The sequence below is a fragment of the Flavobacterium sp. KACC 22758 genome (assembly GCF_028736135.1).
Classification (GTDB): Bacteria; Bacteroidota; Bacteroidia; order Flavobacteriales; family Flavobacteriaceae; genus Flavobacterium; species Flavobacterium johnsoniae.
Map to the genome: position 1 here is coordinate 3,862,780 of NZ_CP117878.1, position 57,671 is coordinate 3,920,450.

General features: G+C 34.2%; 45 protein-coding genes and 1 other RNA gene (2 of these 46 only partly in view). 24 read left to right on the forward strand and 22 right to left on the reverse strand.

What is annotated here, in order from left to right:
* From PQ462_RS16090 to PQ462_RS16100, 3 genes are all read right to left on the reverse strand, one after another.
* Positions 1 to 1,473, reverse strand: the start of a protein-coding gene (locus PQ462_RS16090; protein WP_274250761.1) for a SusC/RagA family TonB-linked outer membrane protein. The gene continues 1,704 nt to the left of window position 1, outside the view; 1,473 of the gene's 3,177 nt are visible here — the first part of the coding sequence; it begins with the start codon at positions 1,471 to 1,473; its stop codon lies off the left edge, out of view.
* Between the two features lie 711 nt (positions 1,474 to 2,184).
* Positions 2,185 to 2,874: an SIMPL domain-containing protein gene (locus PQ462_RS16095; protein WP_274250762.1), complete on the reverse strand. Its 690-nt coding sequence runs from the start codon at positions 2,872 to 2,874 to the stop codon at positions 2,185 to 2,187.
* A 54-nt stretch (positions 2,875 to 2,928) separates the two neighbouring features.
* Positions 2,929 to 3,567: a rhomboid family intramembrane serine protease gene (locus PQ462_RS16100; protein WP_012026467.1), complete on the reverse strand. Its 639-nt coding sequence runs from the start codon at positions 3,565 to 3,567 to the stop codon at positions 2,929 to 2,931.
* Positions 3,568 to 3,679: 112 nt separating this feature from the next.
* Here PQ462_RS16100 and PQ462_RS16105 point away from each other — a divergent pair, with 112 nt between their 5' ends.
* Entirely contained in the window at positions 3,680 to 4,555 is an 876-nt protein-coding gene (locus PQ462_RS16105; protein ID WP_274250763.1) for a lysophospholipid acyltransferase family protein, read from the forward strand.
* Between the two features lie 62 nt (positions 4,556 to 4,617).
* Here the strand turns inward: PQ462_RS16105 and glmM are convergent, their stop codons facing one another.
* Positions 4,618 to 6,006 carry a phosphoglucosamine mutase gene (glmM, locus tag PQ462_RS16110; RefSeq protein ID WP_274250764.1) on the reverse strand — a complete coding sequence of 463 codons (1,389 nt, stop codon included), beginning with the start codon at positions 6,004 to 6,006 and terminating at the stop codon, positions 4,618 to 4,620.
* A 253-nt stretch (positions 6,007 to 6,259) separates the two neighbouring features.
* Here glmM and PQ462_RS16115 point away from each other — a divergent pair, with 253 nt between their 5' ends.
* The 10 genes from PQ462_RS16115 (at position 6,260) to PQ462_RS16160 (ending at position 21,515) form a co-directional block, all read left to right on the forward strand.
* Positions 6,260 to 6,844: an acyl carrier protein phosphodiesterase gene (locus tag PQ462_RS16115; RefSeq protein WP_073410965.1), complete on the forward strand. Its 585-nt coding sequence runs from the start codon at positions 6,260 to 6,262 to the stop codon at positions 6,842 to 6,844.
* Between the two features lie 12 nt (positions 6,845 to 6,856).
* Complete coding sequence (gene ggt, locus PQ462_RS16120) at positions 6,857 to 8,539, forward strand: gamma-glutamyltransferase (protein ID WP_274250765.1); 1,683 nt, start codon at positions 6,857 to 6,859, stop codon at positions 8,537 to 8,539.
* 84 nt (positions 8,540 to 8,623) lie between these two features.
* Positions 8,624 to 10,408, forward strand: coding sequence for a chloride channel protein (locus tag PQ462_RS16125; protein ID WP_012026472.1), 1,785 nt, complete (start codon positions 8,624 to 8,626; stop codon positions 10,406 to 10,408).
* A 63-nt stretch (positions 10,409 to 10,471) separates the two neighbouring features.
* Complete coding sequence (locus tag PQ462_RS16130) at positions 10,472 to 11,425, forward strand: Fic family protein (protein WP_274250766.1); 954 nt, start codon at positions 10,472 to 10,474, stop codon at positions 11,423 to 11,425.
* A 102-nt stretch (positions 11,426 to 11,527) separates the two neighbouring features.
* Complete coding sequence (gene uvrA / locus PQ462_RS16135; RefSeq protein WP_274250767.1) at positions 11,528 to 14,359, forward strand: excinuclease ABC subunit UvrA; 2,832 nt, start codon at positions 11,528 to 11,530, stop codon at positions 14,357 to 14,359.
* Positions 14,360 to 14,407: 48 nt separating this feature from the next.
* The gene (locus PQ462_RS16140) at positions 14,408 to 14,635 is read left to right on the forward strand and encodes an addiction module protein (protein ID WP_274250768.1); all 228 of its coding nucleotides are present in this window, start codon (positions 14,408 to 14,410) and stop codon (positions 14,633 to 14,635) included.
* A 9-nt stretch (positions 14,636 to 14,644) separates the two neighbouring features.
* On the forward strand, positions 14,645 to 14,866 hold the full coding sequence (locus PQ462_RS16145) for a hypothetical protein (protein ID WP_274250769.1): 222 nt from the start codon (positions 14,645 to 14,647) through the stop codon (positions 14,864 to 14,866).
* Positions 14,867 to 15,225: 359 nt separating this feature from the next.
* Positions 15,226 to 15,954, forward strand: a complete 729-nt coding sequence (locus PQ462_RS16150) for a TIGR00730 family Rossman fold protein (protein ID WP_274250770.1) — start codon at positions 15,226 to 15,228, stop codon at positions 15,952 to 15,954.
* A 209-nt stretch (positions 15,955 to 16,163) separates the two neighbouring features.
* On the forward strand, positions 16,164 to 18,911 hold the full coding sequence (locus PQ462_RS16155; RefSeq protein WP_274250771.1) for an aminopeptidase: 2,748 nt from the start codon (positions 16,164 to 16,166) through the stop codon (positions 18,909 to 18,911).
* A 189-nt stretch (positions 18,912 to 19,100) separates the two neighbouring features.
* Entirely contained in the window at positions 19,101 to 21,515 is a 2,415-nt protein-coding gene (locus tag PQ462_RS16160) for an alpha-ketoacid dehydrogenase subunit alpha/beta (protein ID WP_274250772.1), read from the forward strand.
* Positions 21,516 to 21,661: 146 nt separating this feature from the next.
* Here the strand turns inward: PQ462_RS16160 and kdsB are convergent, their stop codons facing one another.
* Positions 21,662 to 22,396 (reverse strand): 3-deoxy-manno-octulosonate cytidylyltransferase, encoded by a 735-nt coding sequence (gene kdsB / locus PQ462_RS16165; RefSeq protein WP_274250773.1) that lies wholly within the window; start codon positions 22,394 to 22,396, stop codon positions 21,662 to 21,664.
* Positions 22,397 to 22,526: 130 nt separating this feature from the next.
* Here kdsB and PQ462_RS16170 point away from each other — a divergent pair, with 130 nt between their 5' ends.
* Positions 22,527 to 23,864 carry a PQQ-binding-like beta-propeller repeat protein gene (locus PQ462_RS16170; RefSeq protein ID WP_274250774.1) on the forward strand — a complete coding sequence of 446 codons (1,338 nt, stop codon included), beginning with the start codon at positions 22,527 to 22,529 and terminating at the stop codon, positions 23,862 to 23,864.
* Positions 23,865 to 23,960: 96 nt separating this feature from the next.
* On the opposite strand, the gene PQ462_RS16175 is transcribed toward PQ462_RS16170, so the two are convergent.
* Positions 23,961 to 25,370 (reverse strand): ATP-dependent DNA helicase, encoded by a 1,410-nt coding sequence (locus PQ462_RS16175; RefSeq protein ID WP_073410953.1) that lies wholly within the window; start codon positions 25,368 to 25,370, stop codon positions 23,961 to 23,963.
* 329 nt (positions 25,371 to 25,699) lie between these two features.
* Here PQ462_RS16175 and PQ462_RS16180 point away from each other — a divergent pair, with 329 nt between their 5' ends.
* Together PQ462_RS16180 and PQ462_RS16185 are read left to right on the forward strand one after the other, a co-directional pair.
* The gene (locus PQ462_RS16180; protein ID WP_274250775.1) at positions 25,700 to 26,518 is read left to right on the forward strand and encodes a DUF3822 family protein; all 819 of its coding nucleotides are present in this window, start codon (positions 25,700 to 25,702) and stop codon (positions 26,516 to 26,518) included.
* Positions 26,515 to 27,123 (forward strand): RsmD family RNA methyltransferase, encoded by a 609-nt coding sequence (locus PQ462_RS16185; RefSeq protein WP_012026482.1) that lies wholly within the window; start codon positions 26,515 to 26,517, stop codon positions 27,121 to 27,123. Before PQ462_RS16180 ends, PQ462_RS16185 begins: the two co-directional genes overlap by 4 nt.
* A 44-nt stretch (positions 27,124 to 27,167) precedes the next feature.
* On the opposite strand, the gene PQ462_RS16190 is transcribed toward PQ462_RS16185, so the two are convergent.
* Positions 27,168 to 29,204 (reverse strand): outer membrane beta-barrel family protein, encoded by a 2,037-nt coding sequence (locus PQ462_RS16190; protein ID WP_274250776.1) that lies wholly within the window; start codon positions 29,202 to 29,204, stop codon positions 27,168 to 27,170.
* 319 nt (positions 29,205 to 29,523) lie between these two features.
* On the opposite strand from PQ462_RS16190, the gene PQ462_RS16195 reads away from it, so the two are divergent.
* The 3 genes from PQ462_RS16195 to PQ462_RS16205 all read left to right on the forward strand — a co-directional run bounded on the left by PQ462_RS16195 (position 29,524) and on the right by PQ462_RS16205 (position 31,873).
* The gene (locus PQ462_RS16195) at positions 29,524 to 30,882 is read left to right on the forward strand and encodes a sensor histidine kinase (RefSeq protein WP_274250777.1); all 1,359 of its coding nucleotides are present in this window, start codon (positions 29,524 to 29,526) and stop codon (positions 30,880 to 30,882) included.
* Positions 30,883 to 30,892: 10 nt separating this feature from the next.
* Positions 30,893 to 31,585, forward strand: a complete 693-nt coding sequence (locus PQ462_RS16200; protein WP_274250778.1) for a response regulator transcription factor — start codon at positions 30,893 to 30,895, stop codon at positions 31,583 to 31,585.
* A 93-nt stretch (positions 31,586 to 31,678) separates the two neighbouring features.
* Entirely contained in the window at positions 31,679 to 31,873 is a 195-nt protein-coding gene (locus PQ462_RS16205) for a hypothetical protein (protein ID WP_274250779.1), read from the forward strand.
* A gap of 98 nt (positions 31,874 to 31,971) precedes the next feature.
* Here the strand turns inward: PQ462_RS16205 and PQ462_RS16210 are convergent, their stop codons facing one another.
* Together PQ462_RS16210 and rnpB are read right to left on the reverse strand one after the other, a co-directional pair.
* Positions 31,972 to 33,219: a cation:dicarboxylate symporter family transporter gene (locus PQ462_RS16210; RefSeq protein ID WP_274250780.1), complete on the reverse strand. Its 1,248-nt coding sequence runs from the start codon at positions 33,217 to 33,219 to the stop codon at positions 31,972 to 31,974.
* A 32-nt stretch (positions 33,220 to 33,251) separates the two neighbouring features.
* An RNA gene (rnpB, locus tag PQ462_RS16215) (RNase P RNA component class A) lies at positions 33,252 to 33,573 on the reverse strand.
* 124 nt (positions 33,574 to 33,697) lie between these two features.
* Between rnpB and PQ462_RS16220 the strand changes: the two genes are divergently transcribed.
* A complete protein-coding gene (locus PQ462_RS16220; RefSeq protein WP_012026489.1) occupies positions 33,698 to 33,991 on the forward strand; it encodes a hypothetical protein in 294 nt (97 codons plus the stop codon).
* A 68-nt stretch (positions 33,992 to 34,059) separates the two neighbouring features.
* Here PQ462_RS16220 and PQ462_RS16225 read toward each other — a convergent pair whose 3' ends face one another.
* The 5 genes from PQ462_RS16225 to PQ462_RS16245 form a co-directional block, all read right to left on the reverse strand.
* A complete protein-coding gene (locus PQ462_RS16225) occupies positions 34,060 to 34,353 on the reverse strand; it encodes a type II toxin-antitoxin system RelE/ParE family toxin (RefSeq protein WP_274250781.1) in 294 nt (97 codons plus the stop codon).
* On the reverse strand, positions 34,346 to 34,594 hold the full coding sequence (locus PQ462_RS16230; protein WP_012026491.1) for a type II toxin-antitoxin system ParD family antitoxin: 249 nt from the start codon (positions 34,592 to 34,594) through the stop codon (positions 34,346 to 34,348). The genes PQ462_RS16225 and PQ462_RS16230 overlap by 8 nt, the downstream gene beginning before the upstream one ends.
* 118 nt (positions 34,595 to 34,712) lie before the next feature.
* Positions 34,713 to 35,084, reverse strand: a complete 372-nt coding sequence (locus tag PQ462_RS16235; protein WP_274250782.1) for a LysM peptidoglycan-binding domain-containing protein — start codon at positions 35,082 to 35,084, stop codon at positions 34,713 to 34,715.
* 7 nt (positions 35,085 to 35,091) lie between these two features.
* Positions 35,092 to 35,571, reverse strand: coding sequence for a BON domain-containing protein (locus tag PQ462_RS16240; protein WP_274250783.1), 480 nt, complete (start codon positions 35,569 to 35,571; stop codon positions 35,092 to 35,094).
* Positions 35,572 to 35,727: 156 nt separating this feature from the next.
* On the reverse strand, positions 35,728 to 36,147 hold the full coding sequence (locus PQ462_RS16245) for a hypothetical protein (RefSeq protein ID WP_274250784.1): 420 nt from the start codon (positions 36,145 to 36,147) through the stop codon (positions 35,728 to 35,730).
* Between the two features lie 392 nt (positions 36,148 to 36,539).
* Here PQ462_RS16245 and dnaX point away from each other — a divergent pair, with 392 nt between their 5' ends.
* Together dnaX and PQ462_RS16255 are read left to right on the forward strand one after the other, a co-directional pair.
* On the forward strand, positions 36,540 to 37,625 hold the full coding sequence (gene dnaX / locus PQ462_RS16250; RefSeq protein WP_073410935.1) for a DNA polymerase III subunit gamma/tau: 1,086 nt from the start codon (positions 36,540 to 36,542) through the stop codon (positions 37,623 to 37,625).
* A gap of 260 nt (positions 37,626 to 37,885) precedes the next feature.
* Positions 37,886 to 38,302, forward strand: coding sequence for a hypothetical protein (locus tag PQ462_RS16255; protein ID WP_012026496.1), 417 nt, complete (start codon positions 37,886 to 37,888; stop codon positions 38,300 to 38,302).
* 15 nt (positions 38,303 to 38,317) lie between these two features.
* On the opposite strand, the gene PQ462_RS16260 is transcribed toward PQ462_RS16255, so the two are convergent.
* The 5 genes from PQ462_RS16260 to PQ462_RS16280 all read right to left on the reverse strand — a co-directional run bounded on the left by PQ462_RS16260 (position 38,318) and on the right by PQ462_RS16280 (position 43,228).
* Entirely contained in the window at positions 38,318 to 38,896 is a 579-nt protein-coding gene (locus PQ462_RS16260) for an NAD(P)H-dependent oxidoreductase (RefSeq protein WP_274250789.1), read from the reverse strand.
* 164 nt (positions 38,897 to 39,060) lie between these two features.
* Entirely contained in the window at positions 39,061 to 39,621 is a 561-nt protein-coding gene (locus tag PQ462_RS16265; RefSeq protein ID WP_274250791.1) for a Crp/Fnr family transcriptional regulator, read from the reverse strand.
* A gap of 113 nt (positions 39,622 to 39,734) precedes the next feature.
* The gene (locus tag PQ462_RS16270; protein ID WP_012026499.1) at positions 39,735 to 40,625 is read right to left on the reverse strand and encodes a Ppx/GppA phosphatase family protein; all 891 of its coding nucleotides are present in this window, start codon (positions 40,623 to 40,625) and stop codon (positions 39,735 to 39,737) included.
* A gap of 33 nt (positions 40,626 to 40,658) precedes the next feature.
* Positions 40,659 to 42,737, reverse strand: a complete 2,079-nt coding sequence (gene ppk1, locus PQ462_RS16275; protein WP_274250792.1) for a polyphosphate kinase 1 — start codon at positions 42,735 to 42,737, stop codon at positions 40,659 to 40,661.
* Between the two features lie 5 nt (positions 42,738 to 42,742).
* On the reverse strand, positions 42,743 to 43,228 hold the full coding sequence (locus PQ462_RS16280) for a SixA phosphatase family protein (protein ID WP_012026501.1): 486 nt from the start codon (positions 43,226 to 43,228) through the stop codon (positions 42,743 to 42,745).
* 497 nt (positions 43,229 to 43,725) lie between these two features.
* Between PQ462_RS16280 and PQ462_RS16285 the strand changes: the two genes are divergently transcribed.
* The 4 genes from PQ462_RS16285 to PQ462_RS16300 all read left to right on the forward strand — a co-directional run bounded on the left by PQ462_RS16285 (position 43,726) and on the right by PQ462_RS16300 (position 55,279).
* Positions 43,726 to 44,274 (forward strand): hypothetical protein, encoded by a 549-nt coding sequence (locus PQ462_RS16285; protein WP_274250793.1) that lies wholly within the window; start codon positions 43,726 to 43,728, stop codon positions 44,272 to 44,274.
* A gap of 37 nt (positions 44,275 to 44,311) precedes the next feature.
* The gene (locus PQ462_RS16290) at positions 44,312 to 52,342 is read left to right on the forward strand and encodes an HYR-like domain-containing protein (RefSeq protein ID WP_274250794.1); all 8,031 of its coding nucleotides are present in this window, start codon (positions 44,312 to 44,314) and stop codon (positions 52,340 to 52,342) included.
* A 75-nt stretch (positions 52,343 to 52,417) separates the two neighbouring features.
* The gene (locus tag PQ462_RS16295) at positions 52,418 to 53,335 is read left to right on the forward strand and encodes a PorP/SprF family type IX secretion system membrane protein (protein WP_073408350.1); all 918 of its coding nucleotides are present in this window, start codon (positions 52,418 to 52,420) and stop codon (positions 53,333 to 53,335) included.
* Between the two features lie 12 nt (positions 53,336 to 53,347).
* Positions 53,348 to 55,279, forward strand: coding sequence for an OmpA family protein (locus tag PQ462_RS16300; RefSeq protein WP_274250795.1), 1,932 nt, complete (start codon positions 53,348 to 53,350; stop codon positions 55,277 to 55,279).
* 122 nt (positions 55,280 to 55,401) lie between these two features.
* Here PQ462_RS16300 and PQ462_RS16305 read toward each other — a convergent pair whose 3' ends face one another.
* The 3 genes from PQ462_RS16305 to PQ462_RS16315 form a co-directional block, all read right to left on the reverse strand.
* Positions 55,402 to 55,902, reverse strand: a complete 501-nt coding sequence (locus tag PQ462_RS16305; RefSeq protein ID WP_274250797.1) for a CAP domain-containing protein — start codon at positions 55,900 to 55,902, stop codon at positions 55,402 to 55,404.
* 171 nt (positions 55,903 to 56,073) lie between these two features.
* On the reverse strand, positions 56,074 to 56,718 hold the full coding sequence (gene pdxH, locus PQ462_RS16310; RefSeq protein ID WP_274250798.1) for a pyridoxamine 5'-phosphate oxidase: 645 nt from the start codon (positions 56,716 to 56,718) through the stop codon (positions 56,074 to 56,076).
* A 126-nt stretch (positions 56,719 to 56,844) separates the two neighbouring features.
* Positions 56,845 to 57,671 carry the 3' portion of a ribonuclease Z gene (locus tag PQ462_RS16315; protein WP_274250799.1) on the reverse strand. It continues 79 nt past the right edge of the window, so the window shows 827 of its 906 coding nt (coding positions 80–906); the start codon falls outside the window, past its right edge — the gene reads right to left on this strand; it ends in the stop codon at positions 56,845 to 56,847.

A 57,671-nucleotide genomic window follows, 5' to 3' on the forward strand; every position in this document is an offset into this window, starting at 1 on the left:
ACGGAATTTAAAGTTAAGCCCCTCAGCCAATTTTGCATCCAAATGCACATCACCAATAATACGGTTACGCTGCTGGCTTGTAGTATTATAATAAGCATTCCAGTAAGGGTTGCTGTAGTAACTGTTGTTCCAGTTAACATCTCTGTTATTTCTAAGCTGATTGATATCAACCTGACGTCCGAACCAAAGGAACTGAAGCATTACACCAGCAGCACGGTTTCCAGATGGACCACCTGGTAAAGCCGGAGCATTAGTTGTAATATAATTAGCTGTAGCACCAACTCTAATACCTTTTGAAATTTGGTAATTAGTATTAATAGTAAAGTTTGTTTTGTTTACTTCACTATTTGGCACTGTTCCTAATTGTTTTTGATTGTTTACTCCTAAACGGAAATCTGATTTTTCATCTGATCTCGCTACAGAAATACTATTGTCATACGTAACACCAGTATTAAAGAAGTCTTTCACATTATTTGGATGAGCCACAAAAGGTACAGCTTCACCATTTGAGTAGAATTGAGGAATCAAACGTCCATCCAACCTTGGTCCCCAGCTTTCGTCAACTCCATCATTTACGCCACCTCCTTTTCCGTCAACAAAACTAAATCTTCCGTTAGAACCTTGTCCGTATGAATTTTGAAAACTTGGTAAAGTAGCTACCTGAGAGATTGTAATACCAGAACTAAAGGTAATTCCAAGTCCCTTTTGGCTTTTTCCAGATTTTGTAGTAATAAGCACAACACCATGCGCCGCACGCGATCCGTAAAGTGCCGCCGCGTTAGGACCTTTCAATACAGTTAACGTTTCAATATCATTCGGATTTAAATCGGCAATTGCATTTTTAAAATCACGAGTTGCTCCTCCAACACTTCCTAACTGTGAGTTGTCTACCGGAACTCCGTCAACAACAAATAAAGGCTGGTTGTTTCCTGCAATAGAAGTTTCTCCACGAATAATAATACGTGAAGAACCCATATCTCCCTGAGAGTTCGTAATACGCACCCCGGCTAATTTACCGCTAAGACTGTTTAAAAAGTTAGTTTCTTTTGTATCAGCAATATCTTTGTTTTTAAGTGCCTGAGTAGTGTATCCTAAAGATTTCTTTTCTTTTGAAATACCAAGCGCAGTAACCACAACTTCTGATAATTGATTTTGTTCTTCAGTAAGTTCAATAACAACAGGATTATCATTAACTACAACTTCTGCTTTTTTATAACCTAGATAGCTTACTATTACAGTATAAGGAAATTTTTGTCCTGTTTGAAAGAAAAATTTACCGTCAAAATCTGTTTGAACACCATGTGTCGTGCCTTTAATAACAACAGAAGCACCAATAACAGGGTCTTTTGTAACAGCATCAACCACCGTTCCTACGAGTTTTGACTGGATCAACGGCTTGGTCTCCTGAGCGTTAATCCCTATGGAAATCAACAAAATACATAACCATGTATATCTATTTAATATTTTTTTCATTACTTTGTTTTAGTTTAATAAATCAAGGCAAGCAAACGGATATACTCCATTCCCGCTTTCCTTCTAAGAGATGTACAATTTCTTTAAGCTTCGCCATTTCTGCTGCAACAGAAATGGTTTTTTATTTATCTGCAACACATTCGTTTTTTCATTTTTCTTTTTATTTTGATTACTATTTATTTTGAATTGGCTTTTATACAATTTCAGCCCTAAAATGTAAGGCAGTGTTTTTACTAAAAATTGGTATGAATTTGTGATTGAAGAATTATTGACAGTGAAAATTCTTAACAGAAATTGCAAATGATCACTCGCCTGCCCAAAATTGAAATCTCTTTGAAGGCCTTTAATCTTTAACTATTTTTTAAACTCTACTAATTTGATAGAACAAAGATATATTTAAAAACAGTAATCAAAAAGTTTTAAGAGAACTTTTTGCAAAAAAAATGTTAACGAAATTGTTATAGTAATTATAAATACCTAAAAATAAGACGATTAAAAAATAAGTGTTTTTTACACATCGTGTAAGATTTTTTTTAACTCAATGCCGAAAAATCAAAAATATGAAGTGTTTTTAAAAAAATAACGCCTGAATTCCAGACAGAAATTAGGCGTTATTTAAGAGTAAATCTTAAAAAAAATGAAGACAAAAAAATCCAAATTCCTTAAAAATTGGAATTTGGATTTTAAAATATTTAGATATTTATAATAGACTTAGTCTAAAACAAAACTCACGCTTACATTAGCTGTAATTTCGATTTCTCCAATTGCAAGAGTTTGATTTGAAGCTCCAGAAGCATCCATCATTTCTGTTTTCATTGCAGCATACATTGGTCTTGGGTGGTAAACCTGAGAGTTATCAGAAATTGTAAATGCTTTACCTACTTTTTGACCTAAAACAGACACGTATTCTTCTGCTTTTACTTTAGCATCTTTCATCGCAATTTTTCTTGCCTCAGATTGGTATTGTGCTAATTTAGAAGATTCAAAAGAAACATTATCAATACGGTTAATTCCTTGTTGTACCAAACCTTCCATCAACTCATCATATTTGTTTAAATCTTTTAATACGATTTCAACTGTTTGAGCAGCATTGTAGCTTGTTTTCTTTTTCTCGTAATCGTACTGCGGATTAAGAGCAACTTGTTTTGTTTTAAAATCTGCTGTTGGAACATTCATTTTTTTAATGAATTTTAAAACCGCATCCATTTTTTCGTCATTTTGTTTTTTGACGTCTTTAGCATTATTCCCTTTAGTTTCAACCGTAGCTGAAATACAAACCTGATCAGGGGCTACTTTTACTTTTCCTTCTCCATTAACGTTAATTAGAGGTATTTGTTTAATTTCCTGGCCGTAAGACATAGTCATAAACATGATTGTTAAAAATAATACTAATTTTTTCATTTTTTGTGATATTTTAAGTTATTTGATAAAGGCATTTCAAAAGTTATGCCAGCATTATATTTTTCCTGATTTTGCCAATACAAAAAGTACAATAATTGGAATTGCCAGTAAAATGGTCATCAAACTATGATCTACAATTAATGAAGGTACTTTTATCAAAGTAATTAAGTATCCGCCAACTGCGCCTCCAAAATGCGCCGTATGACCAATATTGTCATTTTTGGCTTTCATTCCATAAATTGAATACAATAAATATAAAATTCCAAAAAGATAGGCTGGTATTGGAATAACAAAAAATATTCCCAGCATCATATCCGGATGCAGTAATATAGCCGAATACAAAACTCCGGTAACCGCTCCAGAAGCTCCAACTGCACGATAACTGTAATCGTTTTTATGAAACAGCATAGTAAGAAGGCTTCCAAAAATCAGACTTCCGAAATAAACCAAAACAAAAGAAAAATTTCCGAGCGAATCAATGACAACTGGCGCAAAAAACCAAAGTGTAAGCATATTAAAAAATAAATGCATCATATCTGCATGCAAAAATCCAGATGTGAGCATTCTAATTTGTTCGCCGGCGCGAATACTTCCTACGTGAAATTCAAATTTTCTAAAAAAAGCATAATCATTAAAACCTTTATAGCTTATAAGTACATTGGCTACTATAATTCCAATTAAAATGGTATTCATAAATAATATTTAATGTGAAATGTAAATATAGTCAATATCGAACATATCTTGATGAGAATACAAAATATCGATCATTTCTCATTTTTGCTTTATATTTGTAAAAAAAATATACATGCAATTTCTCGTTTATATATTAGCCTACCCATTATTATGGCTGATCTCTATACTTCCATTCCGCTTATTTTATTTATTCTCTGACTTTGTTTGCTTTTTAGTTTACAGAGTAATTGGGTATCGCAAAAAAGTAGTACGCGAAAATCTGGCTCTTACTTTACCGCATTTAAGTGATGCTGAAAGAAAAAAAATCGAAAAGAAATTTTACCACCACATGTGCGATATGTTTTTGGAAATGGTAAAAACGATGAGTATTTCGCCGGAAGAAATGGAAAAAAGATTCCATGTAACGAATATCGAATTGGTACAGGATTATTATAAAAAAGGCAAAAGCGTTATTCTTGTCGCCTCCCACTATGCAAGTTATGAGTGGCTTTTAACCATAAATCCAAAATTAGGTTTTCAGGGCGTTGCGGTTTATAAAAGACTAGCCAATCGTTATTTTGATAAGCTGATTAGAAAAATACGATCAAAATACAATACAGAAATGATCGAAACCAGACAAGCAATTCCCACAATGGCACAAAACCAGCGCAAAGGATTTGTAAGCATGTACGGTTTAGCAAGCGATCAATCGCCAAAACTGGACCGAATTTTTCATTCGATGAAATTTATGGGTATTGAAGTTCCTGTACATACAGGCGCCGAAATGCTGGCCAAAAAATACGATCTAAGCGTAATTATGGTAAAAGTTAAAAAAGTAGCCAGAGGTTATTATGAAGCAACTTTTCTAACCATTGCAGATGATCCTAAAGAATATGAAAATTTCGACATCACTGAAAAGTATTTAAAAGAAGTTGAAAAGCAAATTTATGAAGCGCCAGAATATTATCTGTGGACTCATAAAAGATGGAAACATCGAGTTGAATCATAAAAAAAACAGCTCTTTCAAGAAATATGAAAGAGCTGTTTTTTTTATGTATTGCAATCTTAAAATTAAATCCCTGCAATAACTTTTATTTCATCAATAATTCGAAGAGCCAGTTTATCTGCTGCATCTTGCGAAGGTGCTTCAGTATAAATACGAATAATTGGTTCTGTATTTGATTTTCTTAAATGAACCCATTCTGCAGCAAAATCAATTTTTACACCATCAATTGTCGAAATATCTTCGTTTTTATATTTTTCAGTCATGGCTGTTAAAATCGCATCAACATCAATCTGCGGTGTTAATTCGATTTTGTTTTTGCTCATATAATACTCCGGATAAGAAGCTCTCAAAGCAGAAACAGATATTTTTTTATTTGCTAAATGAGTTAAAAATAAAGCTACTCCTACCAGACTGTCACGTCCGTAATGCAATTCAGGATAAATAATTCCACCGTTACCTTCACCGCCTATAACTGCATTATTCTTCTTCATTAATTCTACAACATTCACTTCTCCTACTGCACTTGCCTCGTAGTTTCCGTTATGTGCATTTGTCACATCACGCAATGCACGCGAAGACGACATATTTGAAACGGTATTTCCCGGAGTTTTACTCAAAACATAATCAGCGCAGGCTACCAAAGTATATTCTTCACCAAACATTTCTCCATCGTCGCTGATAAAAGCCAAACGGTCAACATCCGGATCAACAACAACTCCTAAATGTGCTTTTTCTTTTACAACTAACTCAGAAATATCCGTTAAATGCTCTTTTAAAGGTTCCGGGTTGTGCGGGAAATGTCCGTTTGGTTCACAGTACAATTCTACCACTTCAACGCCCATTTGTTTTAATAATTTTGGAATAATAATTCCTCCTGATGAATTTACTCCATCAACTACTACTTTAAATTTTGCAGCTTTTACAGCTTCAACATCAACCAAAGGTAAGTTTAAAACCTCGTCAATATGAATATCCATATAAGCATCATTTGGAGTAATTTCTCCTAAATTGTCAACATCAGAAAAATCAAAAGCTTCAGCTTCGGCAATTTCTAAAATTTTAGCACCATCGGCACCGCTTAAAAATTCACCTTTTTCGTTTAACAATTTTAAAGCATTCCATTGTTTCGGATTGTGAGAGGCTGTTAAAATAATTCCTCCGTCTGCTTTTTCTAACGGAACTGCAACTTCTACAGTTGGCGTTGTCGAAAGTCCAAGATCAATTACATTAATTCCTAAACCTATTAAAGTATTTACTACCAGATTATGAATCATTGGTCCGGAAATTCTGGCATCACGGCCAATTACAACCGTTAGTTTTTCTTTTGAAGTATTGTTTTTTAGAAAAGTTCCGTAAGCCGATGCAAACTTTACAGCATCAACAGGAGTCAGGTTATCTCCAACTTTTCCACCAATAGTTCCTCGTATTCCTGAAATCGATTTTATTAAAGTCATTTTTGTGAGTTATGGTTACCAAATACAAATATAGAAAAGTTACGAAGGTTCTAAGATACTAAGCAGCTAAGATTTTTCAGAAAAGATCCTAAGATTTTTTGGCATGAAGAATGAAGCTATCTCTCATTGCTTGAAATGAAGTCAAAAAGTTTTCATACTTTTACTAAAATAAGCTTATAGTCTTAACCACTTAGTTTGTTAGTAATAAAAACTTAGTGTCTCAGCAACTTAGAACCTTAGCATCTTAAAAAGAATGAATTTCTTAGCCCACATATATCTTTCCGGTGAAAATGACTTAATTAAAATTGGCAATTTTATGGCCGATGGAATTCGCGGAAAACAATTTGAACAATTCCCTGATGATGTTCAAAAAGGAATTCTTTTACATCGTTTTATTGACACTTATACCGATTCGCACGATATTTTCAGACAAAGCACAAAAAGACTGCACGAAAAATACCATCACTATTCAGGCGTAATCGTTGATATTGTTTACGACCATTTTTTAGCCAAAAACTGGACAAATTATTCAGATGAAAAACTCGAAGATTTCATTAACCGGTTTTACAATTCCCTGCATGAAAATTATTCTATTTTAACTGAAAAAACGCAGGGTTTAATGCCGTATATGATCGAAAGAAACTGGCTTTTAAGTTATAAAACCGTCGATGGCATCCACCAGATTTTAACTCAGATGGACAGAAGATCAAAAAACATCTCAAAAATGCAGTTTGCCAGCGAGGAATTAAAAGAATTTTATAACGAATTTGAACAGGAATTCACTGTGTTTTTTGAAGATCTCCAACTACATACCAAACAAAAATTACTCTCATTATAAATAAAACCGATTATGAAAAAAATTTCACTTCTATTTTATTTTATCTCAATTTATAGTTTCGCACAGCATACGGCACCACCAACAGGATTATTTGCCTCAAAAGCAATGGTGGTTTCAGCCCGCGAAGAAGCCTCAAAAATTGGCGTTGAAATCATGAAAAAAGGCGGTAACGCTTTTGATGCTATGGCAGCAACTGAGCTGGCACTTGCAGTAGCATATCCATACGCTGGAAATCTTGGCGGAGGCGGCTTTATGGTTTACAGAAAAGCAAACGGCGAAGTGGGCAGTTTGGATTATCGCGAAAAAGCACCTCTTGCTGCAACAAAAAATATGTTTCTGGATAAAGAAGGAAATGTAATAAAAGGCAAAAGTACAGAATCGCCTTTAGCGATTGGTGTTCCGGGAACTATTGCCGGAGTTTTTGCAGTTCAGAAAAAGCTGGGATCTCTGCCAATGTCAGAAATTTTAAAACCTGTAATTGCCCTTGCAGAAAAAGGTGTTGTTGTAACCAAAAAACAACAAAAACAATTAGAAGCTTATCACGATGCCATAGTAAAAGCAAATGGGCCCAATACATTAATGGCAGGAAAATTTCAAGAAGGCGATACGATTAAATATCCGGCTCTTGCCAGCACTTTAAAGCGAATTTCAAAAAACGGAAAAGACGAGTTTTATAAAGGTAAAACCGCTCAGGTTTTGGTAGATTATCTAAAGAAAAAAGGCGGTATTATCACTCTGAAAGATTTAGCATCTTATGAAGCAAAATGGAGAAATCCATTACAGTTTGATTATAAAGATTTGAAAGTAACATCGATGGCGCCTCCAAGCAGCGGCGGTATTTGTCTGGCTCAGATCATGAAAATGATTTCTCCTTTTTATTTGTCTAAAATGGGACATAATTCTGAACAATCCATTCAGGTAATTGTAGAAGCAGAAAGAAGAGCTTATGCAGACAGAAGCCAGTTTTTAGGCGATCCAGATTTTGTAAAAATTCCAATTAAAGGACTTTTATCAGATTCATATTTAAAAGAAAGAATGTCAAATTTTGATTCAGAAAAAGCTACTTTATCATCAGACATAAAAGAAGGAAAAGTAACCTATAACGAAAGCACCGAAACTACGCATTACTCTATTGTAGATCAGTTTGGAAATGCGGTTGCTGCCACAACAACCATCAACGACGGTTTTGGTTCAAAATATTACTGCGATGAATTAGGCTTCTTTTTAAATAACGAAATGGATGATTTCAGCGCAAAACCAGGCTCTCCAAATATGTTTGGATTAGTTGGAAATGAAGCCAACAGTATTGCACCTCAAAAAAGAATGCTGAGCTCCATGACTCCAACTATTGTAGAAAAAAACGGAAAATTATTTATGGTAGTCGGTTCACCAGGCGGATCGACTATTATCACATCGGTGCTTCAGACTATTTTAAATGTTTACGAATACAATTTAAGTATGCAGGATGCTGTAAATGCACCACGTTTTCATCATCAATGGCTTCCCGATCTTATAACTTTTGAACCTGATACTTTCGATAATAAAACGCTGGAAGGCTTAAAATCTAAAGGATATTTAATTAACGAAAAAACAACGCCTGTAATTGGAAAAGTAGATGCAATTCTGGTTTATCCTGACAACACACTTGAAGGAGGTGCCGATTTTAGAGGCGATGACAAAGCGGCTGGATTTTAAATTCAAAAGATTTAAGTAGAAAAATTTGATAAAAACGAATGTTTAGAGTTAAATTTGCATTCTCCGTAATTTTTTAAAATACTAATGATAAAAAAACTGTTTCGTCGACTGGAAAGTATTATTGCTTTGGCTCAATCTATTTTGACACCAAAACAATTCATTTTTTTATCAAGTGTTTTAGTGGGTATTTCCTGTTCTTTTGCAGTAATTATCCTGAAAGCTTTTGCCCATAATGTTTTTTCTTTTGCAACTTATATAAGCGGAATTTTAAAATTAGGTTTTATTAATAGTATCCTGCCTATAATTGGTATTCTGCTTACGGTTTTGGTTGTAAAAAAGGTTCTAAACGGATCGATTCAAAAAGGAACTTCTCAAATTTTATACGCAGTTGCTAAAAAGGCAAGTATAATTCCGAGAAAGCAAATGTACGCGCAAATTGTAACAAGCTCGTTAACTGTTGGTTTAGGAGGTTCTGCAGGTTTAGAAAGTCCAATTGTAATTACAGGAGCCGCTTTTGGTTCTAATTATGCACAAAACTATAAATTAGCTTATAAAGACCGTACTTTACTTATTGGCTGTGGTGTGGCAGCTGGAATCTCAGCAGCATTTAACGCCCCAATTGCAGGAGTTCTTTTTGCTATTGAAGTTTTATTGGTAGACGTCAGCATATCGGCTTTTACACCTATTATGATTTCGGCGGCGACGGGTGCTTTGGTATCGGCAATTGTATTAGACGAAAGCATTCTTTTATCTTTTAAAAAACAAGAAACTTTTGATTATCATAATATTCCTTTTTACGTAATTTTAGGCTTAATAACTGGTTTTATGGCTGTTTATTACGCCCGAAATTTTCAAAGGGTAGAACATTATTTCTCAGAACTAAAAATGGGACCTTATAAAAAAGCCCTGATTGGTTCTTCGCTTTTAGCACTTCTTATTTTTATTTTCCCAACTCTTTTTGGTGAAGGATACGAAAGCATCAAAACATTATCTGAAAGTGATCCCGGACAATTGTTAGACAATACTTTATTTGCCACATGGAGAAATAACAACTGGGTTTTACTGCTTTTTATTGGATGCACAATGATGGTAAAAGTCTTTGCATCCGGACTTACGCTTGGAAGCGGCGGAAATGGAGGTAATTTTGCTCCTTCCCTGTTTTTAGGATCTTATTTAGGATATTTCTTTTCAAAACTTGTTACCCTTACTGGTTTATCAAAACTGCCTATTACTAATTTTACAATGGTTGGAATGGCTGGAATCCTTAGCGGATTATTTCATGCACCATTAACAGCAATATTCCTTATTGCTGAAATTACAGGAGGTTACGGCTTGATGATTCCGCTTATGATTGTTTCCTCAATCAGTTTTGCTATTTCTAAACGTTTTGAAAAATATTCGCTTGACGTAAAAAATCTTGCGAAAAAAGGGCACGCTTTTACCAGTAATAAAGATTCTAATATTCTATCGACTCTGGATATTGATACGATTATCCAAACGGATTATTTAACTGTTTCCCCAGAAGATCATTTGAGCAAATTAGTTGACCTTATTTCACATTCTAATCAGGTTGTTTTTGCTGTTGTAAACAATGATAGAGATCTTGTTGGAATTGTACATTTTAATGATATCCGCGAAATCATTTTTAATGCTTACCGCGTAAAATATACGTTAATTAAAGACGTAATGAAAACGCCTGCAGCAACCATTTCTTCAAATGACAGCATGGAAATTGTAATGACCAAATTCGAAAGATCAAAATCAGCTTTTCTTCCTGTACTGCGAAATGACAAATACTTTGGCATCATTTCAAAATCTATTGCACTTGAAGCCTACAGAATGAAACTTCGTTCTATGACAATAGAATAAGCTTAATATCGGATAAGTTAAAAATTTGCTATATCCGATATTATGAAGTAAATTTGTAGGATTATGTGGAATATTGACTTAACATACCGAGACGAATTTCAATCAACTTTTGATCGATTGTACCAAAAAAGACAGGAACTGCAAACCAGCAGACCACTGCCTAATATTGCTTTACATAAAATCCGCGAAAGTTTATCTCTCGAATGGACTTACAATTCAAATAGTATTGAAGGAAATACAATGAGCTTACGTGAAACCCAAATGGTTATCCAGGAAGGAATTACCATAAAAGGGAAATCACTTCGAGAGCATTTTGAAACCCATAATCACGACAAAGCAATTGACTATTTATATTCAATTGTTGATGATAATTACAAACTTAGAAGTATTGATATTCTTTCTATTCATGGTTTAGTTTTACGTTCCATTGAAGATGATTTTGCTGGCCGCATTAGAAACGGAGGTGTTCGTATTTCAGGGGCGAATTTTATGCCTCCAAATGCTAATAAAGTTTCAGATTATCTAGATGAATTAATTGACTTTATCAATACAAATCCATTAGGTTTAAATGATATTGAACTGTCAACAATTTACCATCATAAATTAGTCTGGATTCATCCTTTTTTTGATGGAAACGGCCGTACAGTTCGTTTAAGTATGAATTTATTATTAATGCGTTGTGGCTTTCCTCCGGCTATTATTTTAAAAAACGATAGAAAAAAGTATTACGAAGCATTAAATCAAGCCAATAATGGCAATTACCAAAAACTAACGCTTTTGATGTGTCAGGCACTTGAGCGTACACTCAATATTTATTTAAATGCAATGCCCGGAAGCACTTACGATTATCAGCCTATACAAAATATCGTAAGCGAGCCAGAATCACCATATGGTCAGGAATATGTTAGCTTATTGGCCAGAACAGGAAAAATAGATGCTTATAAAGAAGGCCGAAACTGGTACACAACCAAAGAAGCCATTGAAGAATATATGGCCACAAGAAAAAGAAAACGCTAGTTCTAAACTAGCGTTAATTTGTTATTAATTGTAACATAAACTTTTGCATTCGAGTACAAAAAGAACAAATCAAAGTGGTAACTTTGCGTTTTGCTTATTTTTATGCTAGATAAAGACAACACTATTGAAGTTCTTGGCGCAAGAGTTCATAATCTAAAAAATATCGATATTTCAATTCCGCGTGAAAAACTGGTGGTAATTACCGGTTTATCAGGTTCGGGAAAATCATCTTTGGCATTTGACACTATTTATGCCGAAGGCCAGCGTCGTTATGTTGAAACTTTTTCGGCTTATGCCAGACAATTCCTTGGCGGTTTAGAACGTCCAGATGTTGATAAAATCGACGGACTTTCTCCCGTTATTGCCATAGAACAAAAAACTACCAGTAAAAGTCCGCGTTCAACCGTTGGAACCATTACTGAAATATACGATTTCTTAAGACTTTTATATGCCCGTGGTGCAGACGCTTACAGTTACAACACAGGCGAAAAAATGGTTTCATATTCTGATGAACAAATTAAAGATTTGATTATTCAGGATTATAACGGAAAACGAATTAATATACTGGCACCTGTAATTAAGGCCCGTAAAGGTCATTATGCCGAATTATTCCAGCAAATTACAAAACAAGGATTTCTGAAAGTCCGCGTAAATGGAGAAGTTCAGGATTTAACAGCCGGAATGAAACTGGATCGTTATAAAACACATGATATTGAAATCGTTGTGGACCGAATGGTTATTGAAGATAATCCGGATAATCAAAAACGATTAGCAGAAAGTATCAATACTGCTATGCATCACGGTGAAAACGTATTGATGATTTTAGATCAGGATTCAAATGAAGTACGCTATTTCAGCCGAAACTTAATGTGTCCTTCAACCGGTATATCCTATCAAAATCCAGAACCGAATTTATTTTCTTTTAACTCTCCAAAAGGCGCCTGTCCGCATTGTAACGGATTAGGAACTGTACACGAAATTAATGTTAAAAAAATAATTCCAAATCCTAAATTATCGATTAAAAGCGGTGGTTTGGCTCCGCTTGGCGAATACAAATCATCATGGATTTTCAAACAGTTAGAAACCATAGGTGAGAAATTTGGATTTAAAATTACAGATCCAATCGAGAAAATTCCTGAAGAAGCCATGACCATGATTCTGCATGGCGGAAAAGATAAATTTACTGTAAGTTCTAAAGATCTTGGTGTTACCCGCGATTATAAAATTGATTTCGAAGGAATTTCAAACTTCATCAAAAATCAATATGATGAAAGCGCAACAACCAGCATAAAACGCTGGGCAAAAGATTTTATGGACGAAATTCCATGTCCGGTCTGTGAAGGTTCACGCCTTAAAAAAGAAGCTTTATTTTTTAGAGTAAATGAAAAAAATATCACTGAATTGTGTGATATGGATATTTCAGATTTAACTGCATGGTTCCATGATTTAAACAGCCACCTAACCGACAAACAGCTTTTGATTGCCTCTGAAGTTGTTAAAGAAATTAAAGACCGTTTGAACTTTTTAATGAACGTTGGTTTAAACTATCTGGCTTTAAGCCGAAGTTCAAAATCGCTTTCAGGAGGGGAAGCACAGCGTATTCGTCTGGCAACCCAAATTGGTTCACAATTAGTTGGTGTGCTTTATATTTTAGATGAGCCAAGTATTGGTTTACACCAAAGAGACAATGAAAAACTAATTCATTCACTTGAACAATTACGTGATATTGGGAATTCTGTTATTGTGGTAGAACACGATAAAGACATGATTGAAACAGCAGATTATGTAATTGATATTGGTCCAAAAGCCGGAAAATATGGAGGAGAAATCATTAGTATTGGAACTCCTGCAGAAACTTTAAAATCAGATACTATTACCGCTCAATATTTGAATGGTAAAATGAAATTAGAGATTCCGAAAGAACGCCGCAAAGGAAATGGAAAATTCTTAAAACTAACCGGAGCAACAGGAAACAACCTTAAAAATGTTTCTATCGAAATACCTTTAGGCCAGTTAATTTGTGTTACAGGAGTTTCAGGAAGCGGAAAATCGACTTTGATCAACGAAACGCTCTACCCTATTTTAAACGCTTATTACTTTAATGGCGTAAAAAAACCACAGCCTTATAAAAAAATTGAAGGTTTAGAACATATAGATAAAGTTATAGATATTGACCAAAGTCCGATTGGAAGAACACCGCGTTCAAATCCAGCAACTTATACCGAAGTTTTTACAGAAATCAGAAACTTGTTCACAATGACTTCTGAAAGTATGATTCGCGGTTACAAAGCCGGACGTTTCAGTTTTAACGTAAAAGGCGGACGCTGCGAAACCTGCGAAGGTTCTGGAGTTAGAACAATCGAAATGAACTTTTTACCAGACGTTTATGTAGAATGCGAAACGTGTCAGGGAAAACGTTTTAACAGAGAAACACTTGAAATTCGATACAAAGGAAAATCAATCTCGGATGTTTTGGACATGACGGTTGACGAGGCGGTTCCGTTTTTTGAAAATATTCCGAAGATTTACAGAAAAGTAAAAACAATTCAAGATGTTGGTTTAGGATATATTACACTAGGACAGCAAAGTACAACGCTTTCTGGAGGTGAAGCACAACGTATTAAACTAGCAGGAGAATTGTCTAAAAAAGATACCGGAAATACGTTTTATATTCTGGACGAACCTACAACCGGATTACACTTTGAAGATATTCGCGTTTTAATGGACGTAATCAATAAATTGGTTGATAAAGGAAATACAATTCTGGTTATTGAGCACAATATGGATGTTATTAAACTTGCCGATTATATTATCGATATTGGACCTGAAGGCGGAAAAGGCGGCGGACAATTAATTGCCAAAGGAACACCGGAAGAAGTAGCCAAAAATAAAAAAAGCTATACGGCTAAGTTTTTGAAAAAAGAGTTAATTTAGTATTGGATTAGTAAAACTAGTAGTTTAACTATTTATAAAAATATCATTATGAACGGCTTAAGTTTAAAAGTAGATTTAGATTTTAAAGAGTTACTAAAAGTAGTAAAGCAATTATCTCCTTCTGAAAAATTAAAACTTAATGATGAAATTTGGAAAGATGATATCGAAATTCCTTCTGAACATCAAAAAATTGTTTTAAATAGAATTGAAAAAAGCAAAGCTTCACCTGAGAGAATGTTAGATTGGGATGATGTTTCAGATTTGCCAATTCAATAATTCCAGATAATGTACAAAATTAAAATTGATGAAGATGCTTTAAACGATCTTCGTGAAATTGTTATTTGGTATAATGATCAATTAGAAAATTTAGGCTTACGTTTTCATAAACAAGTTAAATCTCAAATCAATTCTTTAAAAACTCAACCTTACATTTGTACTATTCGATACAAAGAAGTTCGTTGTATGCTTGTAAAAAAAGTTTCCTTTCATGATTCATTATACAATTAATGAAGAATCTTATTTAATAGAAATTTTTACCATATTTCATAATAGCAGAAATCCTCAAATTTGGAATTCCAGAACAGCAAAATAAAATATAAAACTTTACTTTCTTAATAATCGCCTGATAATGAATACAGAATCATTCCTAACCATTATCTCAACATTACTTTTAGATTATAAATTTTCTTTTTTGTAACAATTCTAGAAAAAAGAGTTAATTTAGTATCCGCTTTTTTAAAAAAATTCAAATTTTTAAGAAAAGTTTTTTTTCAGATAAACCAAATTGTTTGTTTGAAAACAAATGACCTAGATATATCATTGCAACGACAGCTTAAATAAAAATATAGATAATTAAAATACCTAAAATGAGATTAGAAGATTTTGATAATGATGAGGACAAAGTAATCCAGGACAGTTTAAAACAAAAAACCTGGAATGAAATTAGAACCAATGACAGCTGGGCGATTTTTAAAATCATGTCTGAGTTTGTAAACGGTTACGAAAGTATGGGGCGTATTGGTCCTTGTGTATCTATTTTTGGATCTGCGAGAACAAAACCAGACGATAAATATTATTTACTGGCAGAAAAAATTGCTTTTAAAATCAGTAAAGCCGGCTATGGCGTAATTACGGGAGGAGGCCCGGGAATTATGGAAGCTGGAAATAAAGGTGCACATATGGGAGGCGGAACGTCTGTTGGTTTAAACATCGAACTACCTTTTGAACAGCATTTTAACCCTTATATTGACCACGATAAAAACCTGAATTTCGATTATTTCTTTGTGAGAAAAGTAATGTTCGTAAAATATTCACAAGGCTTTGTGGTTATGCCGGGAGGCTTTGGAACACTTGATGAAATGTTCGAAGCCATCACTTTAATTCAAACCAAGAAAATTGGAAAATTCCCAATTATATTAGTTGGTGTAGAATTTTGGTCTGGTTTAATCGAATGGGTAAAAACAGTTTTGGTAGAAAAAATGCATACTGTAAGCCCGGAAGATTTAAACTTATTTAAGATCGTAGACACTGAAGATGAAGTAGTTGATGTTTTAGATAAATTCTACAAGAAATACGATTTAAGCCCAAACTTTTAAAATTAAATCACATATTATCACAAAAAATGAAAGCTGTTTTTTTAAACAGCTTTTTTTATGCTATTTTTACAAAAACCAAAACAGCTTTACACACGTAACTTAAGGTATATATAATTTTAAGCCAATTCTTGAAATCATTCTATAAAATTATAATCATAATCTTTGCTTTATTCAATTCAATAAAGCAATATGCACAACATCAGTCTAAGATGGAAGTGGCGGTTAATCTTGAACTCAAAACACTAAACGTAAAACAGGACATTACCTATTTAAATACTTCAAACGATACTTTGGTTTCAATTGTTTTTAACGACTGGAACAATGCTTTTTCAGATAGAAATACACCTTTGGCAAAACGTTTTTCTGATGAATTTTATCGCGGTTTTCATTTGGCAAAAACTGTAGAAAAAGGAAACACTACAATTTTAAATCTGACCGATTCAAACTTTACCGCTCTTGAGTGGGAAAGAACAGAGAAAAATCCTGATTTTATCATTGTACGGCTGAATAAAAAACTTCTCCCTGGCGAACAAATTGATCTGCATATTACCTACATTTCAAAAATTCCAAGTGATAAATTTACCCATTATGGATTTGACCAAAACGGGATGAACTTAAAAAACTGGTTCCTGACCCCTGCCCGCTTTGAAAATCATGATTTTGTAAAATACAACAACTTTAATCTTGACGATATTCCAAATGCCGAAGCTGATTATGAACTTGAAATAAAAGTCCCAAACAATTACTCTATCATAACCGATTTAAATTCGGTTTCAAAAGACAGCACTAATGCTGCTTACAGCACCTATTCGTTTGCAGGAAATAACAGAACTGATTTTAATTTGTTTATTGAAAAACAAAACAATTTTAGAAGTTATAACAACGGGACAATTGAGGTTTTAACTGACTTGAAAAACAAGAAAATAACCGAGATTCAAAAAGCAATTGTAATTAATCGCGTTGCTGCGTTTGCGAATGAATTTATCGGGAAATATCCGCATGAAAAAATCACAGTTTCGCAGGCAGATTATGAACGAAATCCTTTTTATGGACTAAATCAGCTTCCTTCTATAATTAGTCCGTTTTCTGATGAGTTTATGTTTGAAATTACTTTTTTCAAAACCTATCTCAACAATTATCTAAAAAACTCCCTCCGCCTTGACCCACGAAAAGACAATTGGGTTTATGACGGAATCCAGATCTATGCCATGATGAAATACATGGAAGAATATCATTTAGATGAAAAAATGCTGGGCAGACTTTCGAGAATGAAACTTTTTAAAAGTTACAATATCACCAATTTGACTTTTAACGAGCAATACAGCTATTATTATATGCTTATGGCACGTAAAAATCTGGATCAGCCGCTTGGCGATCCAAAAAATACTTTAATAAAATTTAACGAGCAGATTGCGAGCAAATACCGCGCTGGTTTAAGCTTAAGTTATTTAGACGATTACTTGAACCATAATATTGTTCCTGAAAGTGTTCAGGAATTTTACAATCTTAATAAGTCACAGCAGACAAATCGTTATGATTTTGAAAAAATCCTAATTAAAAAAAGCTCTAAAAATCTCGATTGGTTCTTTAATACCATAATTGATTCCAGAGAAATTATAGATTATAAATTTACAAATGTATCGAGAACTGCCGACAGCGTTCAGTTTTCAATAAAAAGCAAAACTGACATTTACGCGCCTATTCCTGTTTACGGCCTTAAAAAAAATAAAATTGTTTTTAAAGAATGGATTGAACCGAAACAACCAGATTCTGTTTACCAGTTCAGCCGAAAAAATGCTGATAAATTAGTTATCAATTACGATAACGAAGTTCCGGAATTCAATCAAAGAAACAACTGGAAATCATTAAAAAGCTTGGTAATCACAAATCGCCCAATCAAATTTAATTTTGCAAAAGATTTAGAAGATCCTTATTACAATCAGATTTTATATATACCAACCCTCACCTATAATTACTACGACGGTTTTACGCCCGGAGTACGTTTTCATAACAAAACCATTTTAGATAAACCGTTTACGTTTGATATTAATCCTGCTTATTCTTTAAAAGCCGGAACATTATCTGGTTCTTCTGCTTTTGCATGGAGTCAGTATTATCGAAACAGTACTTTATATAATGTAAGATATTCTCTAAGCCAGAACTATTTCCATTATGCGCCGGATGCAACGTATTTGAGACTGAATCCTATGGTGCAATTTCGAATTCGTGAGGAGAATTTTAGAGACAACAGGAAACAGCTTATTATGTTTCGTCAGGTAATTGTAAATCGTGAGGCAAGCGAATTTATTACAGACAATTCAAAACCAAATTATTCTATTTTCAATGCGCGGTATGCAAATACTAAAACAGAATTGGTCGATCATTTTAATTTTATGACCGATGTTCAGTTTTCAAGTGGTTTTGGTAAAGTCTCCGCAGAAGTAGAATACAGAAGATTATTTGAAAACAACAGAAAGTTAAACCTGAGAGTATTTGCCGGAAGTTTTATTTACAACACAACAAATTCAGATTATTTTAGTTTTGGTTTAGACAAACCGACTGATTATTTATTTGATTACAATATTCTGGGAAGATCAGAAACTACAGGTATTTTCAGCCAGCAGTATGTAATTGCCGAAGGAGGTTTTAAATCTAAGCTGAACCCTGCATTTGCAAATCAATGGATGGCGACTGTAAATGCCAGTTACGCATTATGGAACTGGATTGAAGTTTATGGCGATGCTGGTTTTTTAAAAAATAAACATCAAACAGAGTATTTTGCTTACGACAGCGGCATACGCTTAAACCTTGTTCCTGATTATTTTGAGCTTTATTTTCCGGTTTACTCAAATAACGGATGGGAAATATCACAAAATAAATACAACGAAAAAATTAGATTTGTGATAACTTTTTCTCCTAAAACATTAGTCACTCTTTTCACTCGAAAATGGTTTTAATTGAATAAATTTTAATCAAAAACATAAATAATTATCAGAAAAAGAATAAAAACAATAAAAATAACACAAATAAAATACATAGTTTTTTGGTTTTAAATACAAATAATTGAATTATATTTATTTTAAAGAATTATGATTATTGATTGTTTTTAAGTAATTTCGCAGACTCAACATGACCCCTACAAGATTATGATAACAGAAAAAAGCAATACTACTTTAACCTTTGAAGATTTCAGAACTGAGGTCCTGAATGATTACAGAATTGCCGTAACAAGCCGTGAATGCAGCTTATTAGGCCGTAAAGAGGTATTAACAGGAAAAGCTAAATTCGGGATTTTTGGAGACGGAAAAGAAGTGCCGCAGCTTGCTATGGCAAAAGCCTTTAAAGATGGGGATTTTCGTTCTGGATATTATCGTGATCAAACCTTTATGATGGCGATTGGCGAATTAAACGCAAAACAATTTTTTGCAGGTTTATACGGCCACACCGATTTAAATTATGATCCAATGTCTGCCGGAAGGCAAATGGGCGGACACTTTGTAACGCACAGTTTAAATGAAGACGGATCCTGGAAAGATTTGACAAAACAAAAAAATTCAAGTTCAGATATATCACCTACTGCAGGACAAATGCCAAGATTATTGGGATTAGCTCAGGCATCAAAGATTTACAGAAATGTTGACGGAATAAAAATCAAAGACAAATTTACTGTAAACGGAAATGAAGTTGCGTGGGGAACAATAGGAAATGCAAGTACTTCTGAAGGATTGTTCTTTGAAACCATAAATGCTGCCGGAGTTTTACAAGTTCCGATGGTAATGAGCGTTTGGGATGATGAATACGGAATTTCGGTCCATGCAAAACACCAGACAACAAAAGAAAATATTTCTGAAATACTTAAAGGTTATCAGCGTGATGAAGATTCTAAAGGATATGAAATCTTTAGAGTTAAAGGATGGGATTATGCCGAGTTGGTTTCGACTTACGAAAGAGCCGGTGCCGTTGCACGCGAAGAACATATTCCAGTTTTAATTCACGTAAACGAATTGACACAGCCGCAAGGCCACTCAACTTCTGGTTCTCACGAACGTTACAAAAGTGCTGAAAGACTTGCCTGGGAAAGAGATTTTGACTGTATCCGTCAAATGCGTTTATGGATGATTGCCATCAATATTGCCTCTCCGGAAGAATTAGCAGAACTTGACGCTGAATTAAAAAAAGAAGTTCTTGAAGCTAAAAAACAGGCTTGGAACGATTTTATTAATCCAATTATAGAAGAACAAAATAATCTTTTAGATTTATTGGAGCAGATTGCTGAAGCCAGCATCAACCATAAAGAAAGAATTAGAAAATATATTTCAGAATTAAAAGCTATTAAAGCGCCTTTAAAGAAAGAATTACTGGTTTATGCCCGTAAAATTCTTCGCTTTATAGAAGTGCCAAACAGCAAAGTTATTCTGTCAAACTGGATTACGAATTTTATTGAAGCAACTCAGGAAAAATTCAGCAGCAACCTGCATTCAGAATCAGCACAAAATGTATTTTCTGTACAAAAAGTACTTCCTAAATATGCTGAAAATGCAAAACCGGACTTAGACGGAAGAATGGTAATTCGTGATAATTTTGATGCTTTATTCAATAAATATCCTGAATTATTGATTTTTGGCGAAGATGTTGGAAACATTGGCGACGTAAATCAAGGACTTGAAGGCATGCAGGAAAAATACGGAGAACTTCGTGTTGCCGATGTCGGAATTCGTGAAGCAACCATTATTGGTCAGGGAATTGGAATGGCTTTGAGAGGTCTGCGTCCAATTGCTGAAATCCAGTATTTAGATTATTTATTGTACGCGATTCAAATCATGAGTGATGATTTGGCTACTTTACAATACAGAACTGTTGGAAAACAAAAAGCACCATTAATTATCAGAACACGCGGACACCGTTTAGAAGGTATCTGGCATTCTGGTTCTCCAATGGGAATGATTATAAACGCTATCCGCGGAATTCATGTTTTGGTTCCAAGAGACATGACACAAGCTGCAGGATTTTACAATACTCTTTTAGAGTGCGATGAACCTGCTTTAGTAATTGAATGTTTAAATGGTTACCGTTTAAAAGAAAAAACACCTTTAAATTTTGGTGAATTCAAAACGCCGATTGGTGTGGTTGAAACTTTAAAAGAAGGTGCAGATATTACTTTAGTTTCTTACGGATCGACTTTAAGACTGGTTCAGCAGGCAGCAACTGAGTTATTAGATCTAGGAATCGACTGTGAAATTATTGACATTCAGTCTTTACTTCCGTTTGATGTTAATAAAGATATTGTAAAAAGTATCGCAAAAACAAATCGTCTTTTAGTAATCGACGAAGATGTTCCAGGCGGTGCTTCAGCATACATATTACAACAGATTTTAGAAGAACAAGATGCTTACAAATATCTTGACAGCAAACCGCAGACTCTTGCTGCAAAAGCCCACAGACCTGCTTATGGAACTGACGGCGATTATTTCTCTAAACCTTCTGCCGAAGATATTTTTGAGAAAGTGTACAGCATAATGAATGAAGTTAATCCTTCTAAATTTCCAAATTTATACCAGTAATTTAAACTGTTTTAGATAATAAAAAAAGCTCCAAAATTTTGGAGCTTTTTTTATTATTATCTGAAGTCAAGGTCATTGCGAGGAACGAAGCAATCACACTAACAGGATAAACGTCGTGAGATTGCTTCGTTCCTCGAAATAACGAGTTAAATATCTCTAAGCATCGCTCTGGCTCTTTCTAAATCCTCAGCAGTATCAATTCCAATTCCAACATGAGCTGTTTCAACCATTTTAATACGTTTTCCGAACTCTAAATAACGCAGCTGTTCTAATTTCTCAGAAGCTTCTAAAGATTTCATTGGAAGACTGTAAAAGTCTAATAAAGCCTGTTTTCTAAAAGCGTAAATCCCAATATGCTGAAAATAACGAACCCCGGCATCTTTCTCTCTTGGATACGGAATTACTGATCTTGAAAAATACAACGCAAACTGCGATTGATCTACCACAACCTTAACATTATTTGGATTGTTGATTTCGTCTTCGTTTGTAATTTCACGCATTAACGAAGCTAAATCAATCTTTTTATCTGGATCATTTTTAAAAACAGACAAAACCTGTTCTAAAGGGCCCGCTTCTGTAAAAGGCTCGTCTCCTTGTACATTTACCACAATATCAACATCAAGATTTGCAACAGCCTCTGCAATTCTATCACTTCCAGATTCGTGTTCTTTGATGCTCATAATGGCTTTTCCACCATTAGAAACGATTTCATCAAAAATCAAATCAGAATCGGTTACAACAAAAACATCGTCAAATAACTTAGTCGAAACCGCAGCTTCATACGTTCTTAGAATTACTGTTTTACCTCCCAAATCCTGCATCAATTTTGCAGGAAATCGTGTTGAGGCATATCGTGCCGGTATTACCGCTATTATTTTCATTTTAAATCTATTTTAGCAAAACAAATGTAAGTATTCAAAACTTAGATAAAAAACATAATCGAAACAGATCGTTATAAAACTGAATGGCAGTATTTTAAAAAGATATTATATTTATGAGAAAAAAAACATCATGAAAAAACCACAGTTTTTGATACCGCTTTTATTGTTTTTTATTTTTAATAATTCGGTTTTAGGCCAAAACAAATCTAAAACAATCAATGCATTTTCAGATCGGGTTTTTAATGGAAAAGAATACCAGCCATTAGGCAATTTAAAATGGAAATTTAAAACCGAAGGCAAAATCTTTTCTTCTCCCATTTCTCAAAACAATACGGTTTACATTGGCAGTGAAGACGGGTTTCTATATGCTGTTGATGAAAAAACAGGGAAAGAAAACTGGAGGTTTAAAACCAACGGAGCTATTCACAGTTCTCCGAGTATATCTGGAAATACAATTTATTTTGGCAGTTTTGATGGTTTCTATTACGCTGTAAATTCCCAAACCGGAAAAGAAATCTGGAAATTCAAAACCGGAGGTGAACACTGGCTGGGCGAAATTGGAATGTGGGGTTTTAAACCAGCAAATCAATATATGGAAGATTTATGGAGTTTCTATTTATCATCTCCCGTTGTGTACCAAAACGGAAAAACGGCTTTAGTTTTATTTGGCAGCAGTGACGGTAATGTTTATGCTGTTGATACCAAAAATGGAAATCTAATATGGAAATTTAAAACAGATGGTCCTGTTCACGGAACTCCTGTAATTGATAAAAACAAAATTTACATTGGCGGCTGGGATGCTGTTTTACATGCTTTGAATGTAGAAACCGGAAAAGAAATCTGGCACTTTGCATTGGGAACTCAAACAGGTTTTAAAGGAATTCAATCTTCTGTGGCTGTTAGTGATGGAAAAGTGCTTTTTGGAGCGCGTGATCCTCATTTTTTTGCTTTGGATTCTGAAACAGGAAAACTAATCTGGAAATACGATGCCGAGAATTCCTGGATTTTGAGTTCTGCTGTCGTTAAAGACAACACCGTTTATGTAGGAACTTCTGATACTTATGCTTTATTAGCTTTGGACCTAAAAACCGGAAAAGAAAAATACCGTCTTAAAACAAACGGTTATGTTTATTCTTCGCCTGCAATTGCCGGAAACACGATTTATTTTGGAGATTTTACAGGGAATTTCTTTGCTCTAAACTTACTTTCAAACGCAAAAGAATTCAATTCTGTAAGTACTGAAAACAGAAAACAATTTGCATCTGCAACTCTAAAAAATGATCTTTTAGATTTTGGATATACGGCCCAAAATGAAGATTTGACATTTTACGATAATAACAAAAAAGTAATGGATCAATTTTATAGATTAGGCCCCATTATTTCCTCTCCTTTTGTAAGCAGCAACACGATTTACTTTGGAAGTGCAGACGGTTTTCTATATGCTTATAATCTGCAAAAAGGAAAATAAATCTTCTGGATATTACGACAATATTACGACAATATTTCCACAGATTTAAACTAATCTATTCTTAAAAAATTCGTGCAAATCTGTGAAATCTGTCTTTTATTCTTCAAAACTTTCGTCTTTAAAACCAATCAAATACAATTTATTTTTGGCACGAGTCATGGCCGTGTAAAGCCATCGAATATAATCGTGGTCAATTCCGTTTGGCAGATACGGCTGTTCTATAAAAACCGTATTCCACTGCCCTCCCTGCGATTTATGACACGTTATTGCGTATGAAAACTTTACTTGTAAACCATTAAAATATTCGTTTTCCTTAACCTTTTGAAATCTTTTGTACTTTGTTGGCTCATCTTCATAATCTTTCATCACTTCTTCATACAAACGATTTGATTCTTCGTATGTTAACGATGGAGATTCACTTTTTATCGTATCTAAAATCAAAACTGTTTCAAAAGGTTTTTGATCAGGATAATCAACCATTCTGATTTTTACTTTCGCAAAAGTAAATCCGTACAGTTCTTTGATTCCAAATAATTCTAAAACTTCAATAATATCACCATTTGCAATAAATCCGGCTTCATCAGTTTCTTTAAGCCAGAAATAATTGTTCTTTACAACCATTAAAAAATCACCAACAGAAAGTTCGCTTTCTTTAAACAAAATTCGGGTTCTGATTTGTTCATTGTACTGGTTTGCTCTTTTATTAGAACGAACAATAAAAGCCGTATCTTCAATACTATAATTGCTATAGGCTGTATTTATAGCATCCTGAATATCATAACCATCCGTTAACCGAACGATATCTTTGAACTTTTTGACATTGAATCTGAATTCAGTAATAAAACTTTCTTTTAATAATTCCCTTAATTCGGTTGCGTTAAATAAAATTCCGGAACTTTCTTCCTGACGCATAACTTCATCAAGTTCGATATGTTCGATTTCTTTGTCATAATGAACGCCCAAAGTATGGGTATCTAAGGCCGGACTGATGTCTAAATTTACCGGCGGAAGCTGTGCCGTATCTCCCAAAAGAATCATTTTACAGTTGTTTCCAGAATACACATACGAAATCAAATCATCAAGAAGCGAACCGCTGTCTAAAGTACTGTCTGAAATCATCGAAGCCTCGTCGACTATAAAAATGGTGTTTTTGTGTTTGTTGACTTGTCTGGTAAAAGCCACGCCGCCACCCGATGATTTTTTAGGAAAATATATTTTTTTATGAATTGTAAAAGCAGCCGTATTCGAATAATTGGCAATTACTTTTGCCGCGCGTCCTGTTGGTGCCAGCAGGACAAACTTTTTATTAATATCACCCAGATTATTTACAATCGTCGAAATCACGGTTGTTTTTCCTGTTCCGGCATATCCTTTCAGCACAAAAATTGTGTCGTTGGCCGGTTCTGTTAGAAAAATAGCAATTTTTTGAAAAAAAATGTCCTGTTTGTAAGTCGGTGCAAAAGGAAATCTTCTTTGCAAAACGCCGTAAAATGCGGATGAATTCATAAGGTAAATTTGAAACACAAAGTTCGTTCTTTTTAATCGCAATACCAATTGTAAAAGTCAATTAGAACTTAAACTAAAATGCAATTGTTAAATTCAGTATCAGAATAAAAAAACAAATTCCAAAACTTAAATCAATATATACAATTGATAATAAGTACAATAATAATATTTTACTAACTTTAGTATAACATTAATTTTTTAAATTGCATTTAATTGATACAATTGTCATTGAAAGTGAAATTGACATTGTTATTTATTTTATTTGTAAGTTTGCGGTCGCCTTAAATTTCATTCCTGAAACAAAAAAGGTAACAAATTGTAAATCAATTATGTCAATACACAATAAAAATATCACATCAAAAAATTATAAAAAGCTTTCGATTCAGGTTTCACTGAACGGATTTTCATTTTGCTGTTTTGATACTTTAAACAACACGATTACAGCTTTTAATGAAGTGCTTTTTGATACTCAAAAGCAAAACAAAATTGAAGATTTGTATGCATCGGCTTTTAAAAACCATCCGGAATTAAAAGAAACGTATGATGATATTTTAGTTATTCACAACAATAACCTTTCGACTTTTGTGCCTACTGCTTTATTTGATGAAGATTATTTAGGAAGTTATCTGCAATACACCACAAAAGTATTTGACACTGATTTTTTTACTTACGATCAAATTTTAAATTACGAAATGCATTCGGTTTACATTCCGTACATCAACATAAATAACTTTTTAATTGACAATGTCGGCTCGTTTGATTACAAACACGTAAACAGTATTTTGGTTGAGAAAGTTCTCGAAGCTTCAAAAAACAACGACGAGAAAAAAATGGTCGTAAATTTCAATCCGGATCATTTTGAAATTATCGTAGTGCAAAATCAAAAGTTATTGTTATTTAACTCGTTTGAATACCAAACTCCTGAAGATTTTATTTATTACGTTCTTTTTACTGCCGAGCAGTTAAACTTAAATCCTGAGATTTTTCAACTGGAATTACTGGGAACAATACAGCAAAACGATCCGTTTTACGCCATTGCTTATAAATACATTCGTAATATTTCTTTTCTTGATGTAAGCACTTTAAAAGAAAAAAACAACTATACAACTGCTCAGAATCAAAAACATTATATCTTATTTCAATCATGAGAATCATTTCAGGAAAATACAAAGGACGCCGGATTTTTCCACCAAAAAACCTTCCTGTAAGACCCACGACTGATATGAGTAAAGAAGCATTGTTTAATGTTTTGAATAATCATTTTAGTTTTGACGGCTTAAAGGTTTTAGATCTATTTTCGGGAACCGGCAATATAAGTTATGAATTCGCTTCACGCGGGAGCGCTCCTATTACCTCTATCGATGGCGATTTTGGATGCGTAAAATTCATTAAACAAGTTTCATCAGAATACGATTTTGACATTGCGGCTACTAAAAGCGATGTTTATAAATTTCTGGAAAACTGCAAAACTTCATACGATATTATTTTTGCCGATCCGCCTTACGGATTAGATCAGGCAGCGTTTGAAAAAATAGTTCTAACTGTTTTTGAAAAAGAACTGCTTTCTGAAGACGGTATGATGATTATCGAACATTCAAAGTATACTAAAATGGAGCATTTAAGTAATTTTTCTTTCCAGAAAAGTTATGGAGGTTCATTTTTTAGTTTCTTCGAACTGCATTCTACAGACGATGATGAAGAACTTGAAGGCGATTTACCTTTGAAAGTTGCCGAAGAAGAAGACGAAGGTTAACCATTATAAAAAAATTCCCGTGAGATTCACGGGAATTTTTGTTTCTATCTTATTCTGTTTTCATTTTCATTTACACTCTTTTCTTTAAAACCGCTTTCTTTAATTTTTCCGAAAGAATATTTAACCGAAATTGAAACCTCATGCCCATCAACTATATAGCGTGCTTTTGAACTCGTATCATTAATTGTAAACTCTTCTGTTTCAATTACATTTTTAAATACATTATTGCAGCTCAAAGTGCAGTTCCATTTTTTTAGAAATTTCTTCGAAAGAGCCATATCAACTACAAATCTTGGGTTTCTTTCAAAAACACCTTTGTATTGTTTGGTCAACCCCCAAAAACTTAAAACAAAAGTATAGTCTTTTGGAAGTTTAAATTCGTTGTTGGAATAATAATATAAATATGGTTTTGATTTTAAAAAGTCTGCCGACGGATCTTGTACTTTTTCCAAAATAAAAATAACAGAATTAGTTGTTGTCCAGAATTTATACGTAAAAGGAAGTTCAAAATCAACATTTAAACCCGTTTCCTTATCAAAATTTATATCCTTAAAAGTCATTATATTTCGTTCTTTATCAAATAAAAAACTATTGTAAACCGGTTTTTTAACCTGATACAAACTCAGTTTTACCGATTTATCATGGTATTGAAAAGTCGACGAAATTTCATCTACAAATGCAGGTCCTAAATTAATATTTCCAGCATATATAAAATACGGATTTATATACGTCGCAATATTGCTTAATGACGAATAATTAGGCCTCGAAATACTTTTAGCATAATTTAAGCTGATGTTTTTTGTACTGTCAACTGCCATAGAAAACTGTACTTTTGGGAAAACGTTTGTATAATTTTTATCAATTAAAGGTGAAAAATCTGTTTTATATTTTCCGATAACATTTGTGTTTTCGGCTCTTAATCCGGCAGAAAAGCTGATCTTTTTAATTTTCCCGGATAACTGGGCATAAGCGGCTGTATTCTGTTCTTTAAAATCATAATATAAAGCTGTGTTTTCATTTCTTTCAAAATCAAAAATATTAGTATCTGATTTTGATTTTGCTGCTGAATAAAGTCCGCCGTATTCAAGGCTCATTTCATTTTTAAACTTTTTTTCCAGATCAATTCTTCCGGAAAAAACATCAACATTAAAGTCTTGCTTTCTGTTTTGAGCCAGATTAAATGCCGTTTCATTATAATTATTTTCGACCATCGTCAGCAAAGTCTGCTGAAAATTAGAATATTGAAATCCTGCAAAAAGCTGCGTATTAATTGCTTTTATTTTCTTAGAATAATTAAGAAACGAGTTTACAAAATTCTTTTTGCTCGAATTGTCACTCTGGGTCAAAACATTGTTTTCCTGATCCTGATTTTTATTATAAGTAAATGTATTGATAGGAAAAGTATCGTTACGAAGTCTGGCATTGATATTAAACGAGAAATAATCGTCGTCGTTTATTTTATAAAACAATCCGCCTCCAAAATTGTATTGTTTCCGTTTTGTAACTGCCGAAACATCATATTTAGAAGCAATAGCTGCGTTTTGAATTTGATAATCAATACTGTGGCTTTCCCAGGGATTGAGTCTATTGTAATTAAAATTGGCTTTCCATTCCAATTTATTTTTCTTGAAAGTTGAATTAATTCCTAAATAATTGTTGAAATTTTTCTTGAAAGAAGCAGTTTCAGAAATATCCGTTTTAAACCCTTCTTTTGTGCTGAACTTTCTGGTAATTAAAATTACAGATCGTCCTTCGGCTTCATATTTAGAAGATGGATTTTGTATAATTTCAATTGTTTTAATATCAGCAGGATCTAATGCATTCAAATCGTTTATGCCTGCTTTTTGGCTGTCTATATAAATCAGCGGACTTCCTTTACCAATCACTGTGATATTTTCTTTATCTGAACTAACCTGAACAGTTGGCAGTTTTGATAGTAAGTCGACTGTATTGGGAATTGAGTTATAAACCGAATTGGCAACATCTACTTTTATATTTCCGTTTGTATTGGTAAACGTTTTTTTATTTTGAGTGATGACAACTTCATTTAACTGCTCATTTGAAATGGAATCTTTTGGCATTTCATTTTGAGCCTTTGCGGCAAATGAAAGACAAAAAAGCAAAAGTATAAGAAGAAGTTTTAAGGGCAGGTAAAGGTTCATTTTTAAAAGTTTTTGATTTTATAATGATGCAAAAATGCTTCTAAAAAAGCCCTGCGTAGGTTAATTGAAGGTTAATGCGGCGTTAACGGCTGTTTTGTGTTTCAAAAGCAGTATTTTTGAATTGAGAAATGGGCCGCGAATTTTACGGATTAAACAGGTTTACGCCGGTTTATTTTTTAAAATTTAGTTTAAATATAATTTGTGCAAACCCGTTCAATCTGTAAAATCAGTGGGCTATATGAAACAAAGAATCAATTTATTAATAGCATTTTCAGTTGCAGCGTTAATCGTTCTTTCTGCTGTGCAATGCTATTTGGTAAAAACCACTTACGATTATAAAGTGGCGCAGTTTCATACTCAGATTAAAAATGAAATTGCTCAGATTTCAAATAATTACAGCGATATTGATTCGGTTTTGGTTTCGAGAAAAGAAACACTTTATACGAATTTATCTGAGAAATATTTTCAGGGAAAAAAATCTAAAACTGATATTAAAAACGGAATTTTAGAAAATGAATACCGAAGTGCATTAACAGCAGAAATTCAACGAAAATTTGAAAGAGACCTGCCAAATTTTAAAATTGATTTTGCAATTGTGCTTAACAAGTTCATTTTGTACCAAAACACAAAAAAGGCCGATACTATTTTTTCCGAAAAGCCTTTTATTCAAAACAAATTATACGGAAATCTGGCTTCGTTAAATCATGCCTTTTTGGTTCGGAATTATGTAGGCACGACAAACGGAACTTTTAAAAATCAGGATTATAAATTATTGACAGAAGATTCGATGTACGTTTCGGTAATCGATTGGGAGATGATTATTTTAAAACGAATGGCTTTTGTTCTTGTTTTGTCTTTACTGTCGATTCTTACACTTATAACTTTGTTTGTTATTGCGCTGAAAGCATTAATTAAGCAGAAAAAAGTGAGCGATGTAAAAACCGATTTTATCAATAATATTACCCATGAACTCAAAACGCCTTTGGCAACTTTAGGAATTTCTACTAAAATTCTGGAACAGAAAAATATTCGCGACAATAACGAAAGTTTTAATAGTATTGTCAATACCATTTCACGTCAAAACAACCGTCTTCAAAGCCTGATCGATCAGGTTATGGCAAATTCATTGGCAGAAAATGAAATTGAACTGCAAAAGGAGAAAATCGAAACCGAAGTTTTTCTGCAGACTATTGTAAATGATTTTAAAATAGGTTATCCCAAAATAGATATTCAGACGCATTTTGAAACTCAAAAAACAAACCTCGTTTTAGATAAGTTTTATTTAACAACGGCTCTTTTAAATGTTTTGGAAAATGCTGTAAAATATGGTTCAAATACTATTACAATAAAAACGAAACAAATTGAGGATCAGTTTTCTATTAGTATTGAAGATGACGGCATTGGAATTTCTAAAAATAAACAAGCGCTTCTATTTGAAAAATTTTATCGCGTAGAACAAGGCAATCTTCATAATACAAAAGGTTTAGGTTTAGGGCTTTATTATGTGGCACAAATTGTAAAAGCGCATCAGGGCTCTGTTAACGTTATCAGCGACCTGGGAAAAGGAGCCCGATTTACTATTTTATTAAAAGTTTAATTACCTTATTTTGAAAAGATTACTTTTAGCCGAGGACGATTTTGATTTTGCAGCAATTTTAAAACAATATTTAGAACTGCATCAGTTTGAAGTTATATGGGCAGAAAATGGCGAAATTGCTTTAGATTATTTTAAAAATCAAACTTTTGATATTTGCGTTTTCGATGTAATGATGCCTAAACTGGACGGTTTTTCACTGGCCGAAAAAATAATTACAATCAATCCCGAAATTCCTTTTATTTTTTTAACGGCCAGAAAGTTAAAAGAAGATAAAATCATTGGCTTAAAACTAGGCGCAGACGATTATATTGTAAAACCTTTTGAAGTTGACGAACTGGTGCTGCGCCTGCAGAATATCCTAAAGAGAATTGAACAAAAGAGAAGTCTGGAGGGAAATAATACAATTGAAATAGGATCGTATATTTTTGATAACGAACGTTTAACTCTTAATATTAAAAATCACGTTCAACAGCTTACAGAGAAAGAAGCTTCACTCATTGAGTATTTATATTTAAATCATAATCAGTTATTAAAAAGAGATCAGATTTTAATGTCGGTCTGGAAAAAAGACGATTATTTCTCTGGACGAAGCATGGATGTTTTTATCAGCAGACTTAGAAAATATTTTAATTCAGATCCAAAAATCAGTATTGAAAGTGTTCGAAATGTTGGATTAGAATTTAAAATAGAAAAAACACAATAAGGATCGTGAAAATGATATAAGTTTTAAAATCAATTGTATAATACATTCAGAATAAAACAATTATACATTTGAGTAACTTTAAAATTCAAAATCATGAACCTAAAAAGATTTTTCGGCGGGTTACTTACCATTCTCGGAATTGTAGGACTTATTTATACAGCCGTTATTTTTGCAAACACTGGCGGCGGAACACGAGATATTAAATCGCTTATTATTTACGGAATATTAGGAATTGTCTTTTTCACATCAGGAATAAGTCTTGTGCGAACTACAAAGGATGAATCTTAAAAATAAGTGACAAAGGTGCAAAGGTTCATAGAAACAAAGTTATTAAAACTCTGGCTCTCTCCCTTTGCATCTTTGTTCCTTTGCACCTAAAAAAATAACTACTCCAAAACCGGATCAAGATTCAGCTCCGTAAAATCGCGTTCAGTTTTAGAAATTATAATGGTTGCCACAGTATTTCCTATTAAGTTTGTAATGGCTCTGGCTTCACTCATAAATTTATCAACTCCCAGTAAAAAAGCCAATCCTTCAACAGGAATTTTATGTAACGCTGTTAAAGTAGACGCTAAAACAATAAAACCGCTTCCGGTTACTCCCGCTGCTCCTTTTGATGTAATCATCAAAATACCTATTACAGTCAGGATTTCGAAGAAACTCAAATGTACATCATACAATTGTGCAAGGAATATTACAGACATTGACAAGTAAATGGAAGTTCCGTCGAGATTAAATGAATATCCTGTTGGAATTACCAATCCTACAACTGATTTACTACAACCCATTTTTTCGAGTTTTACCATAATACTGGGTAAAGCAGCTTCAGAAGATGAAGTTCCTAAAACCAGTAAAAGTTCTTCTTTGATGTATTTTAAAATCGAGAAAATATTTATTTTATAATATCTCAAAATACTGCCCAAAATTAAAAATACAAAAAGTGCCATTGTAAGGTAAACGCAGAGCATTAATTTTCCAAGCGGAATTAAAGTAGCTAATCCAAACTTGCCTATTGTATAGGCCATTCCTCCAAAAGCACCAACGGGTGCGAGATACATAACATATTTTAAACCTGTAAAAACAACTTTTGAAAATCGCTCTAAAACCAAAATAGTCTGTTCTCTTTTTTGGTAAAAATTCAAAGCAATTCCGCATACAATTGCTGCTAATAAAACCTGAAGCGTAAAATTTGAAAAGAAAAACTGAAGCCACGAAAAATCTTTGGCACTTCCATTTGTGTATTGACTAGCATCTCCTAAACTTAATCCTGATTTGTCTATTTTTCCGGGTTGAAATATATAAGCTACAGCTACACCAATTGCTAAAGCAACTGTCGAAACTACTTCAAAATAACCTAGGGCTTTTACACCAATTCGGCCTACTTTTTTTAAATTTCCCATTCCTGAAATTCCCAAAACAATGGTAAGGAAAATAATAGGACCTATAAAAAGCTTAATAAGATCAACGAACCTTTTTCCCACGATTTCCATTTTTATACCATTTTCCGGCGAAAAATGTCCCAGTAAAACACCGGCAAGAATAGCAATCAAAACCCAAAAAGTAAGGTTGGTAATTATAGCATAAAAAATGCTTTTATTGGCTTTTGATGAAGGATTTGGAGTGTTTATATTCATGAAAAAGGGTTAAGATAGTTTCACAAATATATAAAAAATGCAGACCTATAAGCCGGATTCTGTCCCTGATAAATCAAGGCCTTATCATTTATCTAGATTCCGAATTACTCCGGAACTCAAGCTACCTACCCTTCAACAACGGACGAGAAGCCCTTAAATGCTGATATACTTGGTATTTCACCGCATAGAGTTTACCTGGTTTCACTACAGCATTACCTGTACATACTTTCTGCTGCACTTGTCCTAATCCCGATTGAAATCGGGACCGACGGGCGTTACCCGCTATGCTTCTCTGTGGTGTCCGGACTTTCCTCCCTCCCAATAAATTGGAACGGCGATAAGGCGGTCTGCGCGACAAAAGTACAATTTTATCACCTAACTATATTGATTTTAAATTTCAGATTTTATGAGTTTTATCATAACATTTTAATTTTAAAATAGTTATCTTTAAAAATCTATAATTTTAAATTCAGTTATCATGAAAAGAATGTATCATTACGCAACTGTCTCAAAGGCTTTAGATCAATTGAATGAAAAAGGATTTACTTGCGATTTTAATCGAAATGCTGATTTGATTAAAAAAAATCCTGAAAAATTTGAAATTGTTCATGTGTATCGATACGAAGGGGAATCAGACCCGGCAGATGAGGCAGTTGTATACGGAATTAAGTCCAGCAGCGGAAAAAAGGGCGTTTATGTTGCGGGGTTTTCTGCAGATTCAGATCAGGAAACTGCTCAATTTTTATTTGATTTGAGTATTAGAGGAAGATAGTTAATACTCTGTGTTTAGTTTTATCATTTCGACGAAAATAGTATTATTCTCTCGTCGAAATGATAAAATTAAAATTTACTTTTCAAATCCATTTTTCCGTGAAGTATTCTAACTATTTCAATTTCATTTTCTGAAATAATCTGATAAAAAAGAATATGCTCATTAGACTTATAACCTAGTAATTTCTCTATTACAATATCATATTTCTTTCCAAGACTGGGATTCTCCGCAGCTTCCTGACAGGAATCTAAAAGTAAAAGATAATATTTATCGGCCTGATTTTCTGACCATTCATCAAAAGTATAATTCCAAATAGCAGCTAAATCTTCGACAGCTTTATTTGTCAAATGATATTTAGCCATTTTTTTTCTTTGCTTTTAAACTTTCAAGATGTTTTTTAGGATCAAAATTTTCAGCACGCCCGCTTTCTATTCCATCCTGGACTGCTTTTTTTAATACTAACAATTTATTTTCTTCTTCTTCCAGAAGGCGTAATCCTGCTCTCACAACTTCGCTCGCATTTTTATATCTTCCTTCAGAAAGACTATTCTCAATAAAGTTTTCGAAATGATTTCCCAGTGATATTGAAGTATTTCGTCCCATAATTATTTTTCTAGACCGTAAAGTTACCAAAAATTGGTAATATCAAACTTATCGAGTTACTACTTTTCTAATTAAAATAAAAAAGTCCAAATCAATTAAGATTGGACTTTTAAAAATTTTATACTGTTGGTATTTTCAACTTCCAGCCCGGCTGAATCAAATCGGGATTTGAAATAATGTCTTTATTGGCTTCAAAAATATCCTGCCAGGAAACTCCATATACTTTTCCTATTTTAGAAAGAGAATCACCAGCTTCAACTGTATATTCTCTCGAAGCGCGTTCTTCAACTTCAATATTCATTACTACATCTCCAGAACGATAATCTGGATCAATTTCTCCATAAGCATTCCAAAGTTTTTCTTTATCTGCTGCAGATTTTGCTGTACCGTCAATATACAGCACATTATCTTGTTCTCTAACCTGTAAATTGACTATTTGTAAATCGCCGGCTAAATTGGTCAGTTCTCTGTATTTATCTTGTAAACTCATAACAATTTTATTTAATAGTTAATTTGTTATCAACTTTTTTGGGTTTCAGTTCTTGTAAACTCTCCATCAATGGCTGTAGTTTATCTCTTTTTATTTCTCCTGAAAGCGTAATTACACCACCCACAACTGTTGCGCTGACACCATCATAAGCATCCACAATTTTATGTACCGATTTATCTAAATCAGCATCAGAATTAATTATTACAGCTGCTGCCGCTGGTTCTACATTTGACTCTGGAATCTGGCAGTTGTTTATTACAGTTTTGACTCCTTTAACTGATTTAACAGAACTCTCAATGTTTTTCTTGAAAGCATCATCGTCACAAGTTCCCACAATGGTCGCAACACCTTCATGCACTGTTACATGTATTCCAGGTGTATCATTTAGTTTAGCATTGATTTCTTTTTCAATATCAGCATCTTTAGCACTGCAAGCCAATAAAGAAAAGGCAAGTCCCGTTCCCAATAAAATTGATTTGATTTTCATAACAATTTGTTTTAATAATTAACTATCTAAAATTAAACAGATTAACCACTAAAACTTTATATGATGTGCTTGTGGTTCTTATATCTTTTCCAGTAAAAGAACAAGCCGCAATTTCTTATAAGAGAATTTTAGACGAAGAATTACAGTGCAAATGAATTAATCTGCACTTTGAAGAATTTTTAAATAATTGGTAAGCAAATCTGAAATTTTAGTAAATCCAATTTGATAATTGTCTACAAAATATACTTGATTTTCCAGCATTCCATTTTGAATACCTTTTTTTAAAGCCTGAGTATCTCCTTTTCTAACAATCAGAATTTTGAAGTAATGATTATTATCTTTTAAAGTCAGTTCATTAAAATCAGACAATTTGGGATCATTATTAATGTTTTGCTGTCCAATATCAGAGCCTAAATACGATTGGAATTTTCCAAAATCATAAAACGGATTATTGTTGTCGTAATTTCGATACGTTTTTCTCTTTCCTTTTTTCAATATAAACCTTTTGACTTTTTCAAAATCTTCTACTGAAAACTGATTTGTTATTTTCTGAAAATTAGTTTGATTAAAATTCATGTTTTGAGATTTAACTTGTAAAGAACAGATTATTAAAGGCAAAAAAATAATTATTTGTGAAATCAGTTTTTTCATGACTTGATTCTCTTTAGAATATTCGACTGCGATTTTAAGTTCGGAGACATACTTCCATTTTAATATATAATTTGGATTAGCGATACATCTATACTAACCTTATCAAACTTAAAGATTTCTTTATGAAAAAGAAATACAATTATTACAAAAAAATGAAGTTTACTATGATGAGTTATTTTCATTTCTGAAACTCGAAATTAAAAAATAACGTTACTTGCTCAGATTCAAACTACTCAAAATCTTCTCTAAGATTTATGATTTTCAGATTTGTGATTTGGTAATTTTCAGCCTATATTTGCTATCGAATAAAAAAGAATATGGAACAATTTGTAGTATCGGCTCGTAAATACCGTCCGCAGACATTTAAGGATGTTGTGGGACAAAAAGCCATTACCAACACTTTGTTGAATGCTATCGAAACCAATCACCTGGCTTCGGCTCTTTTATTTACGGGACCTCGTGGAGTTGGTAAAACAACCTGCGCTCGTATTTTGGCTCGAAAAATAAATCAGCCTGGATATGATGATCCTACAGAAGATTTTGCTTTTAACGTTTTTGAGCTGGATGCTGCTTCAAACAACTCGGTTGATGATATTCGTAATCTTATCGATCAGGTTAGAATTCCGCCGCAAACAGGACAATATAAAGTATATATCATTGACGAGGTTCATATGTTGTCTTCTGCCGCTTTTAATGCTTTCCTTAAAACATTAGAAGAACCGCCAAAACATGCTATTTTTATTCTAGCTACAACAGAAAAACACAAAATCCTTCCAACGATTTTATCACGTTGTCAGATTTTTGATTTTAAACGAATTACAGTTAAAGATGCTAAAGAACATTTAGCAGATGTTGCTGAAAGTCAGGGAATCAATTTTGAAGACGATGCATTACACATTATTGCTCAAAAAGCAGATGGTGCAATGCGTGATGCGTTATCTATTTTTGACCGTGTCGTTTCGTATTGCGGTACTAATCTGACACGTCAGGCTGTTACTGAAAACTTAAATGTTTTAGATTACGAAACCTATATTACAGTTACAGATTTAATTCTTGAAAATAAAATTCCGGATCTTTTAATTGCATACAACGATATTCTTGCAAAAGGTTTTGACGGACATCATTTTATTGCCGGATTAGCGTCTCATTTTAGAGATTTATTAGTCAGCAAAACACCTTCGACTATTGCTTTATTAGAAGTTGGAGAGCAAGCCCAGCAGATGTACGGAGTACAATCTCAAAAGTGTTCTCAGGAATTTTTATTAAAAGGAATTGACATAGCAAACGACTGCGACCTAAAATACAAATTGAGTCAAAATCAGCGCCTTTTAGTTGAATTATGTTTGATGCAATTGGCCTCTATCAACTTTGATGGAGAAAAAAAAAAGTTGAGCAATTCATAATTCCGCCCACTTATTATAAAAATGGAAGTTTTTCAATTGTTGAAGTTCCAAATTTAAAATCTCAAACTCCAAATAAGGAAGAAAATAGCAATGTCACTCAAAATAGAAATGACAATGATACGCCTGTTGTAAATACTGCAGCGCAAACTCCTATTGTAGAAACTCCAAAAGTTGAAACTCCTGTAACTCCAAGAGCAGAAATAGGCGGCGAGCCTAAAGTTTCTGCATTTTCTTTAGCGAGTATTCGAAAGAAAAAAGAAATGGAAGAAAGCAGTAAGAGTTATGTTAAACCATCGTCTGTATTACCTACAGAGGAATTTAACGAAACTGACATGCGTCTTCACTGGAATAAATATGCTGAGCGTTTAGGTCAAAAAGGCCTGAAAATCATGGAATCGATATTACTTATCAGCGATCCTGTTTTAGAAGGAACAAGAATTAGTTACGAGCTGCCAAACGAAGGATCGAAACTGGAATTTGAAAGTCAGATGAACGGGTTATTAGGGCATTTAAAAGGACATTTACACAATCACGACATTACGATAGAAGTAATTGTAAACGAAAAGGTTGAGGCTAAAAGAAGTTACAATAATCAAGACCGTTACAATCGTTTCTTAGAAATCAATCCAAACATCGAGCTTTTGCGTTCAACATTTGGATTGGATTTAAAAGATTAATTCTACACTGCTTTTTTATTTATTTCGGACACCGAAATTGTATACTTTTTCGAGCCATTTTTTTCTTTGATTTTCATCAGAATTTTTAATAATTCCGATGTAACTGACTTTTACGGGTTTTACACCGCAAAATCCCAAAGTTGATTTTTTTAACTGATTTACGCTTGGTCTTCCAAAAGACAATCTATAAAACCATCCGGGCTGATCTAAAGTGGTTATAATATGTGCCGTTTTACCTTTGAGTAATTTATCCCACCAAACGGAGTTTTCACGATACTGAAAAGCCATTCCGGGTAAAAACAAACGATCAATAAATCCTTTTGCAACTGCCGGAAGTCCGCCCCACCAAACGGGATGAATCCACACTAAATGATCGGCTCTTTTTATTTTTTCCCATGATTCGAGTAAATCAGGTTCTAATTCAGTTCGTTTTTGGTAACCAAATTTTAAATTGGGATTAAAGTTTAAATCCGCAATTGTTATTGTTTCTACTTGTGCTCCAGAAGCATCTGCACCTTTTTTATACGATTCTGCAATAGCAAAATTAAAACTGTCTGGGTTTGGGTGCCCGTTTATGATCAAGATCTTTTTCATATCATTTTTTTTCAAAAATACCACTCGGCTTATTTATTCTACTGGACAAATGTCCTAAAAAACTTATTTAAATTTTAATGTTTAACGTAGATTTAGCAGATTTATTTTTAAAGAATATTTTTACAAAAAAAAAAAAAACTTCTAAATAAGCGGAAAACAAAAAATCAAACCATTGCTTTTCGAATTCGGCTTAAATGTCTTGGTGTAACACCTAAATAAGAAGCCAGATATTGCAGCGGAATTAACTGCAGATATTTTTGATGATTTTTATACAGCTCTTCATAACGCTGTGCGCCCGATAATTTTTGAAATGAAACCATTCTTTTTTGAAGATTTACAAATTCCATTTCCGTCAATTTTCTTCCGGTTTCCTGCCAGTTAATGCTGGCTTGATACAGTTTCTCTAAAGCTTTTCGATCTAAAACCTGCAATTGTGTATCGACTAAAGCCTGAACATTTTCTTCTGCTTTCTCTTGTGTAATAAAGCTGGCGAATGAGGCCATAAATTCATTTTCGAAAGCAAAACAGTTCGTAATTTCGTCTCCTTTATGATTCAAAAAAAAGGAACGTAAAATTCCTTTTTTTATAAATACTATTTCATTGCAAACCTGATTTTCAGTCAGTAAAAATTCTCCTTTTTTAAGCATCCGAAAAGTTATCAAATTATCTAAAAGAGACAATTCATCTTTGGAAAAATCTTGTATGGACTGAAAAACTGATTTCATTATAAATATTATTTTAAATAAAAATGCCACGAATTACACGAATTTACACTTTTTCTTTTCTTAAAAATAATTCGTGCAAATTCGCGTAATTCGCGGCAAAAAACATTCTAATATTAAATTTTACCGTAATACATTGCTTTTACAATTCCATCTGAAAGTCCAATTTTTGGGACATAAATCTGGCGTGCACCGCTCCATTTCATTGCATTTAAGTAAATACGGGTTGCGTGGATAATTACGTCGGCACGGTCAGAGTTCAAACCTAATTCGGCGATTCTCTGTTCGTAAGTCAATGAATTTAAAAAGGCATACTGTGAGTTGATATAAATGTACGAAAGCGGTTTTTCCTGCTGCTTTCCAGACATTTTAAACAATTTATTGATATTTCCTCCAGACCCAATCAGGGTGACTTCTTCATAATCTGCTGTGTTGGTTTTAATCCATTTTTCAATTTCATCCCAAACCACATCGTGAACCATATTATTTAACAAACGAACGGTTCCTGCTTTGAATGATCTTGAATTAATCATTTTACCATCAGAGAACAACGTAAATTCGGTGCTTCCTCCGCCAACATCAACAAAAAGATAAGTTTCATCAGATTTTATTAAATGATGTAAATCTGTAGAAGCAATAATTGCAGCTTCTTTTTTGCCATCAATAATTTCGATTTTTATGTCGGCTTTTTTCTTAATCAAAGCCACAACTTCTTTAGCATTATACGCTTCACGCATTGCCGAAGTTGCAAATGCCATATAGCGTTCTACTTTATGTACTTTCATTAAAAGGTTAAATGCTTTCATGGCATCAACCATTCTATCTATATTTTCTGGTGATATTTCGCCTACTGTAAAGGCATCTTGTCCCAAACGAATTGGCACACGAACAAGCGAACTTTTATTAAACTGGGGTTCTTTCCCATCTTGTTCTACAACATTCGATATCAACAGCCTCATGGCATTTGAACCGATATCTATTGCTGCAAATTTCCTAATTTTAATCATGCTCACTTATGATTTTGTATTTGATTTTATTATTTAGTTTACTTTTTGAGGAACCTCTTCCAGTAGTGCTACTTTATTTTGATAATATTTATAGGTTTCAAATTGTGCTCTAAATGGGGCATGATGGTTTCGAGGCTTATATTTATTATCTAATTTGTATGAATGATATCTTACTTTTACGTTTCCTTTCCAGGCGATATTGAAATTGTCGATTAATTCTTTTTTGATTTCGTGATCGTAAACCGGACAGGTTACTTCTACTCTTCCGTCAAGATTTCTGGTCATAAAATCGGCAGAAGAAATATATACTTCGTTTAGGCCGGCATTTCCAAAAATGTATACTCTTGTATGTTCTAAATAATTATCGACAATGCTTATCGCTTCAATATTTTCGCTCATTCCCGGAATTCCCGGAATCAAACAGCAAATCCCTCTTACATTTAACTGAATTTTTACTCCTGCATTACTTGCTTCGTATAATTTATCAATCATTTTAAAGTCTGACAAACTATTCATTTTTAACTTAATAAATGTTTTTCTTCCGGCCAGAGCATGAAGAATTTCACGATCTATTAATTTTACAAATTTGGTTCTTGTGTAATGAGGCGAAACAATTAAATGTTTGTATCGGTGTACTCTATAATTGATGTCGAAAAACTCGAATATTTTAGAGGTATCTTTTAAAATTCCCTGATGACAGGTAAAAAGTGTTACATCGGTATAAATTTTAGCAGTCGATTCGTTGAAGTTTCCTGTAGAAATAAATCCGTAACGACGGTTTTTGCCATCTTCGGTTCTTTCGATTACACAAATTTTACTATGTACTTTTAATCCTTTTATTCCAAAAATTAGTTCAATTCCTTCGGTCTGCATCTGCTCAGCATAAGAAATATTCGAAGCTTCGTCAAAACGTGCCTGAAGTTCAATTTGTACCACCACACGTTTTCCGTTTTTGGCAGCATTTATTAATGAACTGATAATCTGAGAGTTTTTTGCCAGACGGTAAAGTGTAATTTTAATACTGGTTACTTTTGGGTCTAAGGCGGCTTCACGCAAAAACTTTGTTAGATAAGCAAATGACTGATAAGGCGCATGCACCAAATAATCTTTTTTAGAGATTTTTTCTAATATACTTCCATCAAGACTTAAACCCGGAACCGGCAATGGCTCGTTTGGTTTGTACAATAAATCGTAACGTCCGAGATTTGGAAAATCCATATAATCGCGGCGGTTATGATATCTTCCTCCCGGAATTATACTGTCGGTTTCTACAATCTTCATTTTATCTAAAAAGAAACGCAGAGTATCTTCTTCGATTAGACTGTCGTAAATAAAACGAACTGGTTCACCTATTCGGCGGTCTTTTACTGATGAAGCAATTTTTTCGAGCATACTTTTACTCAAATCACTATCGATATCCAATTGTGCATCTCTGGTAATTTTGATCATATGTGCCGAAACACTCTTATAATCAAATATATTGAAGATATTTTTTAGTTTTAAACGGATTACATCATCAATTAAGATTACGTATTGTTTTTCATCTTCAGAAGGAAGAACTACAAATCTGTTGATGGTTTTAGGAATTTCAATTAAGGCATAACGAACCTCATCGGTTTTTAATTCTAAACGAACTGCTAAATATCCTGCTGTATCTTTTAAAATAGGAAAAACGGCCAAATCATTTAAGATAATGGTTACCAATTCTGGACTTAATTTTTGCATAAAAAAGTCCTTTAGGAAACATTCTTGTTTTGGTGTTACCTGATCTTCGTTAATAATAAAAATGTTTTCGGCTTCGAGCTCACTTTCAATATTACCCAGAATGCGTAAACTTTCAGATTGCTGTTGAATTACAATTTCGGTAATATCTTTAATTAATTGGTGAGCAGAAATTCCGCCTAAATATTTTTCTCCGGAAATACCGGAAAGACTTAATCTGCGAATAGCAGCATATCGAACTCTAAAAAACTCATCTAAATTGTTTGAAAAAATTCCAACAAATCGCAGTCGGTCTAAAAGAGGAACGGTATTATCTGCCGCTTCCTGAAGTACTCTTGCATTAAACGCTAACCAGCTTTTTTCTCTATCGATATATTTCTGTTCGTACACTGTAATTATTTTAAGTCTTTGGGGAATATAGTTTTATTGGTTTTGCCTTTATCGATTGTGTCCCAGCTGTCTGAATCAAATTGCAGTGATACAAAGCCGGAAGTTGGAACATTATCAATAAAAACATCTCCAAATTTATTAACAAAATTTGTAATAGCCTCGTTATGTCCGAAAAGAATAACGCTTTCGAAACTATTATCACAAGATTTAATAACCTTTTCGAGCTGTCTTTCATCAAAAGTATACAAATCATCTCTGTAAACTATGCTGTCTATAGGATATGAAATGTTTTGAGCAAAGATTAAAGCTGTTTCTGAGGCACGTGCAGCAGTACTGCTCCATACTATATAGGTTTTAGGAAGGTATTTTGAAATATGAGTAGAAACTTCATGCGCATCTAAGATTCCTCTTTTTTGCAAAGGTCTGTCGAAATCTTTTAAAGGTGCTTCCCAACTTGATTTTGCATGACGTATTAAAATTAAATTTTTCATAAACAAAGGGTTTAAAAACCGCAGAAAACTACTGCAATTTTATTGAAGTTCTAATTTACAAAAGATATTTTAATACTACTCTTTTTTTTAATTCTGTTAACATTCTGGTGAAATTTTAACAAGTATGAATTATCCGCAAAACTTTAACAATCCAAAAAATTGAAATTGTCCATTTTCAAAATAATGTACTTCATCCGTCGAAATGTACATTTGGTCGATTTTTGCAAATCAACAATAAATTAACTAAATACTTGATTATTAATTATTTAAACAAAACCAAATTGCATCATTTTCATTAAAAATGAAAGAAAAATCAATCTAAAATTTTTATCAAATAAGTTAAAAAAATATTTTTTTGAGTCAATTTTTGATAAAAAAAGAGTAGTTGAACGAGTTTTTAGGTTAGTTACAGATAAAAAAATTTAATTAGAAAAACTCTCATATAATTTTGATTCTGTTTAAAATTTAAGAAATACCACTAACAAAAATCCTAAATTATGAGAACTACAACTAATCTTAAAAAAGCGGTGAAATTTGTTAATAATTGTAAGTTCATTTTTTCTTTCAAAAATATTTTTAAGAAAAATTTATTGACTGTACTTTTTCTTTTAATTACAACAATTTCATTTGCTCAATCGGGTTCGTGCAGCGCATCTTTGATTGTTGAAAATAATGGCAATATCAGGAGCACTCCTCTCGATGGAACGTATTACTCAATGGTTCTTACCAACAACAGTTCTTCTGCAGACACTTTTGTTTTAAGTTCTAAGAATATAAATGCTTCTTGTACAAATACAGACGGAAGTTCTACAGCTGGAAATGTCATAATCAATACTGATTTTATTAATTCTGAAAGAAACTCTCTAAGTGAAATAACGCTAAGCGCAGGTGAATCTGTAAATTTTTATATCCACGTTACAATTCCTGCCGGTACTTCGACACAAAAATGGTCTTGCAATAAGATTACCGCTGCTTCAAAAAATTGCAGCAACTATTCAGTTGATGCTGTTTTACATACTTACATCATTAATCCGGTTAATGATTAAACAAGATATATCAAGTATACCCTTAAAATGATTTAAAATGGAAAAACAATTACTTTTTTTAAACAATTTTTTACGAGATATAAAAAAAATACAATTTGTTGTATTATTTCTTCTGACATCATCGATAGGTTTAGCACAAACGATAACAACAAACAAAACTGTAACGGCAAATGCTGGCAATTGCGGTATTATTGATGTTAAAGTTGATATTACAGGCGCAAACCCAATTACCCGAAATTCAGATGTAGTTCTGGCTATTGACATATCCGGAAGTATGGGTAATACTATTTCGGGAGATTTTAAAACCTCGATGGATTATGCTAAAGATGCCGCATTGGCATTTCTAAATCAGGCAAAAGCAAATCCGCAGAACCGAATTGCAATTGTTGCTTACAGTACAACTGCCAGCCTAAAAATAGGTTTAACTTATTTGAATGCAACAGGTGTAACACAGATAACAAATCAGATTAATGCTTTGCAGGCCACTAATTCTACCAACATTTATGCTGGAATTGTGAGATCTGAAACTGAATTGGAAACTAACGGCCGATTTGACTGCAGCACTGCAAGAGCTATAATTTTACTGACTGATGGAGTTACAAACGTAACAGGCACTAGTGGTAATACAAACTGTAATGTGAGTAAAACATCGCAATGTGTTACCGATGCTATAAATGCGGCAACAAATGCCAAAACAACTACAAAATCCAGTGTTGTTTATAACAATCAGGTTTTTTCTGTAGGCCTTTTTGGCGGTATCAGCGGTAATATTAACACTAACAACAGCGATCAGAATATTGCTAAGTATACTCTGGACAATATTCAGGGAAGCGCCGCATACATTACACAAAGCGGTGCTAATTTGACTGCAATCTACAATCAGATTGCTACTCAGATTTCATGGATTGCCCAAAGTCTAATTGCAAAAGAAACTATTATTCCCGGTTTTACTATTGGAGGAATAACATCAACAAAAGGAACAGCTTCGTTATCTGGACAAGTTATTACATGGAATACTGATTTTTTAAACTCTGAAACTATTTCTTTAACGTATCAGCTGACTCCAACGGGAAGTGCCTGCGGCAATCAAACTGTAAGCACTTCTACTTTGAATTATCAAAATTCGTCCTGTGTTAATGATTCAAAGGCGATCAGCAGTCCAAGTTATTTTGTTCCGTGTGCACCCGTAATCACGGGTGTTTTAACAGCATGCGGATCTACAACTTTGACAGCTTCTACAAACGCTTCTTCTCCAACCTATGTTTGGTATAAAGACAATGCTGTATTACCGGGACAAACTTCTTCTACCCTTACAGTAACTGCGAGCGGGGTTTATAAAGTAAAGGTGAAAAATGGGACTACGAATTGTGAATTAACTTCAGCAGATTCTACTGTTTCAATAAGTCCGGCTGCTGCGCTTATCGCGCCTGCAAATGCAAATATTTCTGGATGCAGCACAGCAGCAATAACCGGACTTCCGTATAGTACAGCCAGCAGTAATATTACTCTTGCACAATTAAACACCGCCGGCGGATCATTGTCTAACAGTTCTTCAATTGGAAGTTACACGATATCCTACTCTGATAGTGCATCAGGAACATGTCCAACAATAGTAACCCGAACATTTAAAGTTACTACTGGCTGTGGAAATGTTACAGCTGTACAGACAATTACAATTCAGGATACTACTGCACCAACTTGGACTACAGCTTCAAATGCTTTAAATATCACTTTACAATGCAGTGATACAGCAGGATTGGCAACAGCTCAAAACCAAGCGCCGACTGCAGCTGATAATTGCGGCGGAACCGTAACGTATACCAAAACAAGCGGCGCTTTTTCAGCAGGAGGCTGTGCCAATTCCGGAACTTATACTAACACTTGGACTGCAAAAGATATCTGTAATAATACTTCAACTGTATTTACTCAGGTAATTACGATTCAAGATACTACTGCACCGACTTGGACGACAGCTTCAAATGTATTAAATGTTACATTGCAATGCAGTGATAGTGCAGGATTGGCAACAGCTCAAAACCAAGCACCGACTGCAGCAGATAACTGTGGCGGAGCTATTACGTATACCAAAACGAGCGGTGCTTTTTCAGCAGGAAGCTGTGCTAATTCTGGAACATACACCAATACTTGGATCGCAAAAGATATCTGCAATAATACCTCAACTGTATTTACTCAGGTAATTACAATTCAAGATACTACTGCGCCGACTTGGACAACTCAGACAAATGCATTAAATGTTACTTTGCAATGCAGTGATACAGCAGGATTAGCGACAGCTCAAAACCAAGCGCCGACTGCAGCTGATAATTGCGGCGGAACCGTGACGTATACTAAAACAAGTGGTGCTTTTTCAGCAGGAACCTGTGCTAATTCTGGAACGTATACTAACACCTGGACTGCAAAAGATATCTGTAATAACACCTCAACTGTATTTACTCAGGTAATTACAATCCAAGATACTACTGCACCAACTTGGACTACAGCTTCAAATGCATTAAATGTTACTTTACAATGCAGTGATACAGCAGGACTGGCAACGGCTCAAAACCAAGCGCCGACTGCAACGGATAACTGTGGCGGAACTGTAACGTATACTAAAACAAGCGGTGCTTTTACAGCAGGTACCTGTTCTAATTCTGGAACGTATACTAACACCTGGACTGCAAAAGATATCTGTAATAATACTTCAACTGTATTTACTCAGGTAATTACGATTCAAGATACTACTGCGCCGACTTGGACTACAGCTTCAAATGCATTAAATGTTACTCTGCAATGCAGTGATACTGCAGGATTAGTGACAGCTCAAAACCAAGCGCCAACTGCAATGGATAACTGCGGAGGAACCGTTACGTATACCAAAACAAGCGGTGCTTTTTCAGCAGGTACCTGTTCTAATTCTGGAACGTATACTAATACCTGGACTGCAAAAGATATCTGTAATAATACTTCAACTGTATTTACTCAGGTAATAACTATTGAAGATACTACTGCGCCGACTTGGACTACAGCTTCAAATGCATTAAATGTTACTCTGCAATGCAGTGATACTGCAGGATTAGTGACAGCTCAAAACCAAGCGCCAACTGCAATGGATAACTGCGGAGGAACCGTGACGTATACCAAAACAAGCGGTGCTTTTACTGTTGGAACCTGTGCTAATTCTGGAACGTATACTAATACCTGGACTGCAAAAGATATCTGTAATAATACTTCAACTGTATTTACTCAGGTAATAACTATTGAAGATACTACTGCACCGACTTGGACAACTCAGGCAAATGCATTAAATGTTACTTTACAATGCAGTGATACAGCAGGATTGGCAACGGCTCAAAACCAAGCGCCGACTGCTACTGATAACTGCGGAGGAACTGTTACATATACCAAAACAAGCGGTGCTTTTTCAGCAGGAAGCTGTGCTAATTCTGGAACATATACTAATACCTGGACTGCAAAAGACATCTGCAATAATACTTCAACCGTATTTACTCAGGTAATTACAATCCAAGATACTACTGCACCAACTTGGACAACTCAGGCAAATGCATTAAATATCACTTTACAATGCAGTGATACTGCAGGATTAGTGACAGCTCAAAACCAAGCGCCGACTGCAGCAGATAATTGCGGCGGAACCGTAACGTATACCAAAACAAGCGGTGCTTTTTCAGCAGGAAACTGTGCCAACTCTGGAACGTATACTAATACTTGGACTGCAAAAGACATCTGCAATAACACCTCAACTTTATTTACTCAGGTAATCACTATTGAAGATACTACTGCGCCGACTTGGACAACTCAGGCAGGTTCTTTAAACCAAACTATTGAATGCAGCAACTCAGAAGCTTTGGCTTCGGCGCAAGCCTTATTTCCAACAGCTTCAGATTCATGCGATGCTGATGTAACCAATATTACTAAAGTAAGCGGACAGTTTACAGCTTCGCAAGGGTGCGGAAATGCAGGAACTTACACTAACACTTGGACCGTTAAAGACGATTGTGGCAACACTTCTGAAACTTTTACTCAAGTGATTACAATTCAGGATACAACTGCTCCAACCTGGACAACTCAGGCAGGTTCTTTAAACCAAACTATTGAATGCAGCAACTCAGAAGCTTTGGCTTCAGCGCAAGCCTTATTTCCAACAGCTTCAGATTTATGCGATGCTGATGTAACCAATATTACTAAAGTAAGCGGACAGTTTACAGCTTCACAAGGGTGCGGAAATGCAGGAACTTATACTAACACTTGGACTGTAAAAGACGATTGCGGCAACACTTCTGAAACTTTTACTCAAGTGATTACAATTCAGGATACAACTGCTCCAACCTGGACAACTCAAGCAGGTTCTTTAAACCAAACTATTGAATGCAGCAACTCAGAGGCTTTGGCTTCAGCGCAAGCCTTATTTCCAACAGCTTCAGATTTATGCGATGCTGATGTAACCAATATTACTAAAGTAAGCGGACAGTTTACAGCTTCACAAGGGTGCGGAAATGCAGGAACTTATACTAACACTTGGACTGTAAAAGACGATTGCGGCAACACTTCTGAAACTTTCACTCAGGTGATTACAATTCAGGATACAACAGCTCCAGTATTTACAGGAGAACTTCCCGGCAACATTACAGTTTCTTGTGACGCTGTTCCAGAACCAGCCAATATGGAAGCTGTTGATAATTGCAACGGCAATTTACCAATCGTGTTTACGGAGACAAAAAGTGATATTCAAAACGAATGCGGTTCAAATTATACTCTCACTCGCACATGGAAAACCAGTGATTGCAGCAATAATGTAGTTTCACATACCCAAATAATAACAGTAAGAGATACTACAGCGCCAACAGGAACTGCTCCTTCAAATATTGCAGATTTACAAAGCACTACACAAATTCCTGCGGGAAATCCTTCTGATATTAAAGACGCGGCTGATAATTGCAGCGGAAATGTTACGGTTACAGTCTCTGATACTAACAACGAAGGAAGCGGCTGCGAAGGAACTCCGTATATTTTAACCAGAACGTATACATTGTCTGATTGTGCAGGCAATAAAACTGAATTGGTTCAAACTTTTACTGTTGAAAACAAAGTTTCTGTAAGCGGTATTGCCACAAATACAAGCTGTTTTGGCGGAAGCGACGGTTCAATTTCAGTAACCAATAGTCCTGGATCGACAGTTATCATTAGAAATGATAAAAACGAAGTGGTAGGAAACACGAATTTACCAGCTGGCACTTATACCCTTACTGCAGCATCTCCTGTAAGTGAAACTCAAAATTGTACAGCAAGCGCAACGGTTGTCATTACACAGCCTGAATATACTGTAAAAATTTCTGGCCGCATTATCAATGTTGACACTCATACCGGAATTGCAAATGTACCTGTTACTTTAATTCCGCAAAGTCCAACTACTGATCCGGTATTGCTAAAACTAACAGGACAAGACGGAAGTTACAGCTTTTCTGGAATGCCTGCAGGAAATTATTTAGTTCAGGTTCAGGATGCCAATTTAAACAGCGCTTATCAATTGTATCCGATAGATTCTAGTTTGTTCTTTACTACACTTCAAGATTGTATCATTCAAAAACATGATTTCGAATACGGATCATCCACTTTGCCAGTTCTGGGAGATTATGTTTGGTATGACGTAAACAGCAACGGAATTCAGGATGAATGGTATGATGCTAATAATGACGGAATCGTAACCAAAAATATTCCTGACGGAAACGGAGCAATCGATTATAGCCTTTGGGAATGGATTGATTTTAATGGTGACGGAAGTTATCAAGGACCTTCGAATGTGGGCGAATTAAACGCAGGAGGTTTTGGAAATGCTCTTAGTCCGAATATTATAATTGACGGACCAAACGGCTATCATGAAGAAGTTATTGTTGGAATTCAGGGATTTTGGAGAGATCGTCCGGAAACCGCAAATCCGTATGGAGATTATACTGTCAAGTTAGTAAAAGATGCCAATTTTGACGCTGTTGCAGCGGCATTAGGAGCAACCGGACTTGTAAAAACAATTCCTGCTTTGGCTGACAAAAAAATAACTGGTAAAACCGGTAAAGCACAATTGCATACTATTTGTTCTACAACTAGTGCCAGCAGTTTAATCGCAGCAGTTACACCAGAAGATTTAGTTCATTTAGATCTTGATTTTGGCGTAAGCTGTAAAACCTACTTAGATATTGCTGCTAATGATGACAGCGCCGAGCCAGTTGCTGGTGTAAATAATGTTACACATAACGTATTGAATGTTTTAACAAATGATACGCTCGAAGGTGTAATTGTAACTCCTTCTGATGTCGTTATTACAACCGTAACACCAAATGAGTTTTTACAACTAAATCCTGATGGTTCTGTTGATGTACTGCCAAATGCACCGGCTGGAACTTTAACCTTGGTATACCAAATTTGCGAAGCCGATGAAACTTCAAATTGTGATACTGCAACAGTTACGGTTACAATAGAAGCTCCGGTTATGACTGTTACAGCAGCATCGATTTGTGTAAATGATGTTCCTTACCTTGATTACGTAGTAACTCCTGTGAATTTTACACCAGTAAACGGGGTAACAATTGCGTGGGCAAATGCTCAAAATACAGTAGTAACTACTATGACCAATCTGGCACTTTCAGGCAGAGTTTTATGGCCGGGAGCTGTGGTTGATGAAAACGGAAAAGGTATAGACTGGCCAGGCTGGGTTTTCGAAAACAATAAATGGATTCAGGCATCAGATGGTTTCGAATCGTTACGCCCAACGGTTAACCTAACGATATCTGTAAATCCAAGTGAAACTATTACTGTTAGTTATCCGCCGGCAGATCCGTTTTGTACAGCCAGACCAACATTTGCAATTCTTGCAAATGATGATACGCCTCAGCCTATTACTGGTCCGGCAGGAGTTACTAATATCATCAATGTATTAAATAACGACTCATTAAATAATAGTCCTATTAATTTAAATGATATTACGCTGACAACTGTAACACCAGATCCAAAAGGAGTTTTAACGCTAAATCCTGACGGTTCTGTTGATGTAGCGGCGAATGCTCCGGGCGGCACTTACACTTTAACGTATCAAATCTGTGAAAAAGCCGATGCAGGAAATTGCGATACAGCAGTCGTAACAGTAACCATTCTTAATTCTCCGGTAAATGCTAACGATGATAATTATGCCAATATTGGATGCAATACGTTTGGTTTAGTTGGAAATGTTTTAAGTAATGACTTAAAAGGACAGCTTCCTGCAACATTACAATTGGTAAACTTTACATTATTGAGTGGAAACAATAACGCAAAAACAGATCCTAATATAACAATAGACGCTTCTGGAAATGTAAATGTATCTAGTTTAACACCTGCTGGAACTTACACATACATGTATCGCATTTGCGATAAGTTAAGTGCCGAAAACTGCGACACTGCAGTTGTTACTATTACTGTTGCGCCAAATGGCACATCAAACATTACGAGTGAGGCCTGTAACGATGATACAACCTTATTGAACTTGTCTAATTTATTACCAGAAGGAACACCAATAACAGGAACCTGGTTCGACACAAACGATACCAGAGCATTACAGGGAAATATACTAAATGCGCATGGTTTAGCACTTGGCAATTATCAATTTGAATATAAAATTTCCGATGAGAATTGCCCAAGAAGCATTCTTCTTACTATGGAAGTAAACGACGACTGTAAAGTATTGGCATGCGAAAACATCTTAGTACACAATGCTTTTTCACCAAACGGTGATGGAAAAAATGATGTTTTTGTAATCGACGGTATTGGAGATTTAACTTGTTATCCTGAAAACAATGTAGAAATTTATAACCGCTGGGGAATATTAGTATTTGAAACTCACAACTACAATAATACAACCAATGCGTTTGACGGTACTTCGAGAGGAAGAACTACTATAAGACAATCTGAAGGTCTTCCAACCGGAACCTATTTCTATATCGTGACTTATAAATCAGTAGACGGAAACAATGTTATTCAGAATAACAAAAAAGAAGGGTATTTATATCTGTCTAAATAGAAACAAAAAAGTAATGCGTTATACAGCGCACGAAGTATAGCGCATTACATATTCACTAAACAATACACATCTATTATGAGAACAAAATTATTTTTTTTCGTCATTATGTTTGTAACCATTGCGGGTTATGCACAGCAAGATGCACAGTTTACGCAATATATGTACAATACGATTAATATAAATCCCGCTTATGCAGGATCCAGAGGCGCTCTAAGTATTTTTGGTTTATACCGCACACAATGGATAGGACTTGACGGCGCTCCAGAAACAAGCAGTTTTTCTATCAACACTCCAATTAACAACAGCAATTTGGGAGTCGGCCTTTCACTTGTAAATGATAAAATAGGACCAACAAACGAGAACAATATATCTGCAGATATATCGTATACTGTTCAGACTTCTGCCAATTTTAAACTGTCTTTTGGTATCAAAGGAACTGCTAATATATTCAATCTCGATGTCAATAAATTAAATCCGTCAGAACAAGGAGATCCACAGTTTCAGGATTTAAACAACAAATTTAGTCCAAATGTGGGAGCCGGAGTTTACTGGCATTCAGATAAAGCCTATATAGGTTTATCAGTTCCTAATTTCATCGAAACTAATAGATATAGTGATAACGACATTGCTATTTACAAAGACAAAATCAATTATTATTTAATGGCAGGCTATGTTTTTGATTTGGATAAATTACAATATATCAAATTCAAACCCGCAGTTTTAACCAAAATGGTTGAAGGAGCACCGCTGCAAGTTGATGTTTCTGCCAACTTTATGTTTATTGACAAACTTGTTTTGGGTGTTGCTTACAGATGGAGTGCTTCTCTAAGCGCTATGGCAGGATTTCAAATCACCGACGGACTTTATATAGGATATGGATACGACCGCGAAACCACAAACCTAAATAATTATAATTCAGGATCGCATGAAATATTCCTGCGTTACGAATTCTTCAAAAACAATGGTAAAATGACAACTCCTCGTTTCTTCTAAAAAATAAGTATTATGAAAAATTATAGACTTCTCTGCTTAATAATTCTAAATGTTTTTTATGGTTATTCTCAGCAGTCAAAGCTGAACTCAGCCGATAAAAAATACGACGGTTATGCGTATATCGACGCTATAAAAACTTATGAGAGGGTTGCCGGCAAAGGCTATAAATCTGAAGATTTGTTTAAAAAACTTGGAAATTCTTATTATTTCAATTCCGAGTTTGAAAGCGCCGCAAAATGGTACGGAGAATTGTTTGCCATCAATATCTCTCCCGAAGCCGAATACTATTACAGATATGCACAGTCATTAAGGTCTACAGGACAGACCGATAAGGCGAATAAAATTATGAATGAATTCAATGCTAAATACAAAAATGATTCAAGAGGAAAACTCTACAAAGAAGATGTCAATTATCTTGATGAGATTAAAGCAAATTCTGGACGTTATAAAATTGAAGATGCAGGAATTAACTCTAAATATTCTGATTATGGAAGTTTTGTTTACAATAATAAAATCTATTTTGCTTCTGCCAGAGATACTGGAAATTTTTCGCAGAGAAGACATAAATGGACAGGCGAATATTACACCAATATTTATAGTGCCAATATCGACCCGCAAAACAGCGCAGCAGTAAAACCAGATAAATTTAAAACTGCTTTAAATACCAAATTTCACGAATCGACACCTGTTTTTACTAAAGATGGAAACACGGTTTATTTTACCCGAAACAATTATATAGATGGTAAAAAAGGAAAAGATGACAATAAAATCACTTTAATAAAACTTTATAAAGCGACTCTGGAAAACGGAAAATGGACAAAAATTACAGCTCTTCCATTTACAAGTGATAATTACAGTACTGCGCATCCTGCGTTAAGCCCAGATGAAAAAACATTATATTTCGCATCCGATATGCCGGGAAGTATAGGACAGTCTGACATTTATAAAGTAAGTATAAACAGTGACGGAAGTTTTGGAACACCGCAAAATCTCGGAAAACCCATTAATACCGAAGGAAAAGAAACCTTTCCGTATGTAACCAGCGAAAATGAAATCTATTTTGCTTCAGATGGTCATCCCGGACTTGGAGGTCTGGATGTTTTTGTGGGACAGATTGAAGAAAACGGAACAGTAAGCGATATTCAAAATTTAGGAAATGACATCAATTCTCCAAAAGATGATTTTGCTTACATCATTGATCCGGTTTCGAGACAAGGTTATTTCAGTTCTAATAAAGACGGCGGAATGGGTTCTGATGATATTTACAAATTTCTAGAAACCAAAAGATTAAAATGCCTGCAGGAATTATACGGAGTTATTACAGATTCTGAAAACGGCGTTGTACTTCCGGGTTCTAAAGTTACTTTATATGAAAATCAAAAAATTAAAAATTCTACTGTTTCAAATACAGCCGGACAATATAGTTTTGCTGTAGAATGTGGAAAAACCTATAGTGTAAGAGCAGAAAAACCTGATTATGCAACAAAAGAAGTTGACATAACAATTGCAAAAACAAATGGAAAAACCAATCTTCCTATTGCACTCGATAAATCTGTCTGCAAAGTTGCTGTGGGCGATGATTTAGGAAAATGTTTTGGCATTAAAATGATTTATTTTGATTTAGATAAATCGAATATTCGTACCGAAGCGGCTTTAGATTTAGAAAAAATATTAGATGTATTGAATCAAAATCCAACAATGAAACTCGATATTCGTTCACATACAGACAGCAGGGCTTCTCATCAATATAACGAAGCTTTGTCTGACAGAAGAGCAAAATCAACCATAAACTGGCTCATTCAAAACGGAGTTGACAAAAACCGTTTAACCGGAAAAGGTTATGGCGAAACTCAATTAGTTAATCAATGTTCAGACGGCGTTAACTGCACGGAAGAAGAACACCAAATGAACAGACGAAGCGAATTTATTATAACCGCATTGTAACTTAGAAAAACTGACTAAAAAAAATAAAAGCTGTCTATAAAGACAGCTTTTATTAAAAAAAACGGTCGTTGCAAATCAGGAATCACAACGACAACTAACCAACCAGTTCAAACGTTTCTCTTTTAAATTTTCACGAAAATATTCGTGTAGTATTTTTTTCCGGATGCATCAGTTGTAACCGAAATCCCGAAATGTGTATAATTACCTTCAATATTTTCTTTATGTCCAGGACTTTCAAGCCATGCTTTTAGTGCTGCCTCAGAAGTCTTATAATTGTAAGCCACATTCTCTCCTACTTTTTTAGCCCCCAGTACATTGATAAGATTGTCAGAACGAGACGTAAAGTCATTATGATTCACAACATTATTGCTAATCATGTATTTGTTATGCTCTTCGCATTTATAAGAAATGTGATTGTTTTTTTCTAATGCATTTAAACCAATACTTACTCGGTATTCATTTATTAACTGCATAGTCTCCAGTTCAGAAGCATTGTAATTATAACTTGTAACTACCTGTTCTGTCGCTGTTGTATTTTCATTCCCCTCGGCGCTGTCAGCAGAGCATGAGTTCATTGTGATTGACATCACAATGAACACCATGGCGCACATAATCTTTTTCATAATCATCAGTAGTTAAAAGTTCTAAAGTAAATGTTGGGGCAAATTCTTTATATTATGTGACAAATTGCTCTTAAAATTCTTACGTCAAACGTATTCAATTTATCGGTAAACTACAAAAATAATCGACGAAATACACTATTATTTTTAAATATAAAATAAAAATCTTACAAATTAAGAAGAAAGGCGCTCAATCGTCCATGAAAAATCAGATTGGCTTGTGTAACGAATTCTATCGTGCAGTCTATTTGGTCTTCCCTGCCAGAATTCTACTTGCAATGGAGTTACTAAATAACCTCCCCAGTTTTCAGGTCTTGGGATAGGTTTGCCTTCAAATTCTGCTTCAAGCTTCTTTAAATTTTCTTCTAAAAAAGTTCTCGACGGAATCACTTCACTTTGATGTGAAACAATTGCGCCTAATTTACTTCCGTCAGGTCTTGAATCAAAATAGTTATCAGATATAATTTCAGAAGTTTTCTGAGCAATACCCTTAATAATTACCTGACGTTCTGCTTCCTGCCAGAAAAATGACAAACAAACATTAGGATTTGCTTCAATTGCTTTTCCTTTTTCAGAATTATAATTGGTGTAGAATATAAATCCTTCTTCTGAGAATTTTTTAAGTAAAACAACACGCGACTTTGGAAATCCATCCAGTCCAATTGTTGAAACCGTCATGGCGTTTACTTCTCCGCTTCCGCCAAAATCTTCAACTTCATATAACCAGCGGTTAAAAAGATTAATTGGATCTTCCGGAATATTAGTTTCTAATAATTCGCTTTTCTCGTAAGACTTTCTATAATTGCTTAAATCGTTCATGATTTATTATTTTAGATTGTTGATTTTTTGTTTCAGGTTTCAAGTTTCAGGTTTGTCAGGATGACAATTTACAGATGAGTAAAAACTTAGAAACTTAGTATCTCAGAACCTTAGCACCTTAAAAAATTATAACTCAAAACTCAAACCGTCATCTGCCAAAAGCACGTTTGGAAAAACCGTTTCTGCTTCTTCCTTAAAACGTTCAATTCCGTCATAACGTGTAGAATAATGACCTAAAATTAATTGTTTTACATTAGCTTTTAAAGCAATAGCAGCCGCTTCTTTTGCTGTTGAATGCAAAGTTTTTAATGCCAATGGCGCTTCAGATTCTAAAAACGTTGATTCGTGGTATAAAACATCTGTGTTTTGAATAATTGGAATTACGGCTTCATTATAAACCGTGTCTGAACAAAAAGCGTAACTTTTTGCTGGAGGCGGATCAAATGTAAGTTTGTGGTTTTCAACTACAGTTCCGTTATCGAGTGTAATATCGCTTCCGTTTTTTATTTTCTGATAATAAGCAACATGAATATCATAACTCTGAACAGCTTCAACGTTTAGTTTTCTTTCATCTGGTTTTTCCTGAAAAAGATAACCGTTTGTATAAACGCGGTGTTTGAGCGGAATTGTTCTCACAATAACACGCTTATCTTCAAAAATAACTTCACTTTCTTTTGACTCTAATTCGTGAAAAAACAAATCATAAGTCGTCCAGGACTCTGTCAATTTTAATTGAAGCAGAATCAATTCCTTAATTCCTTTTGGGCCGTAAATATGTAAATCTGTAGTTCTTCCCAAAAGAGAAAAAGTCGAAATAGTTCCTATTAATCCATATAAATGATCGCCATGAAGATGCGAAATAAAAATGTGATTAATTTTTGAGAACTTAATCTTGTTTTTTCTAAGCTGTACCTGAGTTCCTTCACCGCAGTCAATTAAAAACAATCGGTTCT

Coding starts and splice junctions, on each gene's coding strand:
- PQ462_RS16095 (WP_274250762.1), bottom strand. CDS start 2,874: ATGAAAAAATTAGTATTATTTTTAACAATCATGTTTATGACTATGTCT.
- PQ462_RS16100 (WP_012026467.1), bottom strand. CDS start 3,567: ATGAATACCATTTTAATTGGAATTATAGTAGCCAATGTACTTATAAGC.
- PQ462_RS16105 (WP_274250763.1), top strand. CDS start 3,680: ATGCAATTTCTCGTTTATATATTAGCCTACCCATTATTATGGCTGATC.
- glmM (WP_274250764.1), bottom strand. CDS start 6,006: ATGACTTTAATAAAATCGATTTCAGGAATACGAGGAACTATTGGTGGA.
- PQ462_RS16115 (WP_073410965.1), top strand. CDS start 6,260: ATGAATTTCTTAGCCCACATATATCTTTCCGGTGAAAATGACTTAATT.
- ggt (WP_274250765.1), top strand. CDS start 6,857: ATGAAAAAAATTTCACTTCTATTTTATTTTATCTCAATTTATAGTTTC.
- PQ462_RS16125 (WP_012026472.1), top strand. CDS start 8,624: ATGATAAAAAAACTGTTTCGTCGACTGGAAAGTATTATTGCTTTGGCT.
- PQ462_RS16130 (WP_274250766.1), top strand. CDS start 10,472: ATGTGGAATATTGACTTAACATACCGAGACGAATTTCAATCAACTTTT.
- uvrA (WP_274250767.1), top strand. CDS start 11,528: ATGCTAGATAAAGACAACACTATTGAAGTTCTTGGCGCAAGAGTTCAT.
- PQ462_RS16140 (WP_274250768.1), top strand. CDS start 14,408: ATGAACGGCTTAAGTTTAAAAGTAGATTTAGATTTTAAAGAGTTACTA.
- PQ462_RS16145 (WP_274250769.1), top strand. CDS start 14,645: ATGTACAAAATTAAAATTGATGAAGATGCTTTAAACGATCTTCGTGAA.
- PQ462_RS16150 (WP_274250770.1), top strand. CDS start 15,226: ATGAGATTAGAAGATTTTGATAATGATGAGGACAAAGTAATCCAGGAC.
- PQ462_RS16155 (WP_274250771.1), top strand. CDS start 16,164: ATGGAAGTGGCGGTTAATCTTGAACTCAAAACACTAAACGTAAAACAG.
- PQ462_RS16160 (WP_274250772.1), top strand. CDS start 19,101: ATGATAACAGAAAAAAGCAATACTACTTTAACCTTTGAAGATTTCAGA.
- kdsB (WP_274250773.1), bottom strand. CDS start 22,396: ATGAAAATAATAGCGGTAATACCGGCACGATATGCCTCAACACGATTT.
- PQ462_RS16170 (WP_274250774.1), top strand. CDS start 22,527: ATGAAAAAACCACAGTTTTTGATACCGCTTTTATTGTTTTTTATTTTT.
- PQ462_RS16175 (WP_073410953.1), bottom strand. CDS start 25,370: ATGAATTCATCCGCATTTTACGGCGTTTTGCAAAGAAGATTTCCTTTT.
- PQ462_RS16180 (WP_274250775.1), top strand. CDS start 25,700: ATGTCAATACACAATAAAAATATCACATCAAAAAATTATAAAAAGCTT.
- PQ462_RS16185 (WP_012026482.1), top strand. CDS start 26,515: ATGAGAATCATTTCAGGAAAATACAAAGGACGCCGGATTTTTCCACCA.
- PQ462_RS16190 (WP_274250776.1), bottom strand. CDS start 29,204: ATGCCAAAAGATTCCATTTCAAATGAGCAGTTAAATGAAGTTGTCATC.
- PQ462_RS16195 (WP_274250777.1), top strand. CDS start 29,524: ATGAAACAAAGAATCAATTTATTAATAGCATTTTCAGTTGCAGCGTTA.
- PQ462_RS16205 (WP_274250779.1), top strand. CDS start 31,679: ATGAACCTAAAAAGATTTTTCGGCGGGTTACTTACCATTCTCGGAATT.
- PQ462_RS16210 (WP_274250780.1), bottom strand. CDS start 33,219: ATGAATATAAACACTCCAAATCCTTCATCAAAAGCCAATAAAAGCATT.
- PQ462_RS16220 (WP_012026489.1), top strand. CDS start 33,698: ATGAAAAGAATGTATCATTACGCAACTGTCTCAAAGGCTTTAGATCAA.
- PQ462_RS16225 (WP_274250781.1), bottom strand. CDS start 34,353: ATGGCTAAATATCATTTGACAAATAAAGCTGTCGAAGATTTAGCTGCT.
- PQ462_RS16230 (WP_012026491.1), bottom strand. CDS start 34,594: ATGGGACGAAATACTTCAATATCACTGGGAAATCATTTCGAAAACTTT.
- PQ462_RS16235 (WP_274250782.1), bottom strand. CDS start 35,084: ATGAGTTTACAAGATAAATACAGAGAACTGACCAATTTAGCCGGCGAT.
- PQ462_RS16240 (WP_274250783.1), bottom strand. CDS start 35,571: ATGAAAATCAAATCAATTTTATTGGGAACGGGACTTGCCTTTTCTTTA.
- PQ462_RS16245 (WP_274250784.1), bottom strand. CDS start 36,147: ATGAATTTTAATCAAACTAATTTTCAGAAAATAACAAATCAGTTTTCA.
- dnaX (WP_073410935.1), top strand. CDS start 36,540: ATGGAACAATTTGTAGTATCGGCTCGTAAATACCGTCCGCAGACATTT.
- PQ462_RS16255 (WP_012026496.1), top strand. CDS start 37,886: ATGGAAGAAAGCAGTAAGAGTTATGTTAAACCATCGTCTGTATTACCT.
- PQ462_RS16260 (WP_274250789.1), bottom strand. CDS start 38,896: ATGAAAAAGATCTTGATCATAAACGGGCACCCAAACCCAGACAGTTTT.
- PQ462_RS16265 (WP_274250791.1), bottom strand. CDS start 39,621: ATGAAATCAGTTTTTCAGTCCATACAAGATTTTTCCAAAGATGAATTG.
- PQ462_RS16270 (WP_012026499.1), bottom strand. CDS start 40,625: ATGATTAAAATTAGGAAATTTGCAGCAATAGATATCGGTTCAAATGCC.
- PQ462_RS16280 (WP_012026501.1), bottom strand. CDS start 43,228: ATGAAAAATTTAATTTTAATACGTCATGCAAAATCAAGTTGGGAAGCA.
- PQ462_RS16285 (WP_274250793.1), top strand. CDS start 43,726: ATGAGAACTACAACTAATCTTAAAAAAGCGGTGAAATTTGTTAATAAT.
- PQ462_RS16290 (WP_274250794.1), top strand. CDS start 44,312: ATGGAAAAACAATTACTTTTTTTAAACAATTTTTTACGAGATATAAAA.
- PQ462_RS16295 (WP_073408350.1), top strand. CDS start 52,418: ATGAGAACAAAATTATTTTTTTTCGTCATTATGTTTGTAACCATTGCG.
- PQ462_RS16300 (WP_274250795.1), top strand. CDS start 53,348: ATGAAAAATTATAGACTTCTCTGCTTAATAATTCTAAATGTTTTTTAT.
- PQ462_RS16305 (WP_274250797.1), bottom strand. CDS start 55,902: ATGAAAAAGATTATGTGCGCCATGGTGTTCATTGTGATGTCAATCACA.
- pdxH (WP_274250798.1), bottom strand. CDS start 56,718: ATGAACGATTTAAGCAATTATAGAAAGTCTTACGAGAAAAGCGAATTA.